The sequence below is a fragment of the Paraplanobispora takensis genome (assembly GCF_016863195.1).
GTDB lineage: Bacteria > Actinomycetota > Actinomycetes > Streptosporangiales > Streptosporangiaceae > Planobispora > Planobispora takensis.
In genome coordinates, this window is sequence record NZ_BOOK01000058.1 from 1 (window position 1) to 57,671 (window position 57,671).

52 protein-coding genes (1 of these 52 running past the window's edge) are annotated in these 57,671 nt (G+C 72.5%); 19 read left to right on the top strand and 33 right to left on the bottom strand.

Translation table 11 applies throughout. The annotated features are described in order from the left end of the window. On the bottom strand, window positions 1–775 hold a 775-nt coding region (locus Pta02_RS34225; protein ID WP_203879153.1), incomplete at its 3' end, for a HAMP domain-containing protein. Between the two features lie 97 nt (window positions 776–872). Between Pta02_RS34225 and Pta02_RS34230 the strand changes: the two genes are divergently transcribed. Further along, a complete protein-coding gene (locus tag Pta02_RS34230; RefSeq protein WP_203879154.1) occupies window positions 873–3,341 on the top strand; it encodes a SpoIIE family protein phosphatase in 2,469 nt (822 codons plus the stop codon). Here the strand turns inward: Pta02_RS34230 and Pta02_RS34235 are convergent. After that, the gene (locus Pta02_RS34235) at window positions 3,325–4,134 is read right to left on the bottom strand and encodes an oxygenase MpaB family protein (RefSeq protein ID WP_203879155.1); all 810 of its coding nucleotides are present in this window, start codon (window positions 4,132–4,134) and stop codon (window positions 3,325–3,327) included. The two genes, Pta02_RS34230 and Pta02_RS34235, sit on opposite strands and share 17 nt — an antisense overlap. Before the next feature lie 343 nt (window positions 4,135–4,477). On the opposite strand from Pta02_RS34235, the gene Pta02_RS34240 reads away from it, so the two are divergent. The 5 genes from Pta02_RS34240 to Pta02_RS34260 are packed head-to-tail and all read left to right on the top strand — an operon-like array spanning window position 4,478 to window position 10,393. Beyond that, complete coding sequence (locus Pta02_RS34240; protein WP_275423640.1) at window positions 4,478–5,479, top strand: ABC transporter permease; 1,002 nt, start codon at window positions 4,478–4,480, stop codon at window positions 5,477–5,479. 20 nt (window positions 5,480–5,499) lie between these two features. After that, window positions 5,500–7,275 (top strand): ABC transporter substrate-binding protein, encoded by a 1,776-nt coding sequence (locus Pta02_RS34245; RefSeq protein WP_203879157.1) that lies wholly within the window; start codon window positions 5,500–5,502, stop codon window positions 7,273–7,275. Window positions 7,276–7,335: 60 nt separating this feature from the next. Then, entirely contained in the window at window positions 7,336–8,316 is a 981-nt protein-coding gene (locus Pta02_RS34250) for an ABC transporter permease (RefSeq protein ID WP_203879158.1), read from the top strand. Between the two features lie 14 nt (window positions 8,317–8,330). Then, window positions 8,331–9,332 carry an ABC transporter ATP-binding protein gene (locus tag Pta02_RS34255; RefSeq protein ID WP_203879159.1) on the top strand — a complete coding sequence of 334 codons (1,002 nt, stop codon included), beginning with the start codon at window positions 8,331–8,333 and terminating at the stop codon, window positions 9,330–9,332. Further along, entirely contained in the window at window positions 9,329–10,393 is a 1,065-nt protein-coding gene (locus Pta02_RS34260; protein ID WP_203879160.1) for an ABC transporter ATP-binding protein, read from the top strand. Before Pta02_RS34255 ends, Pta02_RS34260 begins: the two co-directional genes overlap by 4 nt. Window positions 10,394–10,427: 34 nt before the next feature. On the opposite strand, the gene rpe is transcribed toward Pta02_RS34260, so the two are convergent. Then, window positions 10,428–11,084: a ribulose-phosphate 3-epimerase gene (rpe, locus tag Pta02_RS34265; RefSeq protein WP_203879161.1), complete on the bottom strand. Its 657-nt coding sequence runs from the start codon at window positions 11,082–11,084 to the stop codon at window positions 10,428–10,430. Between the two features lie 117 nt (window positions 11,085–11,201). On the opposite strand from rpe, the gene Pta02_RS34270 reads away from it, so the two are divergent. Next, window positions 11,202–11,906 carry a class I SAM-dependent methyltransferase gene (locus Pta02_RS34270; RefSeq protein WP_239131453.1) on the top strand — a complete coding sequence of 235 codons (705 nt, stop codon included), beginning with the start codon at window positions 11,202–11,204 and terminating at the stop codon, window positions 11,904–11,906. Window positions 11,907–12,062: 156 nt separating this feature from the next. Here the strand turns inward: Pta02_RS34270 and Pta02_RS34275 are convergent, their stop codons facing one another. The 7 genes from Pta02_RS34275 to Pta02_RS34305 all read right to left on the bottom strand — a co-directional run bounded on the left by Pta02_RS34275 (window position 12,063) and on the right by Pta02_RS34305 (window position 22,115). After that, window positions 12,063–13,703 (bottom strand): RsmB/NOP family class I SAM-dependent RNA methyltransferase, encoded by a 1,641-nt coding sequence (locus Pta02_RS34275; RefSeq protein ID WP_203879162.1) that lies wholly within the window; start codon window positions 13,701–13,703, stop codon window positions 12,063–12,065. A gap of 6 nt (window positions 13,704–13,709) precedes the next feature. Next, on the bottom strand, window positions 13,710–14,639 hold the full coding sequence (fmt, locus tag Pta02_RS34280; RefSeq protein ID WP_203879163.1) for a methionyl-tRNA formyltransferase: 930 nt from the start codon (window positions 14,637–14,639) through the stop codon (window positions 13,710–13,712). 5 nt (window positions 14,640–14,644) lie between these two features. Continuing rightward, the gene (def, locus tag Pta02_RS34285) at window positions 14,645–15,193 is read right to left on the bottom strand and encodes a peptide deformylase (protein WP_203879164.1); all 549 of its coding nucleotides are present in this window, start codon (window positions 15,191–15,193) and stop codon (window positions 14,645–14,647) included. Window positions 15,194–15,212: 19 nt separating this feature from the next. Continuing rightward, a complete protein-coding gene (locus tag Pta02_RS34290; protein ID WP_203879165.1) occupies window positions 15,213–16,613 on the bottom strand; it encodes a hypothetical protein in 1,401 nt (466 codons plus the stop codon). Between the two features lie 40 nt (window positions 16,614–16,653). Beyond that, on the bottom strand, window positions 16,654–18,300 hold the full coding sequence (locus Pta02_RS34295) for a hypothetical protein (protein WP_239131454.1): 1,647 nt from the start codon (window positions 18,298–18,300) through the stop codon (window positions 16,654–16,656). 49 nt (window positions 18,301–18,349) lie between these two features. Continuing rightward, entirely contained in the window at window positions 18,350–20,467 is a 2,118-nt protein-coding gene (locus tag Pta02_RS34300; protein WP_203879166.1) for a primosomal protein N', read from the bottom strand. Between the two features lie 205 nt (window positions 20,468–20,672). Next, a complete protein-coding gene (locus Pta02_RS34305; protein ID WP_203879167.1) occupies window positions 20,673–22,115 on the bottom strand; it encodes an amidohydrolase in 1,443 nt (480 codons plus the stop codon). A gap of 63 nt (window positions 22,116–22,178) precedes the next feature. Between Pta02_RS34305 and Pta02_RS34310 the strand changes: the two genes are divergently transcribed. Beyond that, window positions 22,179–23,528, top strand: coding sequence for a M14 family zinc carboxypeptidase (locus tag Pta02_RS34310; protein WP_203879168.1), 1,350 nt, complete (start codon window positions 22,179–22,181; stop codon window positions 23,526–23,528). A 64-nt stretch (window positions 23,529–23,592) separates the two neighbouring features. Here Pta02_RS34310 and metK read toward each other — a convergent pair whose 3' ends face one another. From metK to pyrR, 14 genes are all read right to left on the bottom strand, one after another. After that, a complete protein-coding gene (metK, locus tag Pta02_RS34315) occupies window positions 23,593–24,780 on the bottom strand; it encodes a methionine adenosyltransferase (RefSeq protein WP_203879169.1) in 1,188 nt (395 codons plus the stop codon). Between the two features lie 148 nt (window positions 24,781–24,928). Beyond that, window positions 24,929–25,297 (bottom strand): hypothetical protein, encoded by a 369-nt coding sequence (locus tag Pta02_RS34320; RefSeq protein WP_203879170.1) that lies wholly within the window; start codon window positions 25,295–25,297, stop codon window positions 24,929–24,931. A gap of 295 nt (window positions 25,298–25,592) precedes the next feature. Then, the gene (coaBC, locus tag Pta02_RS34325) at window positions 25,593–26,831 is read right to left on the bottom strand and encodes a bifunctional phosphopantothenoylcysteine decarboxylase/phosphopantothenate--cysteine ligase CoaBC (RefSeq protein WP_203879171.1); all 1,239 of its coding nucleotides are present in this window, start codon (window positions 26,829–26,831) and stop codon (window positions 25,593–25,595) included. Window positions 26,832–26,839: 8 nt separating this feature from the next. Then, the gene (gene rpoZ, locus Pta02_RS34330) at window positions 26,840–27,103 is read right to left on the bottom strand and encodes a DNA-directed RNA polymerase subunit omega (RefSeq protein WP_203879172.1); all 264 of its coding nucleotides are present in this window, start codon (window positions 27,101–27,103) and stop codon (window positions 26,840–26,842) included. Window positions 27,104–27,116: 13 nt separating this feature from the next. Further along, window positions 27,117–27,689: a guanylate kinase gene (gmk, locus tag Pta02_RS34335; protein WP_239131462.1), complete on the bottom strand. Its 573-nt coding sequence runs from the start codon at window positions 27,687–27,689 to the stop codon at window positions 27,117–27,119. A gap of 188 nt (window positions 27,690–27,877) precedes the next feature. After that, window positions 27,878–28,201, bottom strand: coding sequence for an integration host factor, actinobacterial type (mihF, locus tag Pta02_RS34340; RefSeq protein WP_203879174.1), 324 nt, complete (start codon window positions 28,199–28,201; stop codon window positions 27,878–27,880). Window positions 28,202–28,387: 186 nt separating this feature from the next. Further along, window positions 28,388–29,101, bottom strand: coding sequence for an orotidine-5'-phosphate decarboxylase (gene pyrF, locus Pta02_RS34345; RefSeq protein WP_203879175.1), 714 nt, complete (start codon window positions 29,099–29,101; stop codon window positions 28,388–28,390). Further along, window positions 29,098–30,072, bottom strand: coding sequence for a dihydroorotate dehydrogenase (locus tag Pta02_RS34350; protein ID WP_203879176.1), 975 nt, complete (start codon window positions 30,070–30,072; stop codon window positions 29,098–29,100). Before Pta02_RS34350 ends, pyrF begins: the two co-directional genes overlap by 4 nt. Continuing rightward, window positions 30,062–30,937, bottom strand: a complete 876-nt coding sequence (locus tag Pta02_RS34355) for a dihydroorotate dehydrogenase electron transfer subunit (RefSeq protein WP_203879177.1) — start codon at window positions 30,935–30,937, stop codon at window positions 30,062–30,064. Before Pta02_RS34355 ends, Pta02_RS34350 begins: the two co-directional genes overlap by 11 nt. Window positions 30,938–31,063: 126 nt before the next feature. Further along, complete coding sequence (gene carB / locus Pta02_RS34360; protein ID WP_203879178.1) at window positions 31,064–34,384, bottom strand: carbamoyl-phosphate synthase large subunit; 3,321 nt, start codon at window positions 34,382–34,384, stop codon at window positions 31,064–31,066. Next, a complete protein-coding gene (gene carA, locus Pta02_RS34365) occupies window positions 34,377–35,525 on the bottom strand; it encodes a glutamine-hydrolyzing carbamoyl-phosphate synthase small subunit (RefSeq protein WP_239131456.1) in 1,149 nt (382 codons plus the stop codon). Before carA ends, carB begins: the two co-directional genes overlap by 8 nt. 102 nt (window positions 35,526–35,627) lie before the next feature. Further along, entirely contained in the window at window positions 35,628–36,935 is a 1,308-nt protein-coding gene (locus Pta02_RS34370) for a dihydroorotase (RefSeq protein ID WP_203879207.1), read from the bottom strand. Window positions 36,936–36,940: 5 nt separating this feature from the next. Continuing rightward, window positions 36,941–37,870, bottom strand: a complete 930-nt coding sequence (locus Pta02_RS34375; RefSeq protein WP_203879179.1) for an aspartate carbamoyltransferase catalytic subunit — start codon at window positions 37,868–37,870, stop codon at window positions 36,941–36,943. After that, window positions 37,867–38,436: a bifunctional pyr operon transcriptional regulator/uracil phosphoribosyltransferase PyrR gene (gene pyrR / locus Pta02_RS34380; protein ID WP_239128361.1), complete on the bottom strand. Its 570-nt coding sequence runs from the start codon at window positions 38,434–38,436 to the stop codon at window positions 37,867–37,869. The genes Pta02_RS34375 and pyrR overlap by 4 nt, the downstream gene beginning before the upstream one ends. A 519-nt stretch (window positions 38,437–38,955) precedes the next feature. Between pyrR and bldD the strand changes: the two genes are divergently transcribed. Next, window positions 38,956–39,450: a transcriptional regulator BldD gene (bldD, locus tag Pta02_RS34385; protein ID WP_068894204.1), complete on the top strand. Its 495-nt coding sequence runs from the start codon at window positions 38,956–38,958 to the stop codon at window positions 39,448–39,450. 210 nt (window positions 39,451–39,660) lie between these two features. Then, the gene (locus Pta02_RS34390; protein WP_239131457.1) at window positions 39,661–40,791 is read left to right on the top strand and encodes a PP2C family protein-serine/threonine phosphatase; all 1,131 of its coding nucleotides are present in this window, start codon (window positions 39,661–39,663) and stop codon (window positions 40,789–40,791) included. Window positions 40,792–41,255: 464 nt separating this feature from the next. On the opposite strand, the gene Pta02_RS34395 is transcribed toward Pta02_RS34390, so the two are convergent. The 3 genes from Pta02_RS34395 to Pta02_RS34405 form a co-directional block, all read right to left on the bottom strand. Beyond that, window positions 41,256–42,341, bottom strand: coding sequence for a DUF2332 domain-containing protein (locus Pta02_RS34395; RefSeq protein WP_203879181.1), 1,086 nt, complete (start codon window positions 42,339–42,341; stop codon window positions 41,256–41,258). Window positions 42,342–42,540: 199 nt separating this feature from the next. Beyond that, entirely contained in the window at window positions 42,541–42,891 is a 351-nt protein-coding gene (locus tag Pta02_RS34400) for an arsenate reductase family protein (RefSeq protein WP_203879182.1), read from the bottom strand. Further along, on the bottom strand, window positions 42,888–43,364 hold the full coding sequence (locus tag Pta02_RS34405; RefSeq protein WP_239131458.1) for a YbaK/EbsC family protein: 477 nt from the start codon (window positions 43,362–43,364) through the stop codon (window positions 42,888–42,890). Before Pta02_RS34405 ends, Pta02_RS34400 begins: the two co-directional genes overlap by 4 nt. Before the next feature lie 129 nt (window positions 43,365–43,493). Between Pta02_RS34405 and Pta02_RS34410 the strand changes: the two genes are divergently transcribed. The 3 genes from Pta02_RS34410 to Pta02_RS34420 all read left to right on the top strand — a co-directional run bounded on the left by Pta02_RS34410 (window position 43,494) and on the right by Pta02_RS34420 (window position 45,756). Then, entirely contained in the window at window positions 43,494–44,291 is a 798-nt protein-coding gene (locus tag Pta02_RS34410; protein ID WP_239131459.1) for a L,D-transpeptidase family protein, read from the top strand. Window positions 44,292–44,616: 325 nt separating this feature from the next. Continuing rightward, the gene (locus Pta02_RS34415) at window positions 44,617–45,063 is read left to right on the top strand and encodes an SAV_6107 family HEPN domain-containing protein (protein ID WP_203879184.1); all 447 of its coding nucleotides are present in this window, start codon (window positions 44,617–44,619) and stop codon (window positions 45,061–45,063) included. A 117-nt stretch (window positions 45,064–45,180) separates the two neighbouring features. Further along, complete coding sequence (locus tag Pta02_RS34420) at window positions 45,181–45,756, top strand: GNAT family N-acetyltransferase (RefSeq protein WP_239131460.1); 576 nt, start codon at window positions 45,181–45,183, stop codon at window positions 45,754–45,756. A 20-nt stretch (window positions 45,757–45,776) separates the two neighbouring features. Here Pta02_RS34420 and metF read toward each other — a convergent pair whose 3' ends face one another. After that, complete coding sequence (gene metF, locus Pta02_RS34425; RefSeq protein WP_203879185.1) at window positions 45,777–46,709, bottom strand: methylenetetrahydrofolate reductase [NAD(P)H]; 933 nt, start codon at window positions 46,707–46,709, stop codon at window positions 45,777–45,779. A 130-nt stretch (window positions 46,710–46,839) separates the two neighbouring features. Between metF and Pta02_RS34430 the strand changes: the two genes are divergently transcribed. Next, window positions 46,840–47,907, top strand: a complete 1,068-nt coding sequence (locus Pta02_RS34430) for a polyprenyl synthetase family protein (protein ID WP_203879186.1) — start codon at window positions 46,840–46,842, stop codon at window positions 47,905–47,907. A gap of 268 nt (window positions 47,908–48,175) precedes the next feature. On the opposite strand, the gene thiE is transcribed toward Pta02_RS34430, so the two are convergent. The 4 genes from thiE to Pta02_RS34450 all read right to left on the bottom strand — a co-directional run bounded on the left by thiE (window position 48,176) and on the right by Pta02_RS34450 (window position 51,325). Beyond that, the gene (thiE, locus tag Pta02_RS34435) at window positions 48,176–48,826 is read right to left on the bottom strand and encodes a thiamine phosphate synthase (protein ID WP_203879187.1); all 651 of its coding nucleotides are present in this window, start codon (window positions 48,824–48,826) and stop codon (window positions 48,176–48,178) included. Next, window positions 48,804–49,178, bottom strand: a complete 375-nt coding sequence (locus Pta02_RS34440; protein ID WP_203879188.1) for an Rv2175c family DNA-binding protein — start codon at window positions 49,176–49,178, stop codon at window positions 48,804–48,806. Before Pta02_RS34440 ends, thiE begins: the two co-directional genes overlap by 23 nt. Window positions 49,179–49,227: 49 nt before the next feature. After that, a complete protein-coding gene (locus tag Pta02_RS34445) occupies window positions 49,228–50,400 on the bottom strand; it encodes an NAD(P)/FAD-dependent oxidoreductase (protein WP_203879189.1) in 1,173 nt (390 codons plus the stop codon). Between the two features lie 94 nt (window positions 50,401–50,494). Beyond that, window positions 50,495–51,325 (bottom strand): SDR family NAD(P)-dependent oxidoreductase, encoded by an 831-nt coding sequence (locus Pta02_RS34450; RefSeq protein ID WP_203879190.1) that lies wholly within the window; start codon window positions 51,323–51,325, stop codon window positions 50,495–50,497. Window positions 51,326–51,670: 345 nt separating this feature from the next. On the opposite strand from Pta02_RS34450, the gene Pta02_RS34455 reads away from it, so the two are divergent. The 5 genes from Pta02_RS34455 to pgeF all read left to right on the top strand — a co-directional run bounded on the left by Pta02_RS34455 (window position 51,671) and on the right by pgeF (window position 57,062). Continuing rightward, window positions 51,671–53,269 carry an FAD-dependent oxidoreductase gene (locus Pta02_RS34455; protein ID WP_444980750.1) on the top strand — a complete coding sequence of 533 codons (1,599 nt, stop codon included), beginning with the start codon at window positions 51,671–51,673 and terminating at the stop codon, window positions 53,267–53,269. Continuing rightward, window positions 53,266–53,466, top strand: coding sequence for a sulfur carrier protein ThiS (thiS, locus tag Pta02_RS34460; protein WP_203879191.1), 201 nt, complete (start codon window positions 53,266–53,268; stop codon window positions 53,464–53,466). Before Pta02_RS34455 ends, thiS begins: the two co-directional genes overlap by 4 nt. Window positions 53,467–53,470: 4 nt before the next feature. Then, window positions 53,471–54,229 carry a thiazole synthase gene (locus Pta02_RS34465; protein ID WP_203879192.1) on the top strand — a complete coding sequence of 253 codons (759 nt, stop codon included), beginning with the start codon at window positions 53,471–53,473 and terminating at the stop codon, window positions 54,227–54,229. Window positions 54,230–54,303: 74 nt separating this feature from the next. Continuing rightward, a complete protein-coding gene (gene pknB, locus Pta02_RS34470; RefSeq protein ID WP_203879193.1) occupies window positions 54,304–56,250 on the top strand; it encodes a Stk1 family PASTA domain-containing Ser/Thr kinase in 1,947 nt (648 codons plus the stop codon). Between the two features lie 86 nt (window positions 56,251–56,336). After that, window positions 56,337–57,062, top strand: a complete 726-nt coding sequence (gene pgeF / locus Pta02_RS34475; protein ID WP_373872430.1) for a peptidoglycan editing factor PgeF — start codon at window positions 56,337–56,339, stop codon at window positions 57,060–57,062. Window positions 57,063–57,133: 71 nt separating this feature from the next. On the opposite strand, the gene alc is transcribed toward pgeF, so the two are convergent. Then, a protein-coding gene (gene alc / locus Pta02_RS34480; RefSeq protein WP_203879194.1) for an allantoicase crosses the window boundary here: on the bottom strand, window positions 57,134–57,671 show its 3' portion. Its footprint extends 416 nt past the window's final position; 538 of the gene's 954 nt are visible here — the last part of the coding sequence; its start codon lies beyond the right edge, outside the window — the gene reads right to left on this strand; it ends in the stop codon at window positions 57,134–57,136.

The window sequence follows — 57,671 nt, forward strand, 5'->3', positions numbered from 1 at the left end:
CCACCATCGTGTTCACGGTGAGCTTGAGCTCCAGCAGCTCACCGGTGGCCTCGACGGTCACCTGCCGGGTGAGGTCGCCGCGGGCCACCGCGGTCGTCACCACCGCGATGTCGCGGACCTGGGCGGTGAGCCGGGCGGCCATGGTGTTGACGGCCTCGGTGACGTCGCGCCAGCTGCCCGACATGCCCTGGACCTTGGCCCGGCCGCCGAGGCGGCCCTCGGTGCCCACCTCGCGGGCCACCCGGGTGACCTCCCCGGTGAAGAGCGCGAGCTGGTCCACCATGCGGTTGACGGCCTTGCCGGTGCGCCGCAGGCCTCCGCGCAGGGGGCGGTTGTCCTCCTCCAGGTCGACCCGCTGGCTCAGGTCGCCGTCGGCCACGGCGTCGAGCACGCGGGCGGCGTTGGCCATGGGGATGACCAGGGCGTCGATGAGGGAGTTGGCCGACTCCACGCAGGTGGCCCATCCCCCGGTGCCGGGGCTGGCGGTGAGCCTCTCGTCGAGGTGCCCCTGCCGGGCGACCTCGCGGCGGACCCGGGCGAGCTCGTCGGCCAGGTGCCTGTTGCGATCGGCCACCTGGTTGAACACGGTCATGATCTCGGCGAGCAGGCCGTCCCCGCGGGGGTCGAGCCGGGTGCGGAAATCACCGTCGCGCAGCCCGGCGAGGGAGACGAGGAGGGGACGCAGATCGGATTCGGGCAGCCAGTAGCGGTCCGGAGGCGAGCCATGGCCCGCCGGGTCCGGATGGGGGGACTGCCCGGCAGTTGTGAGTTCCATGAGGTCTTCTCGATAACTCAGCGCACGTGAACCTCGTCAGTCTGTCACTGTGTCAGTGAACATGTGTGCACATCGAGTGATGTTCTAGGGAGGAGAAGTGGAGGACCCACTTGTCGCACGCGCCCTGTTCGATCACGGTTCAGGTGCGCCGTCCGACGCCCGGCGCTTTGTCGCGCACACGTTGACCAGGTGGGACGTCACGGAGAAGATCGACGACGCGGTCCTGCTGACCAGCGAGCTCGTGACCAACGCCGTGATCCACGCCGGGACCGGGGCGGAGGTCGTCTGCCGGCTGGACGGGGGGCGCACCGCCGTGCAGGTGGAGGTCGAGGATCTCCATCCCGCGCGGCCCGTCCCCGACGCCCCGCCGCAGGACCTGCCGCCGGAGGACCGGGTCAGGGGGCGCGGGCTGGCCCTGACCCGGCTGATCTCCGACTCCTGGGGGGTGACCTACACCCGCACAGCCAAGCGCGTCTGGTTCCGGCTGGACCTGATGCGCGGCGGGGTCGCCGCCGGGGTGCGCTCGGCCGGGGCCGTACCGGCCGACCTCACCGCTCCCCTGAGCACGCTGCGGATCGCCGTGGCCGCCGTCGGGCCCGACCGCAGGGTCGTCCACTGGGACGACGCCGCGCACGCCCTCCTGGGATGGAGCGCGCAGGAGGTGCTGGGCCGGGACTTCGAGGACCTGATCGAGTGGCCGGACGACCACGCGCTCTCCTTCGGCGAGGCGCTCGCGGTGGGACGCTGGCAGGGGTGGTGCGCCGCGCGCGACCGCTCCGGCCGGCCGGTCCCCCTGTTCGTCTCCCACCTGCGCGCAGAGGGGGTCGCCGACGGTCCCCGTACCGTCTGGCTGATGGTCCCCCGGCAGCACGAGTACGTGCTCACGGCCCCCGCCGCGCGACCGCGCCGCCCCGCCGCGGACGAGCTTCCCGGCCACCGGGCGCTGCAGGAGGTCCTGGCCGACACCGGGCACATCGACGCCCTTCTCGGCCGGGTGGCCGAGATCGTGCTGGGCATGGCCGACGGGGACGCCTGCCACGTGCTGCTGCCGCGCGAGGAGACCGGCCGCCTCGGGATCGCGGCCGTGGCCGGATCCGCGCGGCCGTCGGCGGACCTGCCCTCGGAGGGGTTGTTCGACACCGCCAGGGCGTCCGTGCGCCCCTTCGTCCTCGACGACGCCCAGCCCGGTCAGACCGGGCTGGACGGCGACTTCCGGAGCCTGGTGTCGGTCCCCCTCGTGACGGACGAGCGGGTCGTGGGCTTCGTCGTGGTGACCGCCTCGCGCGCCGGGGCCTTCGACGACCGTGTCGCGGCGGGGCTGCAGCGCGCCGCCCACCGGATCTCCGCGGCCGTGGACCGCGCGCAGCTGGCGGAGACCGAGCGGGCCAGGCGCGGGTGGCTGACGTTCCTGGCCGAGGCCAGCGACCTGCTGACGGGCATCCTGGACGAGAACCTGGTGGCGGTTCTGGCCACGCAACTGCTCGTCCCCCGGATCGCGACGTGGGCCGCCGTCTATCTCGTCGACGACTTCGACCTCCGGCTGGCGCACGCCTGGCACGCCGAGGAGGAGCACAACGAGACCCTGGGCACGCTGCTGGCCAAGCAGTCCCCGCCCAGGGCGCAGGGCGGGTGGGAGTGGCCGGCCGGGCTGGAGGGGTCGGGCGCCGTGCTGGTGTTCCCGATCGCGATCGGCAACACCGGGATCGGCCGGCTGGTGCTGGGCCGGCGCGACGCCGACGGCCTCACCGGGGAGATCGTGCGGCTGACCGAGGACCTGTGCCGTCGTCTCGCCCTGGCCGTCCACATCGCCCGGCAGTACAGCCGGGTGGCCTCGACCTCGCACATCCTGCAGCGCAGCCTGATGCCGGTCGAGATGACCGAGATCCCCGGGGTGAGCTGCGCCGTCGTCTACGAGCCGGCCGGGGAGGGCAGCGAGGTCGGCGGGGACTTCTACGACGTCTACGCGGCGGGCGAGGACCGGTGGGTCTTCGCGCTCGGCGACGTCTGCGGCAAGGGGCCCGAGGCCGCGGCGGTCACCGGCCTGGCCCGGCACGCCCTGCGCCTGCTGGCACGTGACGGGTACGGCCCCGCGGCGATCCTGAACCGCCTCAACTCCCTCATCCTGGAGGACGACGGCCGCAACCGGTTCCTCAGCATGATCTGCGGGGAGCTGCGCGCCCGGCCCGGCGGCGGGGTCAGCTGCACCCTGTGCTGCGCGGGGCATCCGCCGCCGCTCATGATGCTGCCCGAGGGCACCGTGCGCGTCCCGGCGTCCTCACAGCTGCTGGTCGGCCTGCTCGACGGCGAGGAGTTCTTCGAGGAGGGCTTCGACCTCGAACCGGGCAGCACGCTGCTGTGCGTGACCGACGGCGTCACCGAGCGGCGGTCGGGCGGCCGGCTGCTCGACGACGGCGACGGGCTGACCCGGATGCTCTCCCGGTGCGTCTCCATGCCCGCGCGGGCGATCGCCGAGCGGCTGCGTCAGGCGACCCTGGACTTCTCTCCCGACCCCCCGCAGGACGACTTCGCCCTCCTCATCCTGCAGGCCGTCACGCCGCGTCGTTGAGCCGCCGGGCGCGCCGGGCGTCGGGGGCGTACCTGACCGGCTCGGGGACCAGCCCGATCCCCGTGTGCAGGGTCTTGAGCGTGGCCGTCGCCCACAGGTCGCCCAGGGGCGTGGCGGGCAGGCCGTACATCCTGCGCGCCCACCGCGGCAGGGTGGCGAAGGCCAGCAGGGTGAGCGCGGGGAAGATCGGCTTGAGCGGGATGAGATAGGCCGGCAGCGGGGCGTTGAGCGACTGGCGCAGCGGGTGGGCCGCCTCGGGCACCAGGCGCAGCCCGGGACGGCACGCCTCGATGTAGTCGCGCATCTCCCCGACCGAGCCGGGGACGTCCTCGGGCGCGAGGCCGACGACCTCGGCGGCGCGGCGCCACTCGGCCACGAACCGGTCGGCCTCGGCGTCGGTCAGGCGCACCCCGGCGCGCCGGGCGACCGACAGGTAGGAGTCGACCTCGCCGACGTGGACCCAGCGCAGCGCGTCGGGCTCGTCCAGCCGGAAGCGCTCCCCGGTGTCGGGGTCGAACGCGGTGAGCTTGGAGTGGATCTTCCGCACCCGGGCTCCGGCCCGCGCGACCTCCGCGCTCGTGCCGTAGGTGCGCACCCTGACGAACTCGGTGGTGCGCGTGAAGCGGGCCCACGCCTCCGACGGGTCCATCAGCGCCGAGTTCTGGATCACCCCGCGCATCGCCCGCGGGTGCAGCCCCTGCATCAGCAGCGCCCGGAAGCCTCCCACCAACAGGATCGGCTCCCCCATCACCCGCCACGTCACCGAACCCGGCCCGAACAGCCCGTGGTCCATCGGCCACCTCCTCGTAAGTGGATAGTTACCCTACCGGGGCGTAACTCACACCCGCATGCGGGGGCGGCCGGCGTTCGACGAAACCGTGACATTCCCCGGACGGGATCGCGACAACGGCGTCACGGACACGTCATCACCATGTCACAAATCCGTGAAAAGCAGCTCTCGGGGGACTTCGATTTTTTCACCTATTTCCGGAGGGAGGTCAACGGAATTCCCGCAACAACCCCATCGAATTTTCGCAACAATAAAATGAGCGGCCTCCGGTCCATTGCCGGGAGCCGGTGATTTTGCGATGGTTCCCCCATATCCCGACCAGCGTGATCCTGGGGGTAGCCGCACGATGACGATCCCTGTGCCTGCCGCGGCGGAGCATGGAACCACGGTTGACGTCAAGCCTCCGGAAACGGTCGGCCGCTCTCCTGGACGGCTGATGTGGCTGCGTTTCCGGCGGGACCGGACCGGCATGATGTCGGCCGTGGTGGTGATTTTCTTCTTTCTGGTCGCCGCCCTGGCCCCGGTCATCTCCTGGGTCTACGGAAAGGATCCGTACACCCTTTACGGGCAGGACACTCCGGGACTGCTGAACGAGTACGGATATCCGGTCCTGCCCAACGGCGGGGTCAGCTCCGAGTTCTGGTTCGGCATCGAGCCGGGACTGGGCCGGGACGTCTTCACCCAGCTCGTCTTCGGGATCAGGACCTCGCTGCTGATCGCCGCCGCCGCGACGCTCCTCACCGTGGCCATCGGCATCGTGATGGGCATCGTCGCCGGGTACGCCGGCGGGAGGACGGACTACGCCATCGGCCGTCTGATCGACATCACGCTCTCCTTCCCCGCCACGCTGTTCATCATCGCGTTCATGCCGGTCGTGGAGAACGTCTTCGTCAGCCCGGAGGAGGAGACCCCCGTCTGGCTGCGCGCGGTGACGCTGATCCTCATGCTGACGATCTTCCAGTGGGCCGGCATGGCCCGGCTCCTGCGCGGCCAGGTGCTCTCCCTGCGCGAGCGCGAGTTCGTCGAGGCCGCCCGGGTCACCGGGGCCTCCCCCACCCGCATCGTCTTCAAGGAACTGCTGCCCAACCTGTGGACGCCGATCCTCATCCAGGCGACGCTCCTGCTGCCCGCCCTCGTCACGGCCGAGGCGGCGCTGTCGTTCCTGGGCGTCGGCATGATCGAGCCCATCCCCGACTGGGGCCGCATGTTCCTGCGCGGCACCCAGGTCTACCAGAACGACATCACCTATCTGGTCTTCCCCGGAGCCGCGCTGGTGATCTTCGTGATCGCGTTCAACCTGCTCGGCGACTCGGTCCGCGACGCCTTCGACCCAAAGATCAAGCGTTAGCCCCCCGCGATAGGAGAAAGATGAGAGTCCGCGAACGGTCAGCGGTGGCGGTACTCGCCGTCGGCCTGCTCATGCTCACCGGCGCCTGCGCCGAGGGCGGCCAGGGCGCCCCCGCCGCCTCCGGTGACGCACCCGCCGCCTCGGCCGAGCCGTACAGGCCACCGACGATCACCGTCGGCACGGCGGACGACTCCAGGGGGCCGGCCATCGCGCCCGAGGGCGTCGTCAAGGGCGGCACCGTCACGATGATCGACAGAGACGACTTCGCCCACTTCGACCCCGCGCAGAGCTATGTCAACACCGCGACCAACTTCGGCCTGCTGATCCACCGCGGGCTGACCGGCTACAAGCGCGTGGCCAAGGGTGACTACAGGCTGGTCGGCGACCTGGCCACCGACCCCGGAACCCCGTCCGACGGCGGCAAGACCTGGACCTTCACCCTCAAGGACGGGGTGAAGTGGCAGGACGGCTCGCCGATCACGTCCGAGGACGTGAAGTGGACGATCGAGCGGAGCTTCGCGTCGTTCATCACCCAGGGCCCGACCTACATCCAGCAGTGGCTGACCGAGACCGACCACAAGAAGGCCTACCAGGGCCCCTACGACGGCAAGCGCCTGGACGCCGTCGAGACGCCCGACGACAAGACGGTCGTCTTCAAGTTCAAGACGCCGCACGCCGACGCGAACTACGCCTTCGCGATGGGCGGGTACGCCATCGTGCCCAAGGCCAAGGACACCAAGGAGAAGTACGACAAGGAGCCCTTCTCCAGCGGGCCGTACATCATCAAGAGCCACATCGTCGACAAGTCGATCGACCTGGAGCGCAACCCGAACTGGGACGCGGCGACCGACCCGATCCGCGGCGCCTACCCGGACAAGTGGCGCATGGAGTTCGGCCAGGAGGCCCTGCAGATCACCGACCGCCTCATCGCGGACGCGGGACCGGACCAGACGACGTTCACCTTCTACGCCAACGTCCCGCCGGAGCGGCTCCAGCAGGTCCTCGGCGACGCCTCGCTGGCCCCGCGCCTGCTGAAGAGCCCCTCTCCCTACGGCAACTACTACTACTTCAACCTCGACCGGGTGAAGGACGTCAAGATCCGCCAGGCGATCAACCACGCCTGGCCGGCCAAGCAGATCCAGCAGCTCTACGGCGGCCCGGCCGCGGCGGCGCTGCCCACCACGATCCTCAACGAGAACACCACGGCCGGCTACGAGCCCTACGACCTGTTCGGCAAGACGACCAAGCCCGAGGGCGACATCGCCAAGGCCAAGGAACTGCTGGCCCAGTCGAGCAACCCGAACCCGACGATCGTCTACGCCTACAACCAGACGCCGCTGCAGGAGCAGATCACCGTCGCGATCAAGAGCTCCCTGGAGAAGGCCGGGATCAAGGTCGTGGCCAAGCCGCTGGACCGCAAGACCTACTACGACTCCATCGGCCTGGTGAAGAACGACTTCGACCTGTACTGGGGCGGCTGGGGAGCCGACTGGCCCTCGGGCTCCACGGTCCTGCCGGTCATCTTCGGGCCCGTCGCCGACGGCGCGCCGAACTACGCGCACCTGAAGGACCCGGCGCTCACCGAGGAGATGGAGAAGATCACGGCGATGACCGACCTCGACGAGGCGAACGCCGCGTGGATGGCGCTGGACAAGAAGGTCCAGGAGACGATCACCCCGCTGGTGGTCGCCGAGAACCGGATCGCCAACACCCTCCACGGCTCCAAGGTGGGCGGCGCCGAGATCGACCCGCAGTTCTGGATCGTCTCCCCCAACACGATCTTCGTCAAGCCGTGACCGCGCCCCGGGGCGCCGCCGCGCGGCGGCGCTCCGGCCACTGCCTCCGGGAAGCAGCCGATGCTCCGTTTCCTCACCCGCCGCACCCTCGGCGGGATCCTCACCCTGCTGATCATCTCCGCCGTCACGTTCTTCCTGTTCTTCGCCGTGCCCGCCGACCCGGCCCGGCTGGCCTGCGGCAAGGTCTGCCCGCCGGAGCTGCTGGAGCAGGCCCGCCACAACCTGGGCCTGGACCAGCCGCTGTTCGCCCAGTTCACCGCCTGGCTGACCGGGATCTTCGCCGGGCGCGACTACGGCGGGCTGGGGTACTGCCCCGCGCCCTGCCTGGGCTACTCCTTCGTCAACCGGGCGCCGGTCTTCGAGACGATCCTGGACCGGCTGCCGGTCACCGTCTCCCTCACCATCGGCGCGGCGGCCGTCTTCCTGGCCTTCGGCGTCGCCACCGGCATCGTCGCGGCGCTGCGCCGGGGCCGGCCGACCGACAAGATCGCCAGCGTCTCGTCACTGGTCGGCGCCTCCCTGCAGATCTACTTCGTCGGCACGCTCGCGCTGTACTTCCTGGTCTACAAGAACCAGATCCTGGCCCGGCCCCGGTACCTGCCCTTCACCGAGGACCCGCTCGGCTGGGCGGCCGGGCTGACGCTGCCCTGGATGGTGCTGGCGATCATCTTCACCGCCAACTACACCCGGATGACCCGCTCGACGATGGTCGAGCAACTCGGCGAGGACTACGTGCGCACCGCGCGGGCCAAGGGCATGCCGGGGCACAGCGTGGTGCTGCGCTTCGCGCTGCGCGGCACCCTCATCACCATCGTCACCATCTTCGGCGTGGACCTGGGCGCGCTCATCGGCGGCGCGATCATCACCGAGACCACCTTCGGCCTGCAGGGGCTCGGGCGGCTGTCCCTCAACGCCGTCACCGACTCCGACCTGCCGGTCCTGATGGCCACGGTGCTCGTGGCCGCCGCGGCGATCATCGTGTTCAACATCGTCGTGGACCTGCTGTACGCCTTCATCGACCCCCGAGTACGGCTGAACTAGGAGCCTGGGAGACCGTGTCAACCCCGTTTCTGTCGGTCCGCGACCTGATCGTCGACTTCCACACCGAGGACGGCGTCGTCCACGCGGTGGACGGCCTGTCCTTCGACGTGGACAAGGGCACCACACTGGGCATCGTCGGCGAGTCCGGGTCCGGCAAGTCGGTGACCAACCTGGCCGTGCTCGGCCTGCACGACCCGGAGACCGCCAGGATCAGCGGCGGGATCACGCTGGACGGCGAGGAGCTCATCGGCGCCTCCCGCTCCACGATGGAACGCATCCGCGGCAACAAGGCCGCCATGATCTTCCAGGACCCGCTGACCTCGCTCTCGCCGTACCACACCGTCGGCAGGCAGATCGGCGAGGTCTTCCGCCGGCACACCGGCGCGAGCCGCGCCGCCGCCCGGGACCGGGCGATCGAGATGCTCACCCGGGTCGGCATCCCGCAGCCCAAGACCCGCGTCGACGACTACCCGCACCAGTTCTCCGGGGGCATGCGGCAGCGCGCGATGATCGCGATGGCCCTGGTCTGCGACCCGGACCTGCTGATCGCCGACGAGCCCACCACGGCACTCGACGTGACCGTGCAGGCCCAGATCCTCGACCTGCTGCGCGACCTCCAGGAGCAGACCGGCACCGCGATCATCCTGATCACCCACGACCTGGGCGTGGTGGCCGCCACCGCCCACGACGTGCTGGTGATGTACGCCGGGCGGGCGGTGGAGCGCGGCACCGTCAGGGAGATCCTCGGCGAACCCCGCCATCCCTACACCTGGGGCCTGCTGGCCTCCATGCCCCGGCTGAGCGCCCCGGTCGACCTGCCGCTCCGGCCGGTGCGCGGCACCCCGCCGAGCCTGCTCAACGTGCCCCCCGGCTGCCCGTTCCACCCCCGGTGCGACTATCCCGATCTGGCCGGGCCCGAGCTGTGCCGCACCGTGCGGCCCGAACTGTCCCCCCACCGCGGCCACGGCGACGCCTGCTATCTGACCCTCGCCCAGAAACGGGAGATCCACCGGTGAAGCGAACCGACACGAGCGGCGCGGGACCGCTGCTGGAGTTGTCCGGGCTGAAGAAGCACTTCCCGATCAAGAGCGGCACGCTGGTCAGACGGCAGGTCGGGCGGGTCCACGCGGTGGACGGCATCGACCTGGCCGTGCACGCCGGGGAGACCCTCGGCCTGGTCGGCGAGTCCGGCTGCGGCAAGTCCACCACCGGGCGGCTGGCCGCGCGGCTGCTGGAGCCCACCGCGGGCTCGATCAGGTACGGCGGGCGCGAGATCGGCCACGCGAGCCGCAAGGAGCTGAAGCCGATCCGGGCCGAGATTCAGATGATCTTCCAGGACCCGTACTCGTCGCTCAACCCCCGGCACACCGTGGGCGGCATCATCCGCGGCCCGATGGAGATCAACGGCATCGACCCGCCGGGCGGCCGGGATCGGCGGGTCCGGGAGCTGCTGGAGATCGTCGGCCTCAACCCCGAGCACTACAACCGCTTCCCGCACGAGTTCTCCGGGGGCCAGCGCCAGCGCATCGGGGTGGCCCGGGCGCTGGCGCTGAACCCGAAGCTGATCGTCGCCGACGAGCCGGTCTCGGCCCTGGACGTCTCCATCCAGGCCCAGGTCGTCAACCTGCTGCAGAACCTCCAGCGCGAGCTGGGCATCGCGTTCCTGTTCATCGCCCACGACCTGGCCGTGGTCCGGCACTTCTCCCAGCGGGTCGCGGTCATGTATCTCGGCAAGATCATCGAGATCGCCGACCGGGAGTCGCTCTACGAACGCCCCCGCCACCCGTACACCCACGCACTGCTGTCGGCCGTGCCCGAGGTGGAGGTGGAATCGGAGGCGGTGCCGATGTCCCGCGAGCGCATCCGCCTGGCCGGGGACGTGCCCTCCCCGATCGATCCGCCGTCGGGCTGCCGGTTCCGCACCCGCTGCTGGAAGGCCCAGGACAGGTGCGCGACCGAGGAGCCGCCGCTGATCCGGCTGGGGGGCAACCGGGAGGGCCACCTGACCGCGTGCCACTTCCCCGAGGAGCCGACCGTCCACGGCCGGGACGTGGTGCTGGACCCGGCGCTGGCCTGAACCGCTCTCAGTGCGCGCCCGGGGCGGCGGCGGCTCAGACCTTGGCGGCCAGCTTGCGCAGCTCCTCCACCGCGCGGGCGGGCTCGTCGGCGCCGTAGACCGCGTTGCCCGCGACGAAGACGTCGGCCCCCGCCTCGGCGCAGCGCTCGATGGTGTCGGCCGCCACCCCGCCGTCGACCTGGAGCCAGATCTGACCGCCGTGCCGCTCGATGAGCGCCCGCGCCCGGCGGATCTTGGGCAGCACCACGTCGAGGAACCTCTGACCGCCGAATCCGGGCTCGACCGTCATCAGCAGCAGCATGTCGATCTCACCGAGCAGGTCCTCGTACGGCTCGACGGCCGTGGCCGGGTTCAGCGCGAACCCCGCCCGCGCCCCGGCGGCGCGGATCTGCCGCAACGTCCGGACCGGAGCCTTGGCCGCCTCGGCGTGAACGGTCACGCTCCCGGCTCCCGCCTCGGCGTAGGCGGGGGCCCAGCGGTCCGGGTCCTCGATCATGAGATGACAGTCCAACGGCAGGGACGTCGCCTTGAGCAGGGACTCCACGACTGGCAGGCCGAGCGTCAGGTTCGGCACGAAGTGGTTGTCCATGACGTCCACGTGCAGCCAGTCGGCGTTGGAAACCGCCGCGGCCGCCTCGGCGAGGCGGGCGAAGTCGGCGGACAGGATGCTGGGCGAGATCTGTACGGCCATGATGGTCCGAGTCTATTGGTCCCCCTGTCCCGGGTACGGCGTGGGGCCGAACACCGGTGATCGGCCCTCGTCCGGCATCTTGACTTCAGGTGCACGTGAAGTCGTTGACTGGCGACCGTGACGACGACGGGTACGGCTCTCAAGCGGCGTGTGATCAGGGCAGTGGTGGGCCAGTTCGGCCATCCCCGTGGCATCGCCGGGCGGGCGGCCGGCTGGGTCATGGCCCATCGCCGTTCCAATCGGCAGCGCAACGGGTGGGTGGTGTCGCTGCTGGACGTGCGGCCCACGGACCGGGTGCTCGAGATCGGCTTCGGCCCCGGCCTCGCCATCGCCGAACTCGCCGGCCGCGCCACCCGGGGACAGGTGTACGGCATCGACCGGTCGCGGGTCATGGTCCGGCAGGCCGGCCGGCGTAACGCCGCCGGCATCCGCGCCCACCGGGTTCACCTCGCGCACGCCTCCGTCGACCGGTTGCCCGGCTTCGGCGACCCGCTCGACGTCATCATGGCCGTGAACTCCGTGGGGTTCTGGCCCGACCCGGTGCAACGGCTCCGCCTTCTGCGCCGCCTGCTCCGCCCCGGCGGGCGCATCGCCCTCGCCACGCAGCCCCGCGTTCCGGGCGCCACCCGGGACACCACCGACCGGGCCGCCCGAGAACTCCAGGACCTGCTCACCCGGTCGGGCTTCGCCCAGATCCGGACCGAGATCCTCCATCTCGAACCACCGGTCGCCTGCTTCCTCGCCCGGAACCCGCCCCTACGATGGCCCGCCCTACGCTCCTTCCCGCCAGCATGGCCGCAAGGCGACGGCGCCCCGCCCTGAACGGCCCCGCACCCCGACCCCAGCCGCCGTACGAAGGCGCCGGGCATCGGTGCACGGCGTCTCGCCGTACCGGCACCGGTGGCTTGGCTCGAATCCGCGCCGTACCCGGCGCCGACCCCGCCGTAGCCGCCAGTCCCGTGCCCGGTGAGGGAGAGATCAGCGGCGGCGGAGGAGGGCGAGGAACATGGCGTCGGTGCCGTGGCGGTGGGGCCAGAACTGCGCGTACGGGCCGTCGCCCAGGTCCTTGACCTCGGGGAGGTGGGCACGGGCGTCGAGGGTCTCGACGTCGTCGCGGTCACGCAGGACGTCGCCGACCACTGTGACGGTCTCGGCCAGGTGGGGTGAGCAGGTCACGTAGGCGACCACCCCGCCGGGGCGGGCCGCGTCGAGGGCGGAGGCGAGCAGGGCGCGCTGGAGCCGGCCCAGGTCGGGGAGGCTGCGGGGGTCGCGGCGCCAGCGGGACTCGGGGCGGCGGCGCAGAGCGCCCAGACCGGTGCAGGGGGCGTCCACCATGACCCGGTCGAAGGCCCCGGGCCGCCAGGCGGGCTCCGCGCCGTCGGCGACGATCACCCCGGCCTCCCGGGTGGCCTGGTGGACCAGGCGGGCGCGGTGGTACTGCAACTCGGAGGCGAGGAGACGGGCCCCGCCGGGGAAACGCACCGGGGAGGAGCCGTCCGCGGAGGAGGACGCCCCGGCCCGGCCGGACAGGCCGGCGGTGTCTCCGTGGGTGGCCAGGGCGTCCAGCAGGCCCGCCTTGCCGCCCGGACCGGCGCACATGTCGAGCCAGCGGGTGTCGCCGCCGGTCACCGGGACGCGGGCCAGGGCGAGGGCGACGAGCTGGCTGGCCTCGTCCTGTACGGCGGCGCGGGCCTCGGCCACCGCCGGGATGCTCCCCGGGTCGCCTTCGGGGAGATAGGCCGCATAGGGGGAGAACTCCGCGGGTTCGGCACCGGAGGCGAGGAGCTCCTCCACCGTGGTACGGCCGGGACGGGCCACCAGGGTCACCCGGGGGCGCTCGTTGTCGGCGGCCAGCAGGGCGGCCGTCTCGTCGAAGTCGCCGCCGACGGCGTCGCGCAGCGCGGTGACGATCCACCGGGGATGGCTGTGCGCGACCGCCAGGTGGCCGACCGGGTCGTCGGCCGGGTCGGGGGCCACGATCGGGATCCACTGCTCCAGGGAGCGGGTGGCGACCTTGCGCAGCACCGCGTTGGCGTACTTCGACGGGCCGACGCCGACCCTCAGCCTGACCAGGTCGACGGTCGTGCCCACGGCGGCGTGCGGGGGGACGCGGGTCTTGAGCAGCTGGTGCACGCCCAGGCGGATGGCGTCCAGCAGCGGCGGGTCGAGGTCCTCCGGAGGCCGGTCGCTGCAGGCGGCGACGATCTCGTCGTAGGTGCCCAGCCCCCGGAGGGTGCCGTAGGCGAGCTCGGTGGCAAGGCCCGCGTCCCGACCCGACAGGCGGCGCTCACGCAGCAGCGCCGGCATCAGCAGGTTGGCGTAGGCGTCCCGTTCGTCCACGGCGCGCAGCAGGTCGTAGGCGGTGTTTCGGGGCTCATCGTGGACCGGTCTGGACGGGCGTCCTCCCCCGGCGCCGCCACGCCCCCGGGAGCCACCCGGGCCCCGGCCGCGCCCGCCGGAGCCGCCCGATCCCTGACCGCGGCCGCCGGAGCCGCCCGATCCCTGACCGCGGCCTCCGGAGCCCTGCCCGGGGTTGCCGGAGCCTCGGCCGCCGGAGCCCTGCCCGCGACCGCCGGACCCACCGTTCTGGCGGCCTGCGCCGTTCCCCCGATCACTCATGATGTGTCAGACCAGCCGATCCTCGTCGGTGGGCCGCACGCCGCGTGCCCACTCCCCCGCGGTCATCAGGCGCTTGCCCTGCGGCTGCACCTCGCCCAGTTCGACCGGGTGGGTGGCCGTGCCGACCAGGACGGAGTTCTTGGACACCGCCAGCGCGCCGGGGGCGAGGTCGGCGGCGCCGGGCGCGGGCCGTACCGGGCCGAGCTTGACCCGCTGGCCGCGGAACTCGGTCCACACGCCGGGGGCGGGAGTGCAGGCGCGGACCAGGCGGTCCACCCGCATCGCGGGGGCGGACCAGTCGACCCGGGCGTCCTCGACGTTGATCTTCGGAGCCAGGCTCACTCCCTCGGCGGGCTGCGGGCGGGCCTCCAGGGTGCCGTCCTCGATCCCGTCGATGGTGGCCGCCAGCAGCCCGGCGCCCGACTCGGCCAGCCGGGCCAGCAGCTCGCCGCTGGTGTCGGTGGCGCGGATCTCCTCGGTGACCATGCCGTAGACCGGGCCCGCGTCGAGTTCCTTGACGATCTGGAAGGTGCTCGCGCCGGTGATCTCGTCGCCGTGCAGGACGGCGTGCTGCACGGGGGCGGCGCCCCGCCAGGCGGGCAGCAGCGAGAAGTGGAGGTTGATCCAGCCGTACCGCGGGATGTCGAGCGCCGACTGGGGCAGCAGAGCGCCGTAGGCCACCACGGGGCAGGCGTCCGGGCCGATCTCCCGCAGCCGCTCCAGGAACGCGGGATCACCCGCCTTCGGCGGACGCAGGACCTCCAGCCCCGCCTCCTCCGCCAGTTCGGCCACGGGGCTGGGATGGACTCTGCGGCCCCGGCCCGAAGGCGCGTCCGGGCGGGTCACGACGGCCACGACCTCGTGGCGCGGCGAGTCGAGCAGGGCGCGCAGCGCGGGCAGGGCGGTGTCCGGAGTTCCGGCGAAGACCAGGCGCAAGGTTCCTACAGAGCCTTCCCGTGGGTGACGTGCGGGGAGAACTTGACGGTGGGGGCCGCCAGCCCGCTCCACTCGGCCTGGCGGATCTCCTTCATGGCGAGCTTGCGCTGCTGGGCGTCCATCCGGTCGATGAACAGGACGCCGTCCAGATGGTCGGTCTCGTGCTGGAAGCAGCGGGCCATCAGGTCGGTGCCCTCGAGCGTGATGGGCTCGCCGTGCATGTTGAAGCCCTTGGCCACCGCGCGGATCGCCCGGGGCGTCGGGTAGGTCAGGCCGGGGAAGGACAGGCAGCCCTCCTCGCCCTCCTCGTCCTTCTCGTCGGACAGGTCGAGGCTCGGATTGATCAGGTGCCCGAGCTGGTCGTCGACGTAGTAGGTGAAGACCCGCAGGCCGACCCCGATCTGCGGCGCGGCCAGGCCCGCTCCGGGCGCGTCCATCATCGTGTCGGTGAGGTCTTTGACGAGCTTGTGCAGCTCCTTGTCGAAGTCTTTCACCGGCTCGGCGGGAGTGCGCAGCACCGGGTCGCCGAAAAGGCGGATCGACTGAATGGCCAACGGGGCTCCTTCCAGAGAATCACCCCAGTTTACGGGCCTGGCGGGATCGGGCCTTCATCGCGGCCTTGCGGGCGGCCTTGGCCACGGCGGCGTCGGAGTGGTGCGCGCCCAGCATGTCGAGCACCGCGATCCGGTCGGGATGGTCGGCCAGGGCCATCTCCTCGACCATGCGGACCAGGTCCTCGCCCGGTTCGAGCGCGTCGAACTCGCCCATCCCCTCGGCGGTCCTCCCCAGATGGACCCGGGAAGCGAGCGCGTCGACCGTGAGCCAGATGTTGTCGGCCGGCGTGAGGGCCGGGGCGGGCAGGTCGCGCACGTGCAGCCAGGAGGCGGCGTAGCGCCACATGGCGGGCTCGGCGAGCGCCTCGCGGAGGGGGGCCTCGGCCTCGGGACCGAGCTCCTCCAGGATCGAGCCCACCACGCCGCGATGGCCGGCGGCGCCGGAGCAGGCCACCTTGATCAGCTCACGGGCGGCGGCCTCGGGGGTGCGGGCCTCCAGCCACACGGCGACGGCGCTGGAGGCCGCGGCCTTCTTCGCGATCGCCTCGACGAGCTCGGCCGCGCCGAGATCGGCGAAGACCGCGACCTCGGCGCCGGTGGGCGCGTCGTGCCCCTCGCGCATCAGGTCGCGGCGGACGGCCCACAGGCCCAGCGGGGTCAGCCTGAGCCGGCCGGCCGCCGTCGGCTCGACCAGCCCGCAGTAGCCCAGCAGCGCCAGCGCGGCCTCCAGCTCCCCGGGCAGGGAGACGGCCAGCGCCCGCATCTCCGCCGGCCGGGCCTCGCAGGCCACCTCGTGCGACTGGAGGATGCCCTTGACCAGGGTGGCGTGCGACAGCCCGTCGTTCACGGCGTACATCGTCGCGAGCATCTCGGCGAGGTGCTCGTCGACCACCGCCGAGCCGGTCAGGCTCTCCTCGGCGCGGTCCAGGACGTCCATGACGACCCCGTCCCAGAACTCCAGCAGCGCCGCGGACGGCAGGCCGCCGGACAGGTTCAGGGGGCCGGGGGCGGCCGTGCCGCGGGAGATGCGCAGCATGCCGGTGTTGACCGCGACCACCCACAGCAGGTGGACCCGGTCCGGGCCGGCGAGTCCCAGCTCGGCGGCGGCCAGGAAGGGGTCGGGCAGCAGGCACTCGGGGGTGACCTCGCGGGTGCCGGTCCAGGCGGCCAGCCGCCGGGCGTCGGCCACCAGCGGGACCTGCGGCACGGCGCGGGCCAGCTCGTCGTCTGAGGCGAGCTCGACCGGCGGGAAGCTCAGCGCCTCGGTGCCGCATCCGGGGCACCCGCAGTCGTCTCCGTCGGCGGCGACCCCGTCGAGCACGGCCGCGCGCGCCTCGGGCGGCACGGCCCCCAGCTCGTCGACCAGCCTCCTCAGCTCGCCGATGTCGAAGACGTTGCCGGTGTTCCCGCTCTTTGCCACCCGTGAAACTTACTCCACAGGAGCCCCGCGGATGTACGGCTCAGCCGATGGCGCGCGAACGTGCCTTGAAAGCCGCCTTGCGTGCGGCCTTTGCCACATTTTGATCCTGCAGAGAGCGACCGAGCAGTTCCAGTACGTCCACGACGTCGGGATGGTCCACCCGCCACATCTCCTCGATCACGTGCGCCGGAGGGCCGGAGGCCGCCATGTTCTCCGCGAACATCTCGGGGTCGTCCTCGGCGGCCGGCAGCGCGAGGGCGAGCATGTCCACGCTCATCCAGAGCACCTCGTCCTCGGTGAGGCTCGGGGCGGCCATGCCGCGCGAGGACAGCCAGTGGATGGCGTGCGGGCGCAGCTCGGGCTCCTGCAGCGCGGCCCGGACCGCCGGCTCGGCCTCGTGGCCGAGCCGGTCGACGATCGTCACCGCGATGCCCCTGGCGACCGAGGGCGCCCCGGCGACCGCCGCCAGCAGCTCGGCGGCGGCCTCGCCGGGCGTCCTGCGGTCCAGCCAGCCCTCGATGTCCGCCTCGGCCGCCTCCGGCGGCATCCCGGACAGCAGCCCCTCGATCAGCGCCGGCGCGTCGGCGCCGGTCAGGTCGGCGGCCTCCGGTGCCTCCATGCCCATGCCGACGTAGAGCTCGCGCAGCCCCCACACCGCCAGCGGGGTCAGCGACAGCGCGTCGTGGACCCGCTCGGTCAGCCCGCAGTAGGTCAGCCGCCGCACGGCCTCGTCGAGGTCGAGGTCCTCCTCCTCTTCGAGGAGGCCGATCTCGTCGAGGTACTCCTCGACGAGGGACATCGCCATCGGCACCTGCAACCGGTAGAGCATGTCGCACACGCCGTACAGCTCCCCGTCGAAGATCTCCCAGCCCGTGATGACGCCGCCGGTGTCCCCCTCGACGAGGAAGGCCACCGTGGCGGCCCACACGTCCAGCGGGCCGGCCCCGTCGCCGTCGAAGATGGCCGTGCCCTGCCGCTCGACCAGCCCGGCCCGCAGCGCCACGTCCCACAGGAAGTCGGGGTCGGGCACGTCGAGCTGGGCGGTCGCCTCGGCGGCGTCGCGTACGCGCAGGCGCCCTTTGGCGGTCGGGGTGCGCCCGCCGGCCAGCATCCACTGGGCCAGGCGGCGGGCGTCGGTCAGCAGCGGCACCCGCAGGGCGGCCTCGGTGAGCGTCTCGGGGGGCGCCAGCCGTACCGGGGGCAGAGGGGTGCAGCCGGGGCAGTCGCAGCCCGGGGCGTCGCTCTCGACCACCATCGCCGGGACCTGCGCGTCCTGCTCCAGCGTGTCGGCGCCCATCGCGCTGAACAGGCTCTTGGCCATGCCGAAGCGGGAGGTGTCGGCCAGGGCCGCCGGCATCTCCGGCTCGACCCGGTCGAGGGTTGCGCGCATGCGGGCGGCCATCTTCCCGCCGATCTCCTCGGTCGACAGCAGGAAGTCGACGAGGGTGCGGGCGGCGGCGATCGTCTCGGCGGCGCTTTCCGGAGGGGCGATGACCTTGCGCGGATAGATGTCGAGCAGCAGTTCCTCGAAAGTGACCGGAGTGAAATCCCCCAGCTCGTTCACGTCCAGGTAGTCGCTCGCGTAGTCGCAGAGCAGGCGGATTTCGTCGGCGTCAACGTGCAGGTCGTTGGCACGTCCCCACGCACGCAGATCGTCAACGGCCCGATTCACCCATTCGATCGACACAGGGAGAAATTAACGGCTTACTGTCAGCACCGCGAATCGGGGAAACAACTCAAATGGCGTCCAGGGGGTCAATGCACACCCTGACCACCTCTCCCGCCTTGCGTGCCGAACGCACCCCGGCCGCCCCTTTCAGCGCGGCGGCGAGCGCCGGTCCCGCCCCCCACGACACGCGCACCATGGCGCGTTCCCGCACCTGATCGCCCTTGGAGGGCTCGACGGGGACGGGCCCGAGGACCTGAGCCCCCTCCGGCAGCGCCGTCTCCTTCAGCATCTCCCTGACCGCCGCCGGAGGTCCGGTCAGAGTGGCCATCCGCACCGCCGGGGGGAAACCGAGTTCTGTCCTGTCGGCCAGTTCCCGTTCGGCATGGGTGACCGGATCCCAGCGCAGCAGCGCCTGCACCGGGAGCAGGGAGGAGTCGGCGAGCACGACGAGCTCGCCCCCGGCGCGCACCAGGGCCGCGGCGTTCATCCACCGGCGCAGCGTCTCCTCGGCGACCCGCAGGTCCGGCCGGCCCAGCAGCGCCCATCCGTCCAGCAGCACCGCGGCCGCGTAACCGCCCTCGGGCACCGGCTCGGCCCCCGGGGTGGCCACCACCAGGGCCCGTCCCGGGCCGACCGTGGCCAGGACGCCGTCCTTGCCGGAGGTCTTGACCGGGACCGAGGGGAAGGCGCGGCCCAGTTCCTCGGCGGTGCGCCGGGCGCCGACCACCCGCGCGCGGACCCGCTGGGCGCCGCAGGCCGGGCAGCGCCAGGCCCCGGCGATCCGCCCGCACCAGCGGCAGTACGGCGCGGCGTGGCCGTTGCGCAGCGCGAGCGGCCCCGCGCAGTGGGCGCAGCGGGCCGGTGCCCGGCAGCCCTGGCAGGCCAGGGCGGGCAGGTATCCCCGCCGGGGCACCTGCACCAGCACCGGGCCGTCCTCCAGCCCCGCCTTCAGCGTCCGCCAGGCGAGGCTGGGCAGCCGGGCGGCCCTGGCCGCCTCGTCCCTGGCCAGTTCGGCGTCGTCCCCGGCCGGGCGGACCCTGGGCGCCCTGGCCCTGACCGTCTCGCGGGCCGCGGTGATCGGGGCGGCCCAGCCGGTGGCCACCAGCCGGGTGGCCTCGGCCGTACGGGTGTATCCGCCGACGAGCAGGCCGGCGCGGCCCTGGTGGGCGCGCATCGCGAGGATCTCGCGGGTGTGCGGGTACGGCGCCAGCCGCTCGGCGTGCAGGTCGTCGCCGTCGTCCCAGACGACCGCCAGGCCGAGGTCCCCGACCGGCGCGAAGGCCGCCCCCCGGGTGCCCACGACCACCCGGACCTCTCCCCTGGAGACCTTCAGCCACCGCCTGTAGCGCTCCGCCGGTCCCAGGTCCGCCGTCAGCGACACGTGCCTGCCCGGCCCCAGGACGGCGGTCAGCGCCGCGTCGGCCTGCACCACGTCCTTGCCGTCGGGGACCACCACCACGGCTCCCCTGCCGCCGCGCAGCGTCTCCCTGACGGCCACCGCCACCGCCCTGGGCCATTCGGGCCCGGCCTCGCCGATCCCCGGCAGAGCGGTCCACACCGCCCGCGGCGAGCGCCCCTGCGCCAGGGCCGTCAGGAAGGCCTCGCCGTCCCCGTATCCGGCCCACGGCCCCGGGTCCCCCGCCGCCTCCTCGACCGGGCCGCCGGCCGCCGGTTCCGGCCCGGCGGCGCGCGGGCCGCCCTGCGCCGCGCCCTCGGCCTCGGCCTCGGCCTCGACCCTGGCGTGCCGCGGCGGTACGGCCAGGCGCAGGACGTCGGCCAGGGTCCCCGCGTAGCGGTCGGCGACGGCGCGGGCCAGAAGGGCGATCTCGGGGGCGAGCACCGGCTCGGGGGAGACGACCCTCTCCAGGCGCGTCAGCCTGCCCTCGTGCTCGGTGGTCTCGGCCCGCTCCAGCAGGAACCCGTCGGTGAGCTTGCCCGCGAACCGGACGCGGACCCGGCAGCCCGGCACGGCGTCGGCGTCCATGGGCGCCGGGACGAGATAGTCGAACAACCGGTCCAGGTGGGGCAGCGGGGTGTCCACCACGACCCGGGCGACGGGCAGCGTGGCGGCCGGCTCCGGCACGCCCTTGGCGGGCGCGCTCCTCGCGGGGGGCACGGACCTCTCGCGGACGGCGTCCAGCGGCAGCAGGGCGCCGTCATCCGCCGAGGGGTTCGTATGGGTCACCCACTTGTCCTACCAGATGCCGGGAGCAGGTCTTGCCCGGCCGGGCGGCGCCCGGGGGAGCCGGCCATCCGCAAAAGACCCGGATCCCCCGAAAACCCCCGTCCGCCGCCCTCAGGGACCCGTCGTGCCCCTCAGAAGCCCGCCGTACCTCCCGGGAACCCGCCGCACATCTCGGGGACGCGCCGTGCCTTTCAGGAGTCCGGCGTCACGATCTCCGGTGGGTCCACCGGCCGGCGAGCAGGGTGCCGAAGATCGGCATGCGGCGCAGCGCCCCGCCCTCCAGGCGGGCCGGGTCGTCCTCGGTGATCACCAGGTCCGCCGGGTCGCCCGGCCGCACCGCGCGCCTGCCCCCGGCCGCCGCCGCCAAGGCCTCGGCCAGCGGGATCGCCTGCTCGGGGTGCCACGGCGGGCGGTCGTCGTCGGTCCGCTCGACGGCGGCGGCGATCCCGTCCCACGGGTCGAGGGGCGCCACCGGGGCGTCGGAGCCCAGTTCCAGGGTGGCGCCGGCCGCCAGCAGGTCCGCGTAGGCGAAGGCCCGGCCGGTCCTGCCGTGCCAGTGCCGGTCGGCCACCTCCCGGTCGTCGGGCGCGTGCGCCGGCTGCACGCCCGCCACCAGCCCGGGCCGGGCGAAGCGCGGGAAGTCCTGCGGGCGGACGAGCTGGGCGTGCTCGATCCTGCCGGGACAGCCGACCTGCTCGAAGGCGTCCAGCGCGATGCCCACCGCCAGGTCCCCGATGGCGTGCACGGCGGGGACGATCCCGTGCCGCCAGGCCAGGGCCATCGTGGAGCGCAGCTCCTCGGGCGGGATCTCCAGCAGTCCCCGCGTCCCGGTGCCGGGGTAGGGGTCCTCGCAGTAGGCGGTCCTGGTGTTCAGGGAGCCGTCAGCGAAGATCTTCACCGGCCCGGTCTCCAGCAGGCCCCCGGACCCGCCGACCGGGTCCCCCGTGCGCAGCCCCCGGCCGATCGCCTCCTCCAGCCGGTCCCTCGGGATCGAGCAGCGCACCCGCACGTCGATCCGCCGCTCCCCCGCCAGCCGGGCCCATTCGGTGAGGTTGTCGGCGAACTCGAAGTCCAGCAGGCCCACCACGCCCCTGGCCGCCGCGGCCGTGGCGGCCTCGGCCACCCAGCGGTCCAGCTCCTGCCGCGGCGGCGGGGGCAGCTCCGCCATCGCGCTGTAGCAGTCCTGTTCGCGCAGCACCCCGGTGGGATGCCCGCCGCGGCCGACCACGGCCAGCGCGGCGGGGCTGAACCACGCGGTGTGCAGGTCGTTGCTGATCAGGACCATCGCCCGGCCGGGCGCCACCGCCTCCAGCAGCGCCTTGTCCGGAGTGTCGGGCCACAGGGCGTCGCGGAAGCCGTACCCGGTCGTGATCCCGGACGGGTCGGCGCGCGAGGCCACCAGCCCGGCCGCCTCCCGCGCCGAGCGGGCGGAGCCCAGGTCGATCCTGCGCCGGGCCTGGGCCCACTGCCGGGAGTGCACGTGCGCGTCCCACAGGCCGGGCAGCACGGTGCACCCCTCGACGTCCACCGACTCGTCGCAGTCCGGCGGCTCGGGGCTCACCTCCGCGATCCGCCCGCCGTCGACCAGGACGTGGCGGATCGGCCCGCCGGGACCCATCCGCGCGTTGCGCAGCAGCAAGGAAGCCATGGAGGCGACCCTAGATCGGGGGCGGGGGACCGATCGCCGAGGGGTGGTCGGCACACTGGGAGGGTGATCGATCCCGCACTCCAGGAGGAGCTCGACTCCGTCCCCGACTACGACCGCTTCGCCACGGTGGACGAGATCGCGGCCGCCCTCACCCGGCTGGCCGCCGGCCATTCCCGCATCGCCTCGCTGCGCCGCGTGGGCACCTCCCGGCTGGGCGAGCCCATCCTCTGCCTGACGGTGGGCGGCGGGCCGCGTCACGCGCTGGTCGGCGCCATGCCGCATCCCAACGAGCCGATCGGCGGCCTCACCGTCGTCCATCTGGCCACCCGGCTGTGCCGGGACCCCGCGCTGCTGCGCTCCACCGGGCACACCTGGCACATCGTGGGGTGCCTGGACCCGGACGGGACGCGGCTCAACGAGGGGTGGTTCGCCGGGCCGTTCACCAAGACCCGCTACGGCCGGCACTTCTACCGGCCCGCGGGCGACGAGCAGGTCGAGTGGACCTTCCCCTTCGCCTACAAGCGCGCCTACTTCGACCGGGTGATGCCCGAGACGCTGGCGCTGATGCGGCTGATCGACGAGACCCGCCCGTCGTTCATGACCACCCTGCACAACAGCGAGATGGGCGGGGCGTTCTTCTATCTCAGCCGCCCGGTGCCCGCGCTGCACGCCGTACTGCGGGCCCTGCCCGGCCGGTACGGCGTGCCGCTGCACGCGGGCGAGCCCGAGCACCCCTCGGTACGGGAACTGGACGAGGCCGTCTATCTGACCCCGCGCATGGAGGACTTCTACGACTACGTCGAGGCGCTGGGGCAGGACGCGGCCGAGCAGATCGGCGGCGGGGCCAGCGACTCCTACGCCGCCCGGTACGGCACGCTCTCCCTGACCGCCGAGCTGCCCTACTGGCGCGACCCCGCGGCGGGCGACCGCTCGCCGGCGGGCGCCGCCTACGACGAGCTGATCCGCGCCCAGGCCGCGCACCTGCGTGAGACCTTCGCCGTGCTCGACGGGACGATGAGCGCGGTGGCGGGCGACCTGACGGCCCGCTCGCCGTTCATCCGGGCCAGCAGGTTCTTCGTCCCCCTGCTCTCCGAGATGGCCGCGGCGGCCGAGCAGCGCGCCGACGAGCCGGGCAACGACCGGCCCGCGACCGTGGCCGAGCGCCAGTCGTGCCGGGAGACCACGCACAGCGCCCGCCTCAGGTTCGGCGGCATGCTGCTGCGCGCGCTGGAGGGCGAGCTGGCCATCGGCAACGGCACCGCGGCGGTGCGCAAGTGCACGCGGAGGCTGGCCGAGGTCTACGCGGCCTGGTGCGCCGAGGCCGACGCGGAGACTCCCGGGGAGACGATCCCCATCCGCGACCTGGTGGCCATCCAGTACGGAGGCATCCTGGCGGGCGCCGCGCACGCCTGAGGTCCCGCCGGCACCGCGTCACGCTCGTGCGCGGCGCCGGCGGGGACGGAGAACCCGTGACGGGTCAGAGACCGGCGGCCTCGCGCAGGGCCTCGGCGCGGTCGGTGGCCTCCCAGGCGAAGTCCTTGCGGCCGAAGTGGCCGTAGGCGGAGGTCGCCGAGTAGATCGGGCGCAGCAGGTCGAGGTCGCGGATGATCGCGGCGGGGCGCAGGTCGAAGACCTTCAGCACGGCCTCCTGGATCGTCAGGACCGGGATCTTCTCGGTGCCGAAGGTCTCGACGAACACGCCGACCGGGTGCGCCTTGCCGATGGCGTAGGCGACCTGGACCTCGGCGCGGTCGGCCAGACCGGCCGCCACGATGTTCTTGGCGACCCAGCGCATCGCGTAGGCGGCCGAGCGGTCGACCTTGGAGGGGTCCTTGCCGGAGAAGGCGCCGCCGCCGTGGCGGGCCATGCCGCCGTAGGTGTCGACGATGATCTTGCGGCCGGTCAGGCCGGCGTCGCCCATCGGGCCGCCGATCTCGAAGCGGCCGGTCGGGTTGACCAGCAGGCGGTAGCCCTCGGTGTCCAGGTCGACGCCCGCGAGCACCGGGTCGACCACGTGCTCCTTGATGTCGGGCGCGAGCATCTCCTTGAGGTCGATCTCGGCCGCGTGCTGGGTGGAGACGACCACCGTGTCGAGGCGGACCGGCTTGTCGCCGTCGTACTCGATGGTGACCTGGGTCTTGCCGTCGGGACGCAGGTAGGGGACGGTGCCGTCCTTGCGGACCTGCGACAGGCGCTCGGCCAGGCGGTGCGCGAGCTGGATCGGCAGCGGCATCAGCTCGGGGGTCTCGTTCGTCGCGTAGCCGAACATCAGGCCCTGGTCACCGGCGCCCTGGCGGTCGAGCTCGTCGTCGTCGCCCTCCTCGCGGTGCTCGTAGGCGTCGTCGACGCCCTGGGCGATGTCGGGCGACTGGGCGCCGATGGACACCGAGACACCGCAGGACGCGCCGTCGAAGCCCTTGTGCGAGGCGTCGTAGCCGATCTCGAGGATCTTCTCCCGGATGATGCCGGGGATGTCGACGTAGGTCTCCGTCGTCACCTCACCGGCGACGTGGACCTGACCGGTGGTGATGAGCGTCTCGACCGCGACCCGGCTCTTGGGGTCGCCCTTGAGCATGGCGTCGAGAATCGCATCACTGATCTGGTCGGCGATCTTGTCCGGGTGGCCCTCGGTGACCGACTCGGAGGTGAAAAGGCGACGGGACAAGTCAGGGCTCCTCATGCAGCGGCTGCTGGCGACTGGGGCTGCGGTGCGGGGACACGGCAGCGTTCCGCCGAAGTCTAGCCCCACCAGGAGCGGCGTTGCGAAACCGTCTCGAATTCCAGCACCCTCGAAGGTACCCCCGCGGGCGCGCTCACAGATCGGGCAGCGGGTCGGCCGGCAGCGTCTCCGGCGCGAAGACCTCCGCGTCGGCCGCGCGCACCACCGCGCCGTACTCGTCGTCGATCTCGAACACCATGCCGCCGAGGTCGATCGCCGCACCCGTGGAGAACTCCACCGGGCCCAGCCGGGTCCGCCGGGCGTGGGTGGCGTAGATGGACGTGGGCACGTCGCGGTCGAAGAACTTGGTCGACAGCACGGAGATCGCCTGGTCGGTGACCACGATCAGGAAGGTCGCCATCCCCGGCGAGCCCACCGACAGCGCGGGCAGGATGTAGCGGATCTCCTGTCCTGGCGGAAGGAGGGCGCGGCAACGCGCCCAAACGGCACCCGGAACCGGCATGATCAGACCCCCTGGTACAACGTTCCAGGTCACTCCGCACGCAGTATCCGTCGGCCGGGGATCTCCGGCAAGCGGATCAGGAGTGCGTCTCACGGATCTCTGTGCGGCGGAAACCTCCGGACCGGGGGAAACCCGCCGGGCGGATGACCGGAACCGGACAGCGTCCGGAGAGCCGGAACCGGGCAGCGCCCGCAGACGCGGCCCCTGCGGGAGGCGATCCGGGAGGCCCTCCCGGAGGAGGCCGCCGTGCCGCCGGCCCCCCGGGGGCCCGCCGTACGGGCACCCCGCGGGGGCGTCAGGCCGGGCGGTCGAGGCGGGCGGCGACCAGGTCCCAGACCACGTCGGCCAGCGCGTCCTTCGGCCCGCGCGGGATCTCCACCGGGTCGCCGTCCGCGACCAGGACCACGGCCGCGTTGTCGGGGGTGCCGAAGGCGAGGTTCTCCCCCACCTGGTTCACGACGAGCAGGTCGCAGCCCTTGCGGGCGAGCTTGGCCCGGCCGTTGGCCAGGACGTCGTCGGTCTCCGCGGCGAATCCCGCGATCACCTCGGGGTACGGCTTCACGCCCTCGCGGCGGTGCTCCCCCAGCTCGGCCAGGATGTCCGGGTTCTTCACCAGGTGAACGGCGTCGGGCTCGGCCGAGGTCTTCTTGATCTTCGAGTCGCTCCGGGCCGCGGGACGGAAGTCGGCGACGGCGGCGGCCATGACCACGGCGTCGGCGTCCCGGACCGCCTCCATCACGGCCTCGCGCAGTTGCAGGGCCGACTCGACCCTGACCACCTCGACCCCGGCGGGGTCGGGCAGCGCGACGTTGGCGGCGACCAGGGTGACCCGGGCGCCGCGGGCGGCGGCCGTACGGGCCAGGGCGTATCCCTGCAGGCCCGAGGAGCGGTTGCCGATGAACCTGACCGGGTCGATGGCCTCGCGGGTGCCCCCCGCGGAGACGACCACGTGGCGGCCGGCGAGGTCGAGGGCGCGCCCGGCCAGGACGCGTCGGCACACCTCGAAGATCTCCACCGGGTCGGGCAGCCGTCCCCGGCCGGTGTCCGCGCCGGTCAGCCGGCCCACGGCGGGGTCCAGGACGATGGAGCCGCGCTCGCGCAGGGTGGCCACGTTGGCCTGGGTCGCCGGGTGCTCCCACATCTCGGTGTGCATCGCCGGGGCGAACACCACCGGGCAGCGCGCGGTGAGCAGGGTGTTGGTCAGCAGGTCTCCGGCCAGCCCGTGGGCGGCCTTGGCCAGCACGTCGGCGGTGGCGGGGGCCACCACCACCAGGTCGGCGCCCTGGCCGATGCGGACGTGCGGCACCTCGTGCACGTCGTCCCACACGTCGGCGCTGACCGGGTTGCCGGAGAGCGCGGCCCAGGTGGGCTCGCCCACGAAGCGGAGCGCCTGGGCGGTCGGGACGACCCGGACGTCGTGTCCGGACTCGGTGAACAGGCGCAGCAGCTCACACGCCTTGTAGGCGGCGATGCCCCCGCTCACGCCGAGGACGACGTTCGGCTTCCCGGGCGTGTCGCCGTCGGTGGAGCCCATCGGCGGGACTAGCCCTCGATGGGCTCGGAGGTGAGCAGGCCCTCGGCGACCTCGCGCAGCGCGATGGACAGCGGCTTCTCCTGGGCGTGGGTCTCCACCAGCGGGCCGACGTACTCCAGCAGGCCCTCGCCGAGCTGGGAGTAGTAGGCGTTGATCTGGCGGGCGCGCTTGGATCCGAAGATCACAAGGCTGTACTTGCTGTCGACGATCTCCAGCAGCGCGTCGATCGACGGGTTGGTGATGCCTTCTGCGTAGGCGGCGTTGCTTGCCACGTTGTGTTTTCCCCTAGCTAGGTGAACGTCCGGGGCGCGAAGCCTCGGGAGCATCGGCCATCAAGGCTATCAGCCGATGGCATACGTCCTGGACGGACGTGTTCACCAGGGTGAGGTCGAACTCCTTCTCGGCGGCCATCTCGATCCGGCCCGCGGCCAGGCGCCGGGCGATGACGTCCTCCGGCTCGGTGCCGCGGCCGCGCAGGCGCTTCTCCAGCTCCTCCCAGCTCGGCGGGGCCAGGAAGACCAGCAGCGCCTCCGGCATGGTGGCGCGGACCTGGCGCGCCCCCTGCAGGTCGATCTCCAGCAGCGTGGGCACCCCGGCGGCGAGCTTCTCCAGGACCGGCGTGCGCGGCGTGCCGTAGCGGTTGCCGGCGAACTCGGCCCACTCCAGGAGCTCCCCGGAGGCGATGAGGCCGTCGAACTCCTCGTCGCCGGCGAAGAAGTACTCGATCCCGTGGGTCTCCCCCGGGCGGGGCTTCCTGGTGGTCACCGAGACCGACAGCCACACCTCGGGGTGTGCCCGCCGAAGCTCGGCGACGACCGTGGACTTGCCGACGCCCGACGGCCCGGACAGGACCGTCAGGCGCCTGCCGGGCCCGGTGAAGGCCGAGGCCTTCTCCGGGTCTCCGGCCGGAGGAGGGAAGCCACCGGATCCGCTCGCCGCGGTCTCCTGCGGAGCCCGACTCTCGTCGGGCCGCGACGTTCCGGTCACTCCGAACCCCCGTGTTTCTTCCCCGCGATGCGGGCGAACGTGCTGGTACGGAACCGAGACTAGCTCTCGGCTCCGCCGAACTCACGCTCAAGGGAGGCACGCTGGTTGGCGCCCAGGCCCCGCACGCGACGGGACTCTGCGATGCCCAGTCGCTCCATGAGCTGCTTGGCGCGGACCTTGCCCACGCCGGGGAGCGATTCCAGAAGGGCCGAAACCTTCATCTTGCCGATGACGTCGTCGGCCTGCCCATCCTTGAGCACCTCGGCCAGAGAGACCGCACCGTGCTTCAGGCGGTTCTTGACCTCGGCACGCTCTCGGCGGGCCTTTGCAGCCTTCTCTAGGGCTGCGGCGCGCTGCTCAGGGGTAAGGGGAGGAAGAGCCACGCCGGGTCACCTCGAATTTCCTGTCGATGTACTCGGACGGGAAGGGAAACTAGCTGGTCATGGCGCTTCAAGCAACGTCAAGGCCCATTTCTTCCCAGGAAAATCCCAGTTCTTCACGCTGTGTGCCCGGCATGTCGCCACCTGTGGATCAAATGACGTTCAACTCAGCGTTCGCAGCGACGTAGATCACACACCCGGGCGGGCCGCCGCGGAGACCCGGCGGAGCGCCGCGGCGATGCCCGCGGCCGTCGCGCCGGGGTCCGCCGAGCCGGTGATCGGGCGGCCGATCACCAGAAGGTCGGCCCCGTCGGCGAAGGCGCGTTCCGGGGTCGCCACCCTCGCCTGGTCCTGACTCTCGCTCCCGGCCGGGCGGACCCCGGGAGTGATCAAGGTGATGTCCCGGCCGACCTCCGCGCGCACCGCGGCCACCTCCTGGGGGGAGCAGACGAGCGCCTGGGCACCCGCCTCCACGGCCAGGACCGCCAGGCGGCGTACGGCGTCGCCCGGCGGCCCCGCCAGGCCGGTACGCTCCATGTCGGCCTCCGACAGCGACGTCAGGACCGTCACCGCCGCGATCCGGGTGGCGGGGGCCGCGTCCACCGCCGCGCGGATCATGGCCGGCCCTCCGGCCGCGTGGACGGTCAGGATGGCGGGCTTGAGCCGTGCCACGGCCTTGGCCGCGCCGGCCACGGTGTTGGGGATGTCGTGCAGCTTCAGGTCGAGGAACACCTGCACGCCGCTCGCCCCGCGCACCGAGGCGATCACGTCCGGCCCGTAGCGCAGGTACAGCTCCAGCCCCACCTTGACGGTGCTGACGTGCGGGGTCACCAGGCTCGCCCAGCGGGCTGCGGTCTCCAGGTCGGGCGCGTCCAGGGCGACGGCGATGGGGGCGGGAGTCACAGCGGGCTCTCCTCGAAATCCGTGCGGTGCCGGGTGGTCGCCCCCGGCGGGCGGTGGGCCAGCCCGATCACGTCGGCCAGCCGGGTGTATCCCCGCGCCGCCACGAGCTCCTCCAGCTCGCGCAGGACGCGCAGGCAGGCGTAGGGGTCGTGGAACAGCGCGGTGCCCACAGCGACGGCACAGGCCCCGGCGAGGATGAACTCGAAGGCGTCCCTGCCCGTCAGCACGCCTCCCATGCCGATGATGGGCACGGTCGGCAGCGCGGCGCGGACCTGCCACACGCAGCGTACGGCCAGCGGCCGCACGGCGGGCCCCGACAGCCCCCCGGTGCCCGCGGCGAGCGAGGGGAGCATGGTCTCGGTGTCGATGCTCATGCCGAGCGGATTGTTGATCATCGACAGCGCGTCGGCGCCGCCGTCCACGCACGCGCGGGCGACGGTCACGATGTCGGCCGTGTCCGGGGAGAGCTTGGCCACCACCGGCACGTCGTAGCGCATCACCGCGCGCACCGAGGCGATCACCTCGGCCGAGGCCGCGCCGTCGCGCGCGAAGACCCGCCCCCGGTCCTCGATGTTGGGGCACGACAGGTTGACCTCCACGGCCGCCACGCCGGGGGCGTCGTTGAGCCTGCGGGCCAGCGCGGTGTACTCGGCCACGGTGCCGCCGCCGATGGAGACCACGGTCCTGATGTTGCGCTGGGCCAGCCAGGGCAGCTCACGCGCCAGGAAGGCGTCCACGCCGGGCCCCTGCAGCCCCACGGCGTTCAGCAGCCCGGAGGGCGTCTCGGCCATCCTGGGGGTCGGCCGGCCCGCCCTGGGGGCCATCGTGATCGACCGGGTGGTCAGCGCGCCGATCCTGCCCAGGTCGAAGAACTGGGCGAGCTCGGCGCCGGACCCCGCGCAGCCCGCGGCGGTCACGACCGGGTTGGCCAGCTCCACGTGCCCCAGGTACGTCCGCATGTCAACCGACATTCCGCGATCCTCCGCCGGGCGCTCCGAGCGCGTCGAACGGGATCGTTCCCACATCGTCGAAGCGGACACGCTCACCCCGGAAGACCGGGCCCTCCACGCACGAGCGCACCATCCGGGTGACCCCGTCGTCGCCGATGACCGGCAGCACGCACGTCATGCACACGCCGATCCCGCAGGCCATCCGCTCCTCCACGGCCACCTGGACCGGGATGTCGAACTCGACCGCCACGTCGGTCACCCCGCGCAGCATCTCCATCGGCCCGCAGGCGTAGACGGCGTCGGCCCGCACGTCGGCGATCACGCCGGGCAGCACGTCGGTCACCCTGCCGCGCATGCCCAGCGAGCCGTCCTCGGTGGTCAGGGTGGTGGTCTCCCCCATCCTGCGGGCGCGCATCGCGCCGAACACCCGGTCGGCCGAGGCCGCGCCGAGCACGAAGTCGACGCGGCAGCCGCGCCGCTGGAGGGCGTCGGCGACGGCGAAGAGCATGGCGGAGCCGTACTCGCCGCCGACCATGACGCAGTTGACCGGGTCCCGCGGCAGCGGGAACGGCCGGCCGAGCGGGCCGACCAGGTCCAGCGTGTCGCGGGCGCGGCGCCCGGCCAGCCAGGCCGTGCCGGGGCCGTTGACGGCGAAGACGAACTCCACGGTGCCGCCGTAGTCGGGCTTGACGTCGTGGATGGAGAAGGCGCGGCGCGTCAGCATGGACGTGTGCGGCCCGCCGACGGCCACTCCCACGAAGTGGCCGGGGCGGAACCGCTCGACGATGCCGGGCGCGACGACGGTCAGCGCGTGGTAGGCGTCGACCTGCCGCGTCGTCAGCACCGTGCCCGTGACCTGTACCGGGGTAACAGGCGTCTCCCTCACCTCCGCTTGGGGGGCGTCATCCTCTCAACCGCTGTGTCCGTGGTCGCGTTCGGTTCGTCGTTCACTCCTCGCCTCAACCGCTGTGTCCGTGGTCGCGTTCGGTTCGTCGTTCACTCCGCGGCCGGCTCATCCTTCGCCGCCCGCTCCGCTCACTCCTCGCCTCAACCGCTCCGCGTGCTCCTGGAGCGACCGTACGCCGATGTCACCGCGCACGATGGCCTGAATGCCCTGGACGGCCGCGGCGAGTCCCTGGACGGTCGTGATGCAGGGGATCCCCCGCAGCACGGCCGCGGTGCGGATCTCGTAGCCGTCCAGCCGCGGCCCGGACTGACCGGGGCTGCCGAAGGGCGTGTTCACGATGAGATCCACCTCGCCCTCCAGGATGCGCCCGACGATCGTCGGCTCACCGTCGGGCCCCGTACCGTCACTCTGCTTGCGCACGATCTTGGCACGGACGCCGTTGCGGCGCAGCACCTCGGCCGTGCCCTCGGTCGCCAGGATCTCGAAGCCGAGGTCGGCCAGGGCCTTCACCGGGAAGATCATCGCACGCTTGTCCCGGTTCGCCACCGAGACGAAGGCCCGTCCCTTGGTCGGCAGCGCGCCGTAGGCGGCGTCCTGCGACTTTGCGTAGGCCGTGCCGAAGAACTCGTCGATGCCCATGACCTCGCCGGTGGAGCGCATCTCCGGGCTCAGCACGATGTCCACCCCGCGGAAGCGGTTGAACGGCAGCACCGCCTCCTTGACCGCGATCGGCGCGTCCAGCGGCAGGGTGCCGCCGTCGCCCTCGGCCGGGAGCATGCCCTCGGCGCGCAGCTGCGCGACCGTCGCGCCCATCATCACCCGGGCCGCCGCCTTGGCCAGCGGCACCGCCGTGGCCTTGGAGACGAACGGCACGGTACGGCTGGCGCGCGGGTTGGCCTCCAGCACATACAGGATGTTGGCCGACATGGCGTACTGCACGTTGAGCAGGCCGCGCACGCCCACCCCCCGGGCGATGGCCTCGGTGGCGGCGCGGATGCGCTTGATGTCGTATCCGCCGAGCGTCATCGGCGGCAGCGAGCACGCCGAGTCGCCGGAGTGGATGCCGGCCTCCTCGATGTGCTCCATCACACCGCCGAGATACAGCTCCTCGCCGTCGAACAGGGCGTCCACGTCGATCTCGACGGCCTCGTCGAGGAACTTGTCCACCAGCACGGGACGGTCGGCGGTCGCGCCCGCCCGTGCCATGTAGGTGACCAGGGTCTCGTCGTCGTAGACGATCGCCATGCCCGCGCCGCCCAGCACGTAGCTGGGGCGCACCAGCACCGGGTAGCCGATCTCCGCGGCGATCTCCAGCGCCTCCTGCTCGGTCACCGCGGTGCCGTGCTTGGGCGCCGGCAGCCCGGCCTCGGCCAGCACGCGGCCGAACGCGCCGCGCTCCTCGGCCAGGTGGATGGACTCCGGCGAGGTGCCGACGATCGGCACCCCGGCGTCCTTGAGCGCCTGCGCCAGGCCGAGCGGGGTCTGCCCGCCCAGCTGCACGATGACGCCCGCCACCGGGCCGGTCTGCTGCTCGGCGTGGACGACCTCCAGCACGTCCTCCAGGGTGAGCGGCTCGAAGTAGAGCCGGTCGGAGGTGTCGTAGTCGGTGGAGACCGTCTCGGGGTTGCAGTTGACCATGACGGTCTCGTAGCCCGCCGACGACAGCTCGAACGAGGCGTGCACGCACGCGTAGTCGAACTCGATGCCCTGGCCGATCCGGTTGGGCCCGGAGCCGAGGATGAGGACCTTCGGGCGCTCGCCGTAGGGGACCTCGGTCTCCTCGTCGTAGGTGGAGTAGAGGTACGGCGTCTGCGCGGCGAACTCGGCGGCGCAGGTGTCGACGGTGTTGTAGACCGGGCGCACGCCCAGCGCGTGGCGCAGGTCGCGCACGCGGGCCTCGTCCGTGCCGCGGATCTCGGCGATCTGCACGTCGCTGAAGCCGTACCGCTTGGCGCCGGTGAGCGTCTCGGCGTCGAGCTGGGGCGCCTCGCGCAGCTCCGCGGCGACCTCGTCGATCGCGAACAGCTGGTCCAGGAACCACGGGTCGACCGCGGTGGCCTCGAACAGCTCCTGCGGGGTCGCCCCGGCGCGGATGGCCTGCTGCATGGTGCGCAGGCGGCCGTCGTGCGGCGTACGGCAGGCGGCCAGCAGCTCGTCCTTGCCGCCGGGCTCGCCGGCCCAGGAGAAGGCCGCGTCCTTCTTCTCCAGCGAGCGCAGCGCCTTCTGCAGGGCCTCGGGGAAGGACCGGCCGATGGCCATGGCCTCGCCGACCGACTTCATGTGGGTCGTCAGCGTCCGGTCGGCCCCGGCGAACTTCTCGAAGGCGAAGCGCGGCACCTTGACCACGATGTAGTCGAGCGCGGGCTCGAAGGACGCCGGGGTCTCGCGGGTGATGTCGTTGGGGATCTCGTCGAGGGTGTAGCCGATGGCGAGCTTGGCCGCGATCTTGGCGATCGGGAAGCCGGTGGCCTTGGAGGCCAGCGCGCTGGAGCGCGACACGCGCGGGTTCATCTCGATGACGATCATGCGGCCGGTGCGCGGGTCGACCGCGAACTGGATGTTGCAGCCGCCGGTGTCCACGCCGACCTCGCGGATGACCGCGATGGCGACGTCGCGCATGTTCTGGTACTCGCGGTCGGTGAGGGTCAGCGCGGGGGCCACGGTGACGCTGTCGCCGGTGTGCACGCCCATCGGGTCGAGGTTCTCGATGGAGCAGACGATGACGACGTTGTCGGCCTTGTCGCGCATGACCTCCAGCTCGTACTCCTTCCAGCCGAGGATGGACTCCTCCAGGAGCACCTCGGTGGTCGGCGAGGCGTCCAGGCCCGCCCCGGCGATGCGGCGCAGGTCCTCCTCGTTGTGCGCGAAGCCCGAGCCGACGCCGCCCATGGTGAAGGAGGGCCGCACGACCAGCGGGTAGCCCAGCTCCCCCACCGCGGCCAGGCACTCGTCCATGGTGTGGCAGATGACGGACTTGGCCGACTCGGCGTTGAGGCCGTGCTCGGCGGCGACCTTGGCGACGATCTCCTTGAACCGCTCGCGGTTCTCGCCCGCCTGGATGGCGTCCACGTCGGCGCCGATCAGCTCGACGTCGTACCGGGCCAGCGCGCCCGCCTCGTGCAGGGCGATCGCGGTGTTGAGCGCGGTCTGACCGCCCAGGGTGGGCAGCAGCGCGTCGGGCCGCTCCTTGGCGATGATCTTCTCGACGATCTCCGGGGTGATCGGCTCGACGTAGGTGGCGTCGGCGAACTCGGGGTCCGTCATGATCGTCGCCGGGTTGCTGTTGACGAGGATCACCCGGAAGCCCTCGGCGCGCAGCACGCGGCAGGCCTGGGTGCCGGAGTAGTCGAACTCGCAGGCCTGCCCGATCACGATCGGCCCGGAGCCGATCACCATGACCGACTGGATGTCCGTACGCTTAGGCACCCTTTTCCTCCATCAAACGGCAGAAGTCGTCGAACAGGCTCGCCGAGTCGTGCGGGCCGGCCGCGGCCTCGGGGTGGTACTGCACGCTGAAGGCGGGCCGGTCGATCAGCCGCAGGCCCTCGACGCAGTCGTCGTTGAGGTTGACGTGGCTGACCTCCGCGGGGCCGTACGGCGTCTCGAAGGTCCCCTCCAGCGGCGCCCGCACGGCGAAGCCGTGGTTGTGCGCGGAGATCTCCACCTTGCCGGTGCGGCGGTCCTGGACCGGCTGGTTGACCCCGCGGTGCCCGTAGCGCAGCTTGTAGGTGCCCAGGCCCAGGGCCCGGCCGAAGATCTGGTTGCCGAAGCAGATGCCGAAGAACGGCTTGCCGGCGTCCAGCACGCCCCGCAGCGCCGTCACCGCGTCGTCGGCGGTGGCCGGGTCGCCGGGGCCGTTGGAGAAGAACACGCCGTCGGGGTCGAGCGCGAGGATGTCCTCGGCGGTGGCGGTGGCGGGCAGCACGTGCACCTCGCAGCCGCGCTCGGCCATCCGGTGCGGGGTCATGGACTTGATGCCCAGGTCCACCGCCGCCACGGTGTACTTCTTCTCGCCCAGGGCGGGGATCACGTACGGCTCGGCGGCCGAGACCTGCCCGGCCAGGTCGGAGCCCTCCATCGCGGGGCTGCGGCGCACCCGCTCCACCAGCTCCCCGACCGGGGCCAGGGCCTCGCCGGAGAAGATGCCGGCGCGCATGGCGCCGCGCTCGCGCAGGTGGCGGGTGAGGGCGCGGGTCCCGGGGGTCGCGATCCCGACGACGCCGTGCTCCTTCAGATAGTCGTCCAGGGAGCGGTTCGCCCGCCAGTTGGACGAGACGCGGGCGGGCTCCCTGACCACGTATCCGGCCACCCAGACCCGGGAGGACTCGGGGTCCTCGTCGTTGACGCCGGTGTTGCCGATGTGCGGCGCCGTCATCGCGACGATCTGGCGGTGGTAGGAGGGGTCGGTGAGGGTCTCCTGGTAGCCGGTCATGCCGGTGTTGAAGACCATCTCGCCGAAGGTCTCACCCTCGGCGCCGTACGGCGTGCCGTGGAAGACGCGGCCGTCCTCCAGCACGAGGACCGCGGTCGCGGCGTGGCCGCCGTCCCGCTCGCTTCGCTGAGTCACAGAAACATCCCGATCATCTCGGTCATCGCTTATCAAAGTATGAAATATCCGACGCATGGGCGACGGGCGTCTCCACGATGTGGGACGCCCGCGCGCCGGGGATCATGCGAGCTTGCCGTCCAGCACCGTCGGACGGCCGCGCAGGAAGGTGGCCACCACGCGGCCGGGCAGGGCGCGGCCCTCGTAGGGGGTGTTGCGGCTCTTGGAGGCGTAGGACCACGGGTCCACCTCACGGCGCACGGAGGCGTCGTAGAGGGTGATGTTGGCCGGGGAGCCCACCGCCAGGGGCAGGCCGTGCCCGGCCAGGCGGCCGATCCGCGCCGGGGCGTACGACATGCGCTCGGCCACGCCGGCCCAGTCGAGCAGGCCGGTCTCCACCATGGCCTCCTGGACCACCGGCAGGGCCGTCTCCAGGCCGATCATGCCCATCGCCGCCGCGGCCCACTCGGTCTCCTTGTCCTCGACCGGGTGGGGGGCGTGGTCGGTGGCCACGACGTCGATCGTGCCGTCGGCCAGCGCCTCGCGCAGGGCCTGGACGTCCTCGCGCGTGCGCAGCGGCGGGTTCACCTTGTAGATGGGGTTGTAGGCGCCGACCGGGGAGTCCTCGACGAGGTCGTCGGTCAGCAGCAGGTGGTGCGGGGTCACCTCGGCGGTGACGTCCCAGCCCTTGGACTTGGCCCATCGGATGATCTCCACGGAGCCCGCCGTGGAGACGTGGCAGACGTGCAGGCGGGAGCCGACGTGCGCGGCGAGCAGGCAGTCGCGGGCGATGATCGCCTCCTCGGCCACCGCGGGCCAGCCGGTCAGGCCGAGCCTGCCGGAGACCGCGCCCTCGTTCATCTGCGCGTCGGCGGTCAGGCGGGGCTCCTGGGCGTGCTGGGCCACGACGCCGTCGAAGGCCTTGACGTACTCCAGGGCGCGGCGCATCAGCACCGCGTCGGAGACGCACTTGCCGTCGTCGGAGAAGACCCGGACGCGGGCGGCGGAGTCGGCCATCGCGCCCAGCTCGGCCAGCCGCTCGCCGGCCAGGCCCTCGGTGACGGCGCCCACCGGCTGCACGTCGCAGTGACCGGCCTCCTGCCCCAGCCGCCAGACCTGCTCCACGACGCCGGCGGTGTCGGCGACCGGGGAGGTGTTGGCCATGGCGTGCACGGCGGTGTAACCGCCGAGCGCCGCGGCGCGGGTGCCGCTCTCGACGGTCTCGGCGTCCTCGCGGCCGGGCTCGCGCAGGTGGGTGTGCAGGTCCACCAGGCCGGGCAGCGCGATCAGGCCCCGGGCGTCGACGGTCTCGTCCCCGGCCAGGTCCTGGCCGATCTCGGCGATGACCCCGTCCCGGATCAGGATGTCGGCGGTCTCGCCGCCGAGGATCGAGGCGCCCTTGATGACGATGCCCGCCGGGCTGGGACTCACTGGGCTCACTGGTTTCCTCCGAGGTCGGCGCCGCCGAGCAGCAGGTACAGAACGGCCATGCGGGTGGTCACACCGTTGGCGACCTGCTCGACGATCGTCGAGCGCGGCGAGTCGGCCACCTCGGCCGCGATCTCCATGCCCCGGTTCATCGGCCCGGGGTGCATCACGACGGCGTCGTCCTTCAGCCGGGCGAAGCGCTCACGGTCGAGCCCGTAGCGCCGGCTGTACTCCCGCTCGGTGGGGAAGAAGGCGGCGTTCATCCGCTCGCGCTGCACGCGCAGCATCATGACCACGTCGGACTTGGGCAGCACGGTGTCGAGGTCGTAGGAGACCTCGCAGGGCCAGGAGGCGACGCTCACCGGCAGCAGGGTCGGCGGGGCGACCAGGGTCACCTCGGCGCCGAGCGTGCTGAGCAGCAGCACGTTGGAGCGGGCCACCCGGCTGTGCAGGACGTCGCCGACGATGGTGACCCTGCGGCCCTCCAGCGAGCCCAGACGCCGGCGCATCGTGTAGGCGTCGAGCAGGGCCTGGGTGGGGTGCTCGTGCGTGCCGTCCCCGGCGTTGACCACGCTGCCGCGCACCCATCCGGCCAGGCGGTACGGCGCGCCCGAGGCGCTGTGCCTGATGACGACGCCGTCGGCGCCCATCGCCTCCAGGGTCAGCGCGGTGTCCTTGAGGGACTCGCCCTTGGAGACGCTGGAGCCCTTGGCGGAGAAGTTGATGACGTCGGCCGACAGGCGCTTGGCCGCGGCCTCGAAGGAGATGCGGGTGCGGGTGGAGTCCTCGAAGAAGAGGTTCACGACCGTACGGCCCCGCAGGGTCGGCAGCTTCTTGATGGATCGGTCCGAGATCTTCGCCAGTTCCTCGGCGGTGTCCAGGATCAGCAGGGCATCGTCGCGGCTCAGGTCGGCCGCCGAGATCAGGTGCCGCTTCATTCGCTGTCTTCCTTCAGCAGCAGGACCGCGTCGCGGCCGTCGTTCTCCTCCAGGTAGACCTTGACGATCTCGGACTTCGAGGTCGGCAGGTTCTTGCCCACGTAGTCGGCCCTGATCGGAAGCTCGCGGTGTCCGCGGTCCACCAGGGCGGCGAGCTGGACGGCGCGCGGGCGGCCCAGGTCGTTGAGGGCGTCGAGCGCGGCCCGGACGGTGCGTCCGGAGTAGAGCACGTCGTCGACCAGGACGACCGTCCTGTCGTCGATGCCGTCGGAGGGGAGCTCGGTGCGGCCCAGCGGGCGCGCGGGCTTGGTGCGCAGATCGTCGCGGTACATCGTGATGTCGAGCGAGCCGACCGGGACGGGCCGCCCCTCGAACTGCCTGATGTGGCCGGCCAGACGGCGGGCCAGATGGACGCCCCGGGTGGGGATGCCCAGCAGGACGACGTTCTCGCCGCCCTTGGTCCTCTCCAGGATCTCGTGGGAGATGCGGATCAGCGCCCGGTTGATGTCGGGGCCTTCGAGGACCGCGTGCGCCTGTGCATGGGCATGCGGAATGGCCTCGGCCAAGAGAACACCGCCTTTCCCGCCTCACGGGACGGGTCTTAAAGGAAGTCGACGTCTTCACGGTATCAGCCGCGGCGGAGCCGCTCCGAACCGGGCGATCGCCGCGCGACCTGGACGGACGCCCCCGCCGGACGGCCCGCTTCCCGGCGGGGCCGGCCGCGGCGGGAACGGCCGCCGGAGCGGCTCCGCCCGGACGCGATGAATCGCCCTCTGAGAGAGCAGATGACCGATCCTCTCCGGACGATGGTGATAATTCGCCGCACGAGAGGGAACAAATAAGGCGTTTGAGACGGACCACGCCGGACCGGATTCGGCATCTTTTTTCCAATCAGCTTGACCTTCGGCGCCCGCGGCTTTACCGTCACTGTCCGTAACCACACGTCGCGGCGTTATGGGGCGAACCCCGACGCTCCGGTCACCGAAGGTGCCTGCCCCGGGTGCCGCCCCGGTGGACGGCGCAGTGGTCGCGAGGTAGCACAATCAATTGAAAGCAGTACATAAGAGAAGCCGGGGGGCCAAACGATGCCGTCTGAGTACGCCAAGTCGCTGGGTGCACGACTCCGCGCCATCCGCACCCAGCAGGGTCTGTCCCTGCACGGAGTCGAAGAGAAGTCCCGTGGACGGTGGAAGGCGGTCGTCGTCGGCTCCTACGAGCGTGGCGACCGTGCCGTCACCGTGCAGAAGCTTGCCGAACTGGCCGATTTCTACGGGGTTCCGGTCTCGGAGTTGCTGCCCGGGGGCGCGGCGCCGAGCCCGCTGGGCCCGACGCCCAAGCTTGTGATCGACCTTGAGCGCCTTTCCCAGCTCCCCAAGGAGAAGGCCGGTGCGCTCGCCCGCTACGCGGCCACGATCCAGAGCCAGCGTGGCGACTACAACGGCAAGGTGCTGTCCATCCGCCAGGAGGACCTGCGCTCCCTCGCCGTGATCTACGACAAGTCCCCCAGCGAGCTCACCGAGGAACTCATCAACTGGGGCGTCCTCGACCCCGAGGCGCGCCGCGCCGTCGACTCGTTCTGACGCCGACGCCCGCCCGCGGCAGGACCTGCGGGGCGACCCGCGGGGAAAACGTGTTCTCCGTCAAACATCTCCGGTAATCCGCCACCGTAGTCGATCGCTGTGGTAGGAAAAAACAAACATGTCGTTTAACGAGATGTGGTGGAGATGCACAGGGGAGAGGATTCTCGCGAGCAATCTCCACCGCGCCGGAAAACACGCGCCCGCGCGCTCGTGACGTCCGCGCGCTCGGCACTGGCCCCCGCTTTCGCCAGGCTCCTCTCCTCCGTCGAGACGACCGAGATCCAGGCCGTCCTGCGGCTGCTGCCGTTCGTCGTGATGACCGTGGTGGCGCTGCTCGACATCGCCTCAGGACCGAACTACGGGCTGCTGCCCCTGCTGGCCCTGGGCCCCGCCTTCGCCAGCGTGGCGTGCGGCCCGGCCCGCACCGCGGTGGTCGGGGCCGTCGCCCTGGCGCTCTGCCTCGTCCTCGGCCTGTACAACGACGACCTCTGGTCCTCGCGCACCAACATCACGGCCATGGCCGTCCTCGGCGTGACGGTGGCCGCGATCCTGGCCGGCGCGGGACGGATCCGCCACGAGCGGCAGCTGGCCGACGTCCGCTCGGTGGCCGAGGCCGCTCAACGGGTGCTGCTGCGCCCGGTGCCGCGCCGGGCGGGGCCGGGGATCGGCGTGGCCGTCTCCTACACCTCCGCCACGGCCGAGGCCCGCATCGGCGGCGACCTGTACGAGGTGGTCACCACCCCGCACGGCGTCCGCGTCATCGTGGGGGACGTCCAGGGCAAGGGCCTTGAGGCCGTGGAGACCGCCGCGGTGGTGCTCGGCGCCTTCCGTGAGGCCGCCTACGACGAGCCAGGCCTGCAGGGCGTGGTCACCCGCCTGGAGAACGCGCTGACCCGCGAGCTGTCCGGCGAGCAGTTCGTCACCGCCGTGCTCGCCGAGCTCACCGGGGGCGACTCCCTGACCATCCTGAACTGCGGCCACCCGCCGCCCCTGGTCCTCACCGCCACCGGAGAGCACCGCTTCGCCGACCCGCCCGAGGAGGCCCTGCCCCTGGGGATGGGCTCCCTGAAGTCCTCCGACCCGGTGCCCCACCACCTGCCGTTCGAGCCCGGTGACCAGGTGCTGTTCTACACCGACGGCGTCATCGAGGCCCGCGACGGAACCGGCCGTTTCTACCCCCTGGCCTCCCGCGTCCACCTGCTCGGCGACACCGACCCCCAACTCGCCCTCGACGCCCTCCGCGCCGACCTCCTCCGCCACGTCGGCCGCCCCCTGGCCGACGACGCCGCCATGCTCCTCCTCCGCCACCGCGCCGCCCGCCCCACCCGCAACGCCGCCTAGCCACGCCGTGCCCGGCGCCGGGTACGGCGCGGATTCACAGCAGGGCTCGGCGCCGGTACGGCGAGGTGTTGGACGGTGGTGGTCGGCGCCTTTCGCACGGCGGGCGGCTTCGGTGGGCGGGCCGGTCTGTCATGGTGGGGGACATGGTCGTGCTGTGCGGGCGGGTGTTCCGGCCGGCCGTCTCAGTTGCTGTCTCGTGCCTTCAGGCCTCCGGCCTGTCCGGGTGCGCGGGGTTGCGGTCCTTTTTCCACGCCGGCCTGCACACCCGCCCGCGCCGCACTCCTGGCGCTCCGCCGTACCCATGCGGGCCGTATGGTGCGGGTCTTTCCCGGACGACCGGGGTGCGGTGGGTGGCTGAAGCGCGGGCGCGGGGCCGTTCAGGGCGGGGCGCCGTCGCCTTGCGGCCATGCTGACGGGAAGGAGCGCATGGCCCATCGTCATAGAGGTGACTGGGCGGAGGCTGCTCAGGGGGTTGTCGGAGGGATCTCGTAGGCGGGGAGGCCGTGAGGATGCGCTGCGGCCAGGGTGAGTTCCTCTGCGCCCGCCAGGCGGAGGGTCAGGCTGAAGCGGTGCTGTTCGCCGACTCCGCGTGGCTCGAAGGAGATGTGGGCGAAGCCCGCGTCCGGGGTGCTGTCGGCGGTGAGCCGTTCCAGCTCGCCTTCGACGCGGGCCCATTCACCGGCGGGAACGTACTGGCTCATGATCGAATGCCACACGACGGTGAGCGTGCCGGGCTCCAGTTCGACACCGGAGAGGAAGTCCGCGGCGCCGAGAGCGCCGATCTCCGCCGGGACCTGGGCGGCCAACCGCAGGGCGCCGTCGAGCCGGGCCGCCCGGTGGCTCTGGTCCGGCCAGACGTACGCCCGCAGGATCAGCTGCCCTTCGGGCGACAGTGGGTCGAGCGGCGTCGGATCGCAGCCCCGTCTCTCCAGGACCGTCAGGGCCGGGTGGTCCTGAGCGGTCTTCACCAGCCACCGCGGCGGCGCCTCCCGCCAGAGGTCCTCCAGGACGACCGCGGAGTCCACCGGCCCCCACGAGAAGTCGTCCGAGACATACCGGAAATGATCGGCACGCAGGTTGAGCCCGGCGCTGGAACCCAGCTCGAACAGCCTGACCGGCAGCGGGACTGCCCGTACGGCCGCCAGCAACCCGGTGATCAGAAGGCTCGCCCGCCCGACCTCGTTGGTCTGCGGCGGCCGGGTCATCCAGTCACGCACCCATTCCAGTTCGTCCGCGACGGCCTCCCGGAAAGCAGGCCAGCCGGCGTCGGGCCGCCCCGGATCGAAGGTCCCTCCCGTACTGGGATAGTGCGCGGCCAGGCCGGGTGCACGACCGGCGAGCGCGAGAGCGTGAACCCCGCCGAGCAGCCGCAGGGCCACGACATCGTCCTCGGGGGCGTTCTCGTACCCGGCCACCGCCTCGGCGCAGGGACCGTCCTCCCGGATGTCCTGTGCCACCCGGCCGAGCAGAGCCGCATACAGCGGCGAGCCCAGCACCGCACACGCCTTCGCCTGCCGTTCGACCATCACAGCGGCCCGCTCACGCAACACGGACTCCCCCATAAGCGATCACCCCCACGAGCAAACGCCAACCACTCAGTCAAACCAGACGATATGCGTACGCTTCCCTCTCCCCCACCCCGCCCCACGCGCCGTACGAAGGCGCCGACCGCCACCGCCCCCCGTCTCGCCGTACCGGCGCCGGCGCCTCGGCTCGAATCCGCGCCGTACCCGGCGCCAACCGTGGGCGCTACTCCAGCAAAGACCTGACGGACTCCTCGTCGCGGGCGAGCACTGCGCGGCCGTCTTCGGTCAGGACGATCGGGCGCTGGATCAGGACCGGGTTGGCGGCCAGGACGGCGATCCATTCGGCTCGGTCGCGGGGACGGTCGGCAAGGCCGAGTTCCTTGGCCCGGGGCTCGCCCAGGCGGGTGATGTCCCACGGCTCCAGGCCGAGGCGGTCGAGGATGTCCGAGAGCTCGGCGGCCGTCGGCGGATCGTCGAGATAGCGGCGTACGACCACGTCCCGGCCGGAGTCGGTGAGGGCGCAGAGCGCGGTGCGGCTCTTGGAGCAGCGGGGGTTGTGCCAGACCGTGGTCATTCGACCTCCGCGGGGGTGCCGCCGGTGATGCGGATCAGTTCGTCGTAGGTGGTGGGGAAGATCGTGTGCGGGTGACCGGCCGCGGCCCATACGACCTCGTGACGGTCGAGCCAGGGGTCGACGAGGGTCCGGATGGGCGCCGGGTGGCCGAGGGGTGCGACGCCGCCGATGACCTGACCGGTGGCCGTGCGGACGAACTCCGGGGTGGCCCTCTTGACCTTCGTGGCGCCGACCGTCCGGGCGATCAGCTCGGTGTTCACCCGGTGGGCCCCGCTGGTCAGGACCAGGAGAGGCGAGCCGTCGGCGTCGAAGATCAGGCTGTTGGCGATGGCCCCGACCTCGCAGCCGAGCTGGGCGGCGGCGGTGGCGGCCGTCGGTGTCGCCTCGGAGAAGACCACGATCTCGCCGGTGACGCCGTGCTCGCGCAGGGCTGCGGCGACCTTCTCGACGTTGGGATGCAGCTTTTCTGACACCCGGCCACTTTAGACAAAACATCGTCCGGTCACCGCTTCATAACCGACCGACAAGCTCCTATGGGGAGAACGGCCCGTACGCTATGGTCCGTTGATCCGGCTATTACCGATATGAGGGGACGAGGTTACGTGGAGGTTGGACGGCGGCTCACAGCGGCCGCGCTGACGACGGCGGGAGCCGTACTCCTGGCATCCTTCGGAACCGCGGGCACGGCGAGTGCGGCGCCCGCGCCTCCGGCCGCCGTGGCGCAGGTCGCGGCGCAGGCGGAGGCGGTCCCGTTCACGGCTCCGGGCAAGACCCTCAGGCTGGGTGCCAAGGGTGCGGCGGTCAAGACGCTCCAGACGAGGCTCAAGGAGCTCGGCTACGAGCCGGGCAGGATCGACGGGCGGTACGGCGGAGCGACCCTGGCCGCCGTGTGGGCCTTCCAAAAGGTCAACGGCATCCGGCCGACCAGCACCGTCGCACGCAGGACCTGGAACGCTCTAGAGAATCCGCGGCCCCCGAAGGTGCTGGTGCCCCGCGGCAAGCCCACTCGGATCGAGATGAACCTCACCAAGCAGGTGATGGTGCTCTATGTCGGCGGGCAGGTGAGGCTGATCAGCCACACCTCCTCCGGCAGCGGGATCCCCTACTGCGAGACGGCGGTCTGGCAGGGCAGGAAGCAGCAGTTCTGCGGCAGCGCCCGCACGCCGACGGGCGACTACAAGACGACCTGGCGCCGGGACGGGTGGCACAAGTCCTATCTGGGCGAGCTGTACAACCCGATCTTCTTCAACGGAGGCATCGCCTTCCACGGAGCGCTGTCGGTGCCGCTCACCCCGGCCTCGCACGGATGCGTGCGACTGCCGATGCACGTGGCCGAGGTCCTGCCCGGCCTGGTCGGCACCGGCGTCCCGGTCCACGTCCGGGGCAGGTTCGTGCGGTAGGCGCGGCCCGTTCCACGACGGCCCCGGAAGATCTGTATCTTCCGGGGCTTTCTTATCGCTCTAATGATCGAACTTTTGTTCGTCGATTTACTTGACAGTATCGATGATCGAATTTATGTTCGATGTAATGACGTGGGACTCGCGGCTCACGTTCAGGGCGGTTGGCCGACCTCCTGGGGTCAGAGAGACAACAGGACAAGGCCGGGGCGGACGGGGAGAGGGGAAGCTCCTCGTCCGGCCGTCCGGCGCAATTGTCGGTGGGGTCTGCGAACGTGGCTTCACCGGCGAGAACGCCGGGAGCCGCTCCCGAAAGGAGGCTGAAGCAATGACCCCTCGGCTCGGCGATTCCGGCGGGCCCCGGCTCTCGCCCACGGTCCGGGCGCGTCTGGCCGACGCGCGCGACTGCCTGGAGGAGGCGGCCCGCGCGCGCACATCGGCTGCGCGCTACGTCGCGGCGCACCTCGCAGCGCTGCGGGCGGCCGCCGCCGTCCTGGCCGCACGCCCCCGGCCGATGGACGGCCGCAGGCGCAGACTCCGCAGCGCGTGGGAGCTTCTCCCCGAGGCCGAGCCGCGGCTGGCCGACTGGGCACCGTATTTCGAAGTGAGCGCGGCCCGGCGAGCCGCGATCGAAGCGGGCATGACCACCTCCGTCGCACCCCGTGACGCGGAGGAGTTGATGTCCGAGGCCGAGCGGTTCGTCCTCATGGTGGAGGCGATGCTCGGCCTGCCCTCTCAGCCCGCCTTGCCCACCCACGTCCCCCTGGCCGGATAGGACGGCCGGGCCTGGAAATCAGGTAAGTACGACTTCAATATTTCACGGAAAATACTGAACATCGCTTTTGCCACCTTCATCTGATTCGCCAGGTCACGCCCTGCTAGGGTGCGACAAGTGATCGCACTGCGGCGGGTCGGCCCCGACGAGTTCAGCAACCGCCTGGATTCCGTGCTGGAGATCTACACGGCTGCGATGGAGCCACCCCCCGACCAGCTCACCGGCCGGCAGACCATCATGGGGAACCACGCCGCCCACCCCGGCTTCTCCTGCCTTTTCGCCGAGACCTCCGACGGTGTGCCCGTGGGCGTCGCCTACGGTTTCCACGGCATGCCCGGCCAGTGGTGGCACGACGTGGTCTACCAGGCCGTCACCGACCAGCTCGGCCAGAAAAAGGCCTACGACTGGTTCGGCGACGCCCTGGAGATCGCCGAGGTCCACGTCCATCCCGACCATCAGGGCAAGGGCATCGGCCGCGCGCTGGTCACGGCGCTGTGCGCCGGCCGCCGTGAGCGCACCGCCGTGCTGTCCACCCGCGACCAGCCCACCGCGGCCAGGCACCTCTATCGCAGCCTGGGCTTCGCCGACCTGCTCACCTGGTTCGTCTTCCCCGGCGGCTACGAGCACTACGCCATCGCGGGAGCCGTGCTGCCGCTGTCGGAGAGACCGGACGGCACGGCGCCGCTCGCCTAGCCGGTCCGGGGCCGGTCCGGTCAGGCGGTCACCGGGGCGGTCTCGCGCGCGGCGTCGAGGGCCTGGAAGACCTCGCGGGTCGCGCTCGACCGGTTGAAGGTGATGAAGTGGATGCCGGGCGCGCCCTCGTCGAGCAGGGTCTGGCAGAGCTCGGCGGCGTGCTCGACGCCGAGCCGGCGCACCGCGACGGGGTCGTCGGCCACGGCTTCGAAGCGGGCGGCCACCTCGGGCGGGAACGGCGCACCGGACAGCTGCTCGGACCTGGCGATCGTGCTCATCTGGGTCACGGGCATGATGCCGGGGATGATCGGGGTGTCGCACCCCTTGGCCGCCACCCGGTCGCGCAGCCGCAGATAGTCCTCCGCGCGGAAGAACATCTGCGTGATGGCGTAGTCGGCGCCGGCGCGGCACTTGCGCACGAAGTACTCGGTGTCGGACTCCACCGAGGCCGAGCGCGGGTGCTTGTAGGGGAAGGCGGCCACGCCCACGCAGAAGTCGCCGGACTGGCGGATCAGCCGGACCAGCTCCTCGGCGTAGAGCACCCCCTCGGGGTGGCGCACCCACTCGCCCATCGGGTCGCCGGGCGGGTCGCCCCGCACCGCCAGGATGTTGCGCACGCCCGCCCCGGCGAAGCGGCCCACCAGGTGGCGCAGCTCGCGGATCGAGTGGTTGACGGCCGTGAAGTGCGCGACCGGGGTCAGCGTGGTCTCGTGGGCCAGCCGCTCCACGATCTCGACCGTGCGGTCCCGGGTGCCTCCGCCGGCGCCGTAGGTCACCGAGACGAAGGTGGGGCGCAACGCCTCCAGCTCCCGGATGGCACGCCAGAGCTGCCGCTCGCCCTCGTCGGTCTTCGGCGGGAAGAACTCGAAGGAGAACGACCGGCCGCCGGCCGCGAGCAGCTCGCGGACGGTGGGCACACGATCGGGAAGAATTGAGGGGCGACCCAGAGCCATGGTCCTAGGGTACTGGCAGGGACGACCTTCGGCGGGGGCACGGCGGATCGTCGTCCCTCCTCCCGTGCCCTCTCGTGCCGCATCCACCCCACGAGATCGGGATCGTGTTCGCAAACGTTAATCTCTGTGCATGACCGCTTCCGCAGCCATGCTGGACACCGTTCGTTCCGAAGTGGACCGTTCACTCAGAAGGTTCCTCGACCGGCAGCGTCCGCTGGTCAGCGCCCCCGAGCTCACTCCCCTCGTCTCCGCCACCGAGGACTTCCTGAGCGGCGGCAAACGGCTCCGGCCCGCCTTCTGCTACTGGGGCTGGCGCGGCGCCGGAGGCGGCGACGACCCCGCCTTCTTCACCGCGGCGGCCTCCCTCGAACTGCTGCAGGCCAGCGCCCTGGCGCACGACGACGTGATGGACGCCAGCGACCTGCGCCGGGGCATGCCCTCGGCGCACCGGCGCTTCCAGGCGATACACGAGAAGGCGGGCTGGCACGGCTCGGCCGAGCAGTTCGGCGAGGGTGCCGCCATCCTGCTGGGCAACCTGCTGCTGGTCTGGTCCGGCGAGATGTGGCGGACCAGCGGCCTGCCCCCGGCCTCGCTGGCCGCGGCCCAGCCGGTCTACGACTACATGCGCACCGAGCTGATGTGCGGCCAGTACCTGGACCTGCTGGAGCAGGCGCACGGTGAGAACACCTTCGAGAGCGCGCTGCGGGTCGCGCTGTTCAAGAGCGGGAAGTACTCCGTGGAGCACCCCCTGCGGCTGGGCCTGGTGCTGGCGGCCCAGAGCCTGGAGCCGTGGATCGACCGCCTGTGCGAGGGGTACGGCCGCAACGTCGGCATCGCCTTCCAGCTGCGCGACGACATCCTCGGGGTGTTCGGCGACCCCGCCGAGACGGGCAAGCCCGCCGGAGACGACCTGCGCGAGGGCAAGCGCACGATGCTCATCGCCCGCACGCTCGCCGCGGCCTCGCCGGAGCAGGCCCTGCAGGTGCGCCTGACCCTCGGCGACCCCGGCCTGGACGCGGAGGGCGTCGACCGGCTGCGCGGCGTCATCCGGGAGACCGGCGCGCTCGGGGCCTGCGAGGAGATGATCAAGAACTACCTCGAGGACGCCCTGAACTCGCTGGACGACGCGCCGATCACGCCGGAGGCCCGCTCGGCCCTGGCCGACCTGGCCGTGGCCGCGACCTCCCGCCGGACCTGACCCGTACGGCGCGCAGACGCCGGATCTGACCCGTACGGCGCGTGAAGGCGGGGCCCGGCCGTACGGCGCACAGACGCCGGGCCCGGCCGTACGGCGCGCAGCCACGGAACCTCGTCGCACGGCTCAGGAGCACGCGGCCCCACCGACCTGACCGCACGGTTCGGGAACACCGGACTCCGCCGGGCCTGACCGCACGGTTCGGGGACGCGGGGCTCCCGGATCCGGATCCCGGAGGTCCGGATCCGTCGTCCCGCGCCGGCCGGGGCCGTCAGTCCGCCCCGGCCGCCTCGGTCAGCCTGCGGCGGAACTCCGCGGCGGCCGCCTTGGGGTCGTCGGCCTCGGTGATGGCCCGCACGACCACGACCCGGCGCACGCCGTAGGAGACGACCTCCTCCAGGTTGGCCAGGTCGATGCCGCCGATGCCGAACCACGGGCGGTCGGTCTCCAGCGCGGCGGCGTGTTCCAGCAGGCCCGTCCCGGGCGCGTGGCGTCCGGGCTTGGTGGGCGTCGGCCAGATCGGACCGCAGCAGAAGTAGTCGACTCCGGGCTCGGCGGCGGCGGCGGAGGCCTCCCCGGGGCTGTGGGTGGAGCGCCCGATGAGGATGTCGTCACCGAGGAGGTCGCGCGCCACGCGCACCGGCAGGTCGTCCTGGCCCAGGTGGAGGACGTCGGGACGGGCCGCGTAGGCGATGTCCGCCCTGTCGTTGACGGCCAGGAGCCTCCCGTGCCGGTCGCAGGCGTCACGGAAGACCTCCAGGAGCGCGAGCTCCTCGCGCGCCTCCAGTCCCTTCTCGCGCAGCTGCACGATGTCGACGCCGCCCGCCAGGGCGGCGTCGAGGAACTCGGCGAGGTCTCCACGGTCGCGACGACCGTCGGTGCACAGGTACAGGCGCGCGTCAGAAACCGAGGGCCTGGGCACGCCGCTTGACCTCCGTGTGACGGCCCGCACGGATCACGTCCATCGGCGACCCGGGAAAGGTGTCATCGGGGGTGAACAGCCACCGGAGCGACTCGACGTCGTCGTATCCGGCGTCGAGCAGCACGGTCAGCGTGCCCGGAAGGCCCTTGACGACGTCGTTCCCGGAGAGGAAGACCGCGGGGACCTGGGGCTCGCCACCTCCCCTGCGGACTCCGATGAGTTTGCGGTCCTTGAGGAGTTGCTTCGCGCGACCGGCGCTGAGGTTCAGCCGCTTGGCCACCTCGCTGAGGGTGAGCCATTCACCCACCAGTTCGTCTGTCTCCCGGTCGATCTGCGCAACAGAAAGCGTCACGAATCCACCATTACCACATCGCGTCCTTCGGCAAACACCGGCGGCGAGGTTACGCCGCCGTGCAGTCGCGCAACGCTATCGCAGGGTCGGGCAGACGATCGACATCGATGCGCTGCCCCCCCTCGATGAGACGGCGGCCCTGCAGCAGATCGCGCGGCCGGTCCACGGCGAGGACGGCGGCGAGCGTGTCGTCCCCGCTCACCCAGCAGGCCGCCCACCGGCCCCCGCCGGCCGGGTCGCCGCGCAGGACGAGCCGGGCCCCCTCGTGCCGTCCGGCGTACTGCACCATGTGGCCGAACTGCTCCGACCAGAAGTACGGGACCGGGTCGTAGAGGGCCTCCTCGCCCAGCAGGGAGGCCACGGCCGCGTCCGGGGCGCCCAGCGCGGTGTCCCAGTGCTCGACCCGCAGGCGGCGGCCGTACCGGCGCGACCACCAGGCCGCGCAGTCGCCCACGGCGACCACCCCGGGCATGGAGGCGCGCAGGTGCTCGTCGACGGCGACGCCGTCGACGAGCTCGATCCCCGAACCGGCCAGCCATCCCACCGAGGGACGCACGCCGACGCCGGTGACGACGACGTCGGCCTCGACGGCGGAGCCGTCGGCGAGGGTGAGCCCGCCGTGGTCGACGGAGGCGACCGCGACGCCCAGACGCAGGTCCACGCCCGCCTGGTCGTACCAGGGGGCCGTGTGCGCGCCCACGGGGCCGAGCGCGGCCTCCAGGGGATGCCCGGCGGCCTCGACGACGGTGACGGGGCATCCGGCCTTGCGGGCGGCGGTGGCGACCTCGGCGCCGATCCAGCCCGCGCCGACGACGGCGACCCTGGTCTGCGGGGTGAGGCGGGCGCGCAGCGTGAGCGCGTCGTCGATGGTGCGCAGCACGTGCTGCGGCCCCTCGCCGCGCAGCCGAATCGGGCTCGCGCCGGTGGCGATGACCAGCCCGTCGTAGGCCAGCTCGCCCTCGGTGGTCTCCACCACCCCCTCGCGCAGCCCCTTGGCGGCCACGCCGGGACGGAAGTCCACCCGCAGGACGTCCAGGTCGGAGTCGACGAGCGTGGAGTCGGCCTGGCCCATCAGGACGGCCTTGGACAACGGCGGACGGTCGTAGGGCCGGTGCGGCTCCTCTCCGATCAACGTGATCGCACCGCCGTACCCATGAGCGCGCAACGCCTCGACACTCCGAACGCCGGCCAGGCCGGCGCCGACCACCACGACACGGTTCACACCAGAGACCCTAAGCGGACAAACGTCTCTCCGGCCAACCGCGCCCGGATCTCTCGGATAACGAAACGACCTGCGGGGACCGCGGGCCCGGCCGTCACGGCCAGGGCAGCACCTTCCCGAACTGCACGAGCTCACCGTAGAACGCCGGGTCGAGGCCGGGGTCGAGCGCCAGGTCCAGCAGCGCCACGGCCGCCTCCTGCGGCGTCTGCGCGCCGGTCATGTCGAACCACGGCCGCGACGACGCGGTGTCGATCATCCCGGGGCAGGTCGCGACGAGCAGGCGGCCGTTCGCCAGGTCCTCGGTACGCCGCTGCCGGGCGAGGACGCGCACGGCGGCGACCTGACCGACCTTGGAGGGGATGTTGACGAACTCCGGCCAGCCCTCCCCGGCGGCCTCTCCGGACAGTACGGCGTCGCGCCAGGCCAGCATCGTCGCGTCGATCTCCTCGAGCGTCCCGGCCGCGTCGAAGCGCGGGTGCAGCTCCGGCGGCAGCCGCCGGAGCCGGCCCAGGGCGCTGGAGACGACGATGTAGCGCCCGCCCGGGCGCAGGACGGGCAGGAAGGCGCGCAGCATCCGCGTCGTGCCGAGGTTGTTGGCGTCCACGTAGGGGCCGATCACTTCGGCGGGCGTGTCCTCGGGGACGGTGCGGAGATAGTGGTTGGACAGGACGACGTCCACGCCGCCGTGGCCGGTGTGCAGCTCGCGGGCCAGGGCGGCGACCGCGTCGCCGTCGCGGACGTCGAGCAGGCGCGTCCGCACCTCGGCCCGCGCGCCGGTCACGCGCTCGTGCGCCGCGGCGACGCGGTCGGCGTCCCGGCCGGTGAGATAGACCACATCGCCGGGACCGAGCCGCCGGGCGAGTCCTTCGACCAGGGCGAAACCGAGGCCCTGGTTGGCCCCCGTGACCAGTGCGATCTTGCTCATGCCGGGAGCGTAGGCTCGCCCCCGCACGGGGACAAGCGAGCATCCCGCACGGCAGCCATGCCGCCGGCGCATGGCTCGGCTCCGCGGGCCGCCTCGCACCGGGTCCGGGACGGGCGCTCCGCGAGGCGCGGAGGGAGAAGCCCGGCGGAGCTGCGACGACCGGTGGCGACGCGACGGGGCGGCGCCGGGGCGGGAGTGCGGGAAAGCGTGGTCCGCGACAGGCTCTAAGGTGGAGACGTCAGACGCGCGGGAGCCCGGCGTGCACCGGGCTGAGAGGAGGGCTGCGGGCCCTCGACCGCCACCGACCTGATCCGGGTCATGCCGGCGAAGGGAGCGAAGCGACCTATGTCTCACACGGTCCCCCACCACGACGTCCCCGTCCCCGCGGGGGACGGCTCAGCCGTACCCGATCCCCCGGGCGACACCCCCACCGGAGTCGCACCGGGTCCCTCCGGTGACGCCCTCTCCGAAGCCGCACCGGGTCTCTCCGACGGCACCTCCACCGGAGCCGCATCGGCGCTCCCGGGAGGCGCCCTCTCCGGGTACGGCCCGGCCGCACCGGCCCAGCGCGGCGACCCCGGTCCATCCGCGTCCGCCCACCGCGGCGACCCCGCGCCGGGCGCGCCGTACGACGTCCTGCTGGTCGGCGGGGGGATCATCGGGCTGTCGGTCGCCTGGCGGGCGGCGCGGCGCGGGCTGCGGGTGGCGGTGGTGGATCCGGCGCCCGCCGGCGGGGCCTCGCACGCCGCGGCGGGGATGCTCGCGCCGGTGAGCGAGGTGACCTACACCGAGGAGCCGCTGCTGCGGCTGGGCCTGGCGTCGCTGGCACGCTGGCCCGCCTTCGCCGCCGAGCTCGCCGAGGACAGCGGCCACGACCTCGACTACCGCACCGAGGGCACGCTGGACGTCGCCTTCGGCGCCGACGACCTGGCGGCCCTGGACGAGCTCGCGACCTTCATGGGCAGGCTCGGGCTGCCGTTCGAGCGGCTGACCGGCCGCGAGTGCCGCCGGCTGGAGCCCATGCTCGCCCCCGCCGTCCGCGGCGGCCTGCTCGCTCCGGGGGACGCCTGGGTGGATCCCCGGCGGGTCACCCGGGCCCTGCTGGCCGCGCTGGAGCGGCTGGGGGTCACCATGATCGCCGCCCGGGCGGCCGGGCTGGAGCACTCCGGCGAGACGGTCACCGGCGTACGGCTGGCGCCCGAGGCTCCGGCCTCCGCTCCCGGCTCCGGCGTCCCCGAGACCGTCGCCTTCCCCGGATCATCCCCGGGTTCCGCCGAGACCGCCGATCCCCCCGGGGCCGCCTCCGGTGCCGCCGAGGCCTCCCCCGGACCCTTCCGGGGCTCCGCCGAGACCGCCGGTCCCCCCGGACCCGCCTCCGCTTCGCCCGGTGCCGGCCCCGCCGGACGGGTGGTCCCCGCCCGGCGGGTGATCCTGGCGGCCGGGGCCTGGTCGGGGGCGATGGAAGGGCTGCCGCCGCGGGCGCTCCCGCCGGTCAGGCCGGTCAAGGGCCAGATCATGCGGCTGCGCTCCCCCGCGCCGATCCTGGGGCGGTGCGTCCGCGGGGTGGTGCACGGCTCGTCCGTCTACCTCGTGCCGCGCGGCGACGGGGAGCTGGTGGTCGGGGCCACCCAGGAGGAGCTGGGCTTCGACACCCGGGTGACCGCCGGGGGCCTGTGGGAGCTGCTGCGCGACGCCCGGGAGCTGGTGCCGGGGGTGACCGAGCTGGAGGTGGCCGACGTGGTGGCGGGGCTGCGTCCCGGAACCCCGGACAACCTGCCGCTGGTCGGCCCGGCGGCCCCGCCGGGCCTGTCCATGGCCACCGGCCATCACCGGGGCGGCGTGCTGCTGGCCCCGCTCACCGCGGCCCTCCTCGTGGACGAGGTGGGCGACGACGAAGGACTGGCGGCGCTCTGCTCGCCCCTCCGCTTCCAGGAGCAGCGATGAACGTGACGATAAACGGCACCGCGCACGAACTGCCCTCCGGGGCCACCGTGTCGCAGGCCGTACGGAAGCTGACCGAGGCCACGAGCGGTGTCGCCGTCGCCGTGAACGACGAGGTCGTCTCACGGGGCGCGTGGGACTCCACGGCGCTGGCCGAAGCCGACCGGGTCGAGGTCCTGACCGCGGTCCAGGGAGGGTGAGGACGTGAACGACGATCTGATCATCGGCGGGGAGAAGTTCTCCTCCCGGCTCATCATGGGCACCGGCGGAGCTCCCTCCCTGGAGGTGCTGGACCAGGCGCTCGTCGCCTCGGGCACCGAGCTGACCACCGTCGCGATGCGACGGCTGGACCCCTCGGCCCGGGGCTCGGTGCTCGACGTGCTCCGCACCCGCGGGATCAAGGTGCTGCCGAACACCGCGGGCTGCTTCACCGCCGGTGAGGCCGTCCTGACGGCCAGGCTGGCCAGGGAGGCCCTGGAGACGGACTGGGTCAAGCTGGAGGTCGTCTCCGACGAGCGCACCCTGCTGCCCGACCCCATCGAGACCTTCGACGCGGCCGAGCGGCTGGTCGCCGACGGGTTCGTGGTCCTGCCCTACATCGGCGACGACCCGGCCCTGGCGCGGCGGCTGGAGCAGGCGGGCTGCGCGGCGGTGATGCCGCTGGGTGCGCCGATCGGTTCGGGGCTGGGCATCCGCAACCCGCACAACATCGAGCTCATCGTCGAGGCCGCCGGCGTGCCGGTGATCCTGGACGCGGGGATCGGCACGGCCAGCGACGCCGCGCTGGCCATGGAGCTGGGCTGCGACGCGGTGCTGCTGGCCACGGCGGTGACCAGGGCCCAGCGGCCGGACATGATGGCCGAGGCGATGCGCTCGGCGGTGCGGGCCGGGCGGCTGGCGAGACTGGCCGGGCGGATCCCGCGCCGCCGGTACGCGGAGGCCTCATCTCCCATGAATCCCTAGCCGAACACCACGTCTCAGCATCGGTTTGGGCCGTCATCACTAGGGAATGGCAAAACGCCCGTAAACTCGGGCGGGTGGACACGACGCTAACCGACCCCCTTGTCGGGAAACTCCTCGACGGGCGTTACCGCGTTGAGTCCCGGATCGCCCGGGGTGGCATGGCGACCGTCTACCTCGCCCTGGACGTCCGGCTCGACCGCACGGTCGCCGTCAAGGTGATGCATCGATCCCTCGCCGAGGACCCCGCCTTCGTGCGGCGGTTCATCGGCGAGGCCAAGTCGGTGGCGAGCCTCTCCCACCCGAACGTGGTGCACGTCTTCGACCAGGGGACCGACGGCGACAACGTCTATCTCTCGATGGAGTACGTGCCCGGGCGCACGCTGCGCGACGTGCTGCGCGACCGGGGCAGGCTGCCCGCCCGCGAGGCGCTGGAGGTCATGATCCCGGTGCTCGCCGCCCTGGGCGCCGCGCACCAGACGGGGCTGATCCACCGGGACGTCAAGCCGGAGAACGTGCTGCTCAGCGATGACGGCCGGGTCAAGGTCGTGGACTTCGGCCTGGCGCGCGCCATCGAGTCGACCAACCAGACCCGCACCGGCGTCATGATCGGCACGATCGGCTACATGTCCCCCGAGCAGGTGGCCTCCGGCACCGCCGACGCGCGCAGCGACGTCTACGCGGCCGGGATCATGCTGTTCGAGCTCCTCACCGGCCGCCAGCCGTACGAGGGCGAGACCCCGATGTCGGTGGCCTACCGGCACGTGCACGACACCGTGCCGGCCCCCTCGTCGCTGGTGCCGGGCTGTCCCCCGCTGCTGGACACGCTGGTGGCCCAGGCGACCTCCCGCGACCCCGCGACCCGCCCGGCGGACGCCACGGCGCTGCTGGTGGCCGCTGTGGACGCGCACCGGATGCTGCCCCGGGACAGCGGGCCGATCCCGTCGGGGCCGGTCGCCTCGTTCGCGAGCGGCCCGGTGCCGGGCGCGCCGGGTGTGCCGCCCTCCCCGGCCGCGACGCCCAACCACACCCTGGTCCAGCCGCGCGCCGAGCTGCCCACCGGCCCGGCCGCCGACCTGTCGGCGCCCGAGGCGCCGGCGCGCCGGAGGTTCCGGCCGAACTGGTTCCTGGTCGGCCTGGCCGTCGTGATGATCATCGCGGTCGGCGTGACCGGCTGGATGTTCTCCCGGACGAGCACGATCAAGGTGCCGCAGCTGCTCGACAAGAACCTCACCCTCGCGGTGAGCGAGGCCAAGCAGGCGGGCTTCGTCGTCGAGGTCGGCAAGGAGGAGCACGACGAGAAGGTCACCAAGGGCAACGTGCTGAAGGTCGACCCCGTCCCCGGCACCGAGGCGGAGCCCGGCTCCAAGCTGGTCATCGTCGCCTCGGCCGGCCCCAAGCGCGTGAACGTGCCGAACGTGGTGGGTCTCAGCGAGGCCGAGGCCCGCACGAGGCTGGCCGAGTCGAAGCTGGTCGTCGACGACGTCAAGAAGCAGGCCAGCGAGACCGTGCCGCGCGGTCAGGTGATGCGGACCAGCCCGGCCGTGGGCAACCCGGTCAAGGAGGGCACCAAGGTCGACCTGATCATGAGCGCCGGCCTGCTGATGCCCGACGTCATGGGCATGCCCCGCGACGAGGCGGCGAACCTGCTGAGCAGCGCCGGGTTCACCCCCGAGTTCACCGAGCAGACCGACTCCGCGCAGCCGTGCACGATCATCGCCCAGGACCCCCGGCCCGGCCGGGAGGTCGACAAGGGGCAGGTGGTACGGCTGACGCTGTCGGCGTGCAACAACGGCGAGTGGCACTGGCCGTGGGAGAACAACGGCGAGAACGTCACCGACGAGAACGTCATCCAGATCCCGAACGTGATGTTCAAGGACGTGCGGGCCGCGCGCGACGAGCTGCGCGCGGCCGGGTTCAAGGTGAAGATCAGGAATCCCGTGAACCGTGGCCGGGTGCTGGCCCAGCGCCCGCCCGGCGGCCAGCAGAGCCCGCCCGGCACCGAGGTGACCATCTGGCACTGAGCCCTCAGCACTGAGCCCTCGGCACTGAGCCGCCGGAACCGGGCACCGGAGGGCTCCGCGGGGCTCCGGCTTGGTAGCCTCCCCCGGTGAACCGCATTCAGCTCGCCGACGGGATCCACGCCGCCTTCACCGACCGGCACGGCGGGGTGAGCGCCCCGCCGTACGGCAGCCGCAACCTCGGCGGGGGCGTGGGCGACGATCCCGGGGCGGTCGCGCGCAACCGGGACAAGACCGCAGCCGACCTCGGGGTGGACCCCGCCCGGGTGGTCATGATGCGGCAGGTGCACGGCGCCGGCGTCCGCCACGTCACCGAGCCGTTCGGGGACGACCCGCCCGAGCTCGACGCGGTCTGCACCGACGTCCCCGGGCTGGCGCTGAGCGTGCTGGTGGCCGACTGCGCCCCGGTGCTGCTGGCCGACCCGGTGGCCCGGCTCGTCGGCGGCGCGCACTCGGGACGGCCCGGCACTCTGGCGGGAGTGGTCCCCGCGCTGGTCGCGGCGATGGCCGAGCGCGGCGCCGACCCGGCCGGGATGATCGCACTGGTCGGGCCGGCCGCGTGCGGGCTGTGCTACGAGGTCCCGGCCGCGATGCGGGAGGAGGTGGCCGGGGCGGTCCCGGAGGCCTGGGCGAGCACCCGGGCGGGCACGCCCGCGGTGGACCTGCGGGCGGCGATCACCGCGCAGCTCGCCCGCGCGGGCGTCGGCGACGTCCGGCACGACGCACGCTGCACCATCGAGTCACCCGAACTGTTCTCCCACCGCAGGCAGCGCCCGACCGGCCGCTTCGCCGGATACGTCTGGCTGGAGGACTGAGCCCCGGCCCCGATCGCCCTGCCGCCGCCGATCTCCGCACCGCCCGCACCCGGCCCACGGGAAAGCCGGTCCTATGCCCCGCCGAGGAGGCCGTGCAGGCGGACGCGGGCCAGACCGCCGTCGGGGTAGATGTCGACCCGGACGTGGGTGGCGGGGCGGGCGTTCCCGATGCGGAAGCGGTGCGGGGTGTCGGGCTGCAGGCGGGTCCTCGGCAGCAGCTCGAACTCCTGCCCGTCCGCGCCGATGCCGGTGAGGGAGGCCCAGCCGGGGGCGTTGAACAGCAGGTTCCTGGTGTCGATCTCGGCGAGCTTGACCACTCCCGTGCCCGCCAGGCGGATCAGCAGCCAGTCGTTGCCCCCGTCGCGGCGGCGCGCGGTCTCCCAGCCCTCGGCCTGGTGGCGGGCCAGGCCGGGGGCGATGACGTTGTTGGGCGAAGAGTAGAACTCGTCGGAGCAGCCGGTGACCAGCGCCCCGTTCTCCAGCGCGGCCAGGTCGAGGCTCAGGCCGTCGTAGAGCGACAGGTCGGGGCGGACCTCGCCGTGCACGCGCAGCCGGGCGATGCCCCCGTCGGGGAACATGTTCAGCCGGACGTGGGTGTGGCGGCGCTCG

Coding starts and splice junctions, on each gene's coding strand:
- Pta02_RS34235 (WP_203879155.1), bottom strand. CDS start 4,134: ATGGACCACGGGCTGTTCGGGCCGGGTTCGGTGACGTGGCGGGTGATG.
- Pta02_RS34240 (WP_275423640.1), top strand. CDS start 4,478: ATGACGATCCCTGTGCCTGCCGCGGCGGAGCATGGAACCACGGTTGAC.
- Pta02_RS34245 (WP_203879157.1), top strand. CDS start 5,500: ATGAGAGTCCGCGAACGGTCAGCGGTGGCGGTACTCGCCGTCGGCCTG.
- Pta02_RS34250 (WP_203879158.1), top strand. CDS start 7,336: ATGCTCCGTTTCCTCACCCGCCGCACCCTCGGCGGGATCCTCACCCTG.
- rpe (WP_203879161.1), bottom strand. CDS start 11,084: ATGGCCGTACAGATCTCGCCCAGCATCCTGTCCGCCGACTTCGCCCGC.
- Pta02_RS34275 (WP_203879162.1), bottom strand. CDS start 13,703: ATGAGTGATCGGGGGAACGGCGCAGGCCGCCAGAACGGTGGGTCCGGC.
- Pta02_RS34305 (WP_203879167.1), bottom strand. CDS start 22,115: ATGGCTTCCTTGCTGCTGCGCAACGCGCGGATGGGTCCCGGCGGGCCG.
- Pta02_RS34320 (WP_203879170.1), bottom strand. CDS start 25,297: ATGCCGGTTCCGGGTGCCGTTTGGGCGCGTTGCCGCGCCCTCCTTCCG.
- coaBC (WP_203879171.1), bottom strand. CDS start 26,831: ATGGGCTCCACCGACGGCGACACGCCCGGGAAGCCGAACGTCGTCCTC.
- Pta02_RS34350 (WP_203879176.1), bottom strand. CDS start 30,072: ATGTCGGTTGACATGCGGACGTACCTGGGGCACGTGGAGCTGGCCAAC.
- Pta02_RS34375 (WP_203879179.1), bottom strand. CDS start 37,870: ATGAAGCGGCACCTGATCTCGGCGGCCGACCTGAGCCGCGACGATGCC.
- bldD (WP_068894204.1), top strand. CDS start 38,956: ATGCCGTCTGAGTACGCCAAGTCGCTGGGTGCACGACTCCGCGCCATC.
- Pta02_RS34400 (WP_203879182.1), bottom strand. CDS start 42,891: ATGACCACGGTCTGGCACAACCCCCGCTGCTCCAAGAGCCGCACCGCG.
- Pta02_RS34415 (WP_203879184.1), top strand. CDS start 44,617: ATGACCCCTCGGCTCGGCGATTCCGGCGGGCCCCGGCTCTCGCCCACG.
- metF (WP_203879185.1), bottom strand. CDS start 46,709: ATGGCTCTGGGTCGCCCCTCAATTCTTCCCGATCGTGTGCCCACCGTC.
- Pta02_RS34430 (WP_203879186.1), top strand. CDS start 46,840: ATGACCGCTTCCGCAGCCATGCTGGACACCGTTCGTTCCGAAGTGGAC.
- Pta02_RS34450 (WP_203879190.1), bottom strand. CDS start 51,325: ATGAGCAAGATCGCACTGGTCACGGGGGCCAACCAGGGCCTCGGTTTC.
- Pta02_RS34455 (WP_444980750.1), top strand. CDS start 51,671: ATGTCTCACACGGTCCCCCACCACGACGTCCCCGTCCCCGCGGGGGAC.
- thiS (WP_203879191.1), top strand. CDS start 53,266: ATGAACGTGACGATAAACGGCACCGCGCACGAACTGCCCTCCGGGGCC.